Annotated in this window: 55 protein-coding genes, 1 tRNA gene, 1 pseudogene and 1 riboswitch (1 of these 58 only partly in view); of the genes and pseudogenes, 31 read left to right on the top strand and 26 right to left on the bottom strand. The window is 72.4% G+C overall.

The genetic code is table 11. The features are described from left to right. The first annotated feature begins 37 nt into the window (after positions 1-37). The 12 genes from ACIPPS_RS09690 to ACIPPS_RS09635 all read left to right on the top strand — a co-directional run bounded on the left by ACIPPS_RS09690 (position 38) and on the right by ACIPPS_RS09635 (position 13,539). Complete coding sequence (locus ACIPPS_RS09690; RefSeq protein ID WP_401428934.1) at positions 38-709, top strand: TetR/AcrR family transcriptional regulator; 672 nt, start codon at positions 38-40, stop codon at positions 707-709. 300 nt (positions 710-1,009) lie between these two features. Then, positions 1,010-1,921, top strand: coding sequence for a squalene synthase HpnC (gene hpnC, locus ACIPPS_RS09685; protein ID WP_401428931.1), 912 nt, complete (start codon positions 1,010-1,012; stop codon positions 1,919-1,921). Further along, positions 1,918-2,868, top strand: a complete 951-nt coding sequence (hpnD, locus tag ACIPPS_RS09680) for a presqualene diphosphate synthase HpnD (protein WP_401428929.1) — start codon at positions 1,918-1,920, stop codon at positions 2,866-2,868. Before hpnC ends, hpnD begins: the two co-directional genes overlap by 4 nt. Before the next feature lie 82 nt (positions 2,869-2,950). Continuing rightward, complete coding sequence (hpnE, locus tag ACIPPS_RS09675; protein ID WP_401428927.1) at positions 2,951-4,351, top strand: hydroxysqualene dehydroxylase HpnE; 1,401 nt, start codon at positions 2,951-2,953, stop codon at positions 4,349-4,351. Further along, entirely contained in the window at positions 4,348-5,448 is a 1,101-nt protein-coding gene (locus tag ACIPPS_RS09670) for a polyprenyl synthetase family protein (protein WP_401428924.1), read from the top strand. Before hpnE ends, ACIPPS_RS09670 begins: the two co-directional genes overlap by 4 nt. 107 nt (positions 5,449-5,555) lie before the next feature. Next, positions 5,556-7,541, top strand: coding sequence for a squalene--hopene cyclase (gene shc / locus ACIPPS_RS09665; protein WP_401428921.1), 1,986 nt, complete (start codon positions 5,556-5,558; stop codon positions 7,539-7,541). Further along, positions 7,541-8,212, top strand: coding sequence for a 1-hydroxy-2-methyl-2-butenyl 4-diphosphate reductase (locus ACIPPS_RS09660; RefSeq protein WP_401428918.1), 672 nt, complete (start codon positions 7,541-7,543; stop codon positions 8,210-8,212). The genes shc and ACIPPS_RS09660 overlap by 1 nt, the downstream gene beginning before the upstream one ends. Before the next feature lie 7 nt (positions 8,213-8,219). Beyond that, on the top strand, positions 8,220-9,242 hold the full coding sequence (gene hpnH, locus ACIPPS_RS09655) for an adenosyl-hopene transferase HpnH (RefSeq protein ID WP_401428915.1): 1,023 nt from the start codon (positions 8,220-8,222) through the stop codon (positions 9,240-9,242). A gap of 84 nt (positions 9,243-9,326) precedes the next feature. Further along, complete coding sequence (gene dxs / locus ACIPPS_RS09650) at positions 9,327-11,210, top strand: 1-deoxy-D-xylulose-5-phosphate synthase (protein WP_401428913.1); 1,884 nt, start codon at positions 9,327-9,329, stop codon at positions 11,208-11,210. Beyond that, positions 11,207-12,592, top strand: a complete 1,386-nt coding sequence (locus tag ACIPPS_RS09645) for an aspartate aminotransferase family protein (protein ID WP_401428911.1) — start codon at positions 11,207-11,209, stop codon at positions 12,590-12,592. The genes dxs and ACIPPS_RS09645 overlap by 4 nt, the downstream gene beginning before the upstream one ends. 75 nt (positions 12,593-12,667) lie before the next feature. After that, positions 12,668-13,354: a helix-turn-helix domain-containing protein gene (locus tag ACIPPS_RS09640; RefSeq protein ID WP_401428909.1), complete on the top strand. Its 687-nt coding sequence runs from the start codon at positions 12,668-12,670 to the stop codon at positions 13,352-13,354. Positions 13,355-13,374: 20 nt separating this feature from the next. After that, entirely contained in the window at positions 13,375-13,539 is a 165-nt protein-coding gene (locus tag ACIPPS_RS09635; RefSeq protein ID WP_401428906.1) for a DUF6126 family protein, read from the top strand. Between the two features lie 15 nt (positions 13,540-13,554). Here ACIPPS_RS09635 and ACIPPS_RS09630 read toward each other — a convergent pair whose 3' ends face one another. Beyond that, positions 13,555-14,367: a tyrosine-protein phosphatase gene (locus tag ACIPPS_RS09630; RefSeq protein WP_401428903.1), complete on the bottom strand. Its 813-nt coding sequence runs from the start codon at positions 14,365-14,367 to the stop codon at positions 13,555-13,557. A gap of 389 nt (positions 14,368-14,756) precedes the next feature. Further along, positions 14,757-14,922, top strand: a riboswitch (cyclic di-AMP (ydaO/yuaA leader). A 4-nt stretch (positions 14,923-14,926) separates the two neighbouring features. On the opposite strand from ACIPPS_RS09630, the gene ACIPPS_RS09625 reads away from it, so the two are divergent. Beyond that, positions 14,927-15,889 carry a peptidoglycan DD-metalloendopeptidase family protein gene (locus ACIPPS_RS09625; protein WP_401428900.1) on the top strand — a complete coding sequence of 321 codons (963 nt, stop codon included), beginning with the start codon at positions 14,927-14,929 and terminating at the stop codon, positions 15,887-15,889. A gap of 169 nt (positions 15,890-16,058) precedes the next feature. Next, entirely contained in the window at positions 16,059-16,871 is an 813-nt protein-coding gene (locus ACIPPS_RS09620; protein ID WP_401428898.1) for an SGNH/GDSL hydrolase family protein, read from the top strand. Here the strand turns inward: ACIPPS_RS09620 and ACIPPS_RS09615 are convergent. From ACIPPS_RS09615 to ACIPPS_RS09595, 5 genes are read right to left on the bottom strand one after another with little or no spacing between them, the layout of a single operon-like run. Continuing rightward, positions 16,858-17,736 carry an STM4011 family radical SAM protein gene (locus tag ACIPPS_RS09615; protein WP_401428896.1) on the bottom strand — a complete coding sequence of 293 codons (879 nt, stop codon included), beginning with the start codon at positions 17,734-17,736 and terminating at the stop codon, positions 16,858-16,860. The two genes, ACIPPS_RS09620 and ACIPPS_RS09615, sit on opposite strands and share 14 nt — an antisense overlap. A 9-nt stretch (positions 17,737-17,745) precedes the next feature. Next, positions 17,746-19,077, bottom strand: a complete 1,332-nt coding sequence (locus tag ACIPPS_RS09610) for an STM4012 family radical SAM protein (protein WP_401428893.1) — start codon at positions 19,075-19,077, stop codon at positions 17,746-17,748. Further along, positions 19,074-19,895 carry an STM4013/SEN3800 family hydrolase gene (locus ACIPPS_RS09605; protein WP_401428891.1) on the bottom strand — a complete coding sequence of 274 codons (822 nt, stop codon included), beginning with the start codon at positions 19,893-19,895 and terminating at the stop codon, positions 19,074-19,076. Before ACIPPS_RS09605 ends, ACIPPS_RS09610 begins: the two co-directional genes overlap by 4 nt. A 20-nt stretch (positions 19,896-19,915) precedes the next feature. Next, entirely contained in the window at positions 19,916-21,202 is a 1,287-nt protein-coding gene (locus ACIPPS_RS09600; protein WP_401428889.1) for an STM4014 family protein, read from the bottom strand. Continuing rightward, on the bottom strand, positions 21,199-22,161 hold the full coding sequence (locus ACIPPS_RS09595) for an STM4015 family protein (protein WP_401428887.1): 963 nt from the start codon (positions 22,159-22,161) through the stop codon (positions 21,199-21,201). The genes ACIPPS_RS09600 and ACIPPS_RS09595 overlap by 4 nt, the downstream gene beginning before the upstream one ends. A gap of 165 nt (positions 22,162-22,326) precedes the next feature. Here ACIPPS_RS09595 and ACIPPS_RS09590 point away from each other — a divergent pair, with 165 nt between their 5' ends. The 3 genes from ACIPPS_RS09590 to ACIPPS_RS09580 all read left to right on the top strand — a co-directional run bounded on the left by ACIPPS_RS09590 (position 22,327) and on the right by ACIPPS_RS09580 (position 24,727). Then, positions 22,327-22,653: a hypothetical protein gene (locus ACIPPS_RS09590; protein ID WP_401428885.1), complete on the top strand. Its 327-nt coding sequence runs from the start codon at positions 22,327-22,329 to the stop codon at positions 22,651-22,653. A gap of 22 nt (positions 22,654-22,675) precedes the next feature. Further along, positions 22,676-23,827: a DUF6745 domain-containing protein gene (locus ACIPPS_RS09585; RefSeq protein ID WP_401428883.1), complete on the top strand. Its 1,152-nt coding sequence runs from the start codon at positions 22,676-22,678 to the stop codon at positions 23,825-23,827. Positions 23,828-23,929: 102 nt separating this feature from the next. Beyond that, positions 23,930-24,727 carry an SIMPL domain-containing protein gene (locus ACIPPS_RS09580; RefSeq protein ID WP_401428881.1) on the top strand — a complete coding sequence of 266 codons (798 nt, stop codon included), beginning with the start codon at positions 23,930-23,932 and terminating at the stop codon, positions 24,725-24,727. A gap of 47 nt (positions 24,728-24,774) precedes the next feature. Here ACIPPS_RS09580 and ACIPPS_RS09575 read toward each other — a convergent pair whose 3' ends face one another. Both ACIPPS_RS09575 and ACIPPS_RS09570 read right to left on the bottom strand, forming a co-directional pair. Next, the gene (locus tag ACIPPS_RS09575; protein ID WP_401429558.1) at positions 24,775-25,401 is read right to left on the bottom strand and encodes a TetR/AcrR family transcriptional regulator; all 627 of its coding nucleotides are present in this window, start codon (positions 25,399-25,401) and stop codon (positions 24,775-24,777) included. A 45-nt stretch (positions 25,402-25,446) separates the two neighbouring features. Next, a pseudogene (locus tag ACIPPS_RS09570) lies at positions 25,447-26,622 on the bottom strand (Glu/Leu/Phe/Val dehydrogenase dimerization domain-containing protein); the annotation flags it as partial. Positions 26,623-26,744: 122 nt separating this feature from the next. Between ACIPPS_RS09570 and ACIPPS_RS09565 the strand changes: the two are divergent. The 6 genes from ACIPPS_RS09565 to ACIPPS_RS09540 all read left to right on the top strand — a co-directional run bounded on the left by ACIPPS_RS09565 (position 26,745) and on the right by ACIPPS_RS09540 (position 32,256). Continuing rightward, a complete protein-coding gene (locus ACIPPS_RS09565; protein WP_401428879.1) occupies positions 26,745-27,956 on the top strand; it encodes an MBL fold metallo-hydrolase in 1,212 nt (403 codons plus the stop codon). Between the two features lie 433 nt (positions 27,957-28,389). Continuing rightward, positions 28,390-30,273, top strand: a complete 1,884-nt coding sequence (locus ACIPPS_RS09560; protein ID WP_401428876.1) for an ATP-binding protein — start codon at positions 28,390-28,392, stop codon at positions 30,271-30,273. Positions 30,274-30,280: 7 nt separating this feature from the next. Next, positions 30,281-30,715 carry a roadblock/LC7 domain-containing protein gene (locus tag ACIPPS_RS09555; RefSeq protein WP_401428873.1) on the top strand — a complete coding sequence of 145 codons (435 nt, stop codon included), beginning with the start codon at positions 30,281-30,283 and terminating at the stop codon, positions 30,713-30,715. Between the two features lie 2 nt (positions 30,716-30,717). Continuing rightward, a complete protein-coding gene (locus ACIPPS_RS09550; RefSeq protein ID WP_401428871.1) occupies positions 30,718-31,089 on the top strand; it encodes a DUF742 domain-containing protein in 372 nt (123 codons plus the stop codon). Next, positions 31,067-31,690 carry a GTP-binding protein gene (locus ACIPPS_RS09545; RefSeq protein ID WP_401428868.1) on the top strand — a complete coding sequence of 208 codons (624 nt, stop codon included), beginning with the start codon at positions 31,067-31,069 and terminating at the stop codon, positions 31,688-31,690. Before ACIPPS_RS09550 ends, ACIPPS_RS09545 begins: the two co-directional genes overlap by 23 nt. Further along, positions 31,687-32,256, top strand: a complete 570-nt coding sequence (locus ACIPPS_RS09540) for a GAF domain-containing protein (protein ID WP_401428865.1) — start codon at positions 31,687-31,689, stop codon at positions 32,254-32,256. The genes ACIPPS_RS09545 and ACIPPS_RS09540 overlap by 4 nt, the downstream gene beginning before the upstream one ends. Positions 32,257-32,339: 83 nt before the next feature. Here the strand turns inward: ACIPPS_RS09540 and ACIPPS_RS09535 are convergent, their stop codons facing one another. From ACIPPS_RS09535 to ACIPPS_RS09525, 3 genes are all read right to left on the bottom strand, one after another. Further along, complete coding sequence (locus tag ACIPPS_RS09535; protein WP_401428863.1) at positions 32,340-33,539, bottom strand: acyl-CoA dehydrogenase family protein; 1,200 nt, start codon at positions 33,537-33,539, stop codon at positions 32,340-32,342. 539 nt (positions 33,540-34,078) lie between these two features. Continuing rightward, entirely contained in the window at positions 34,079-34,981 is a 903-nt protein-coding gene (locus tag ACIPPS_RS09530; protein ID WP_401428861.1) for a transketolase family protein, read from the bottom strand. A 47-nt stretch (positions 34,982-35,028) separates the two neighbouring features. Next, the gene (locus ACIPPS_RS09525) at positions 35,029-35,715 is read right to left on the bottom strand and encodes a transketolase (RefSeq protein WP_401428858.1); all 687 of its coding nucleotides are present in this window, start codon (positions 35,713-35,715) and stop codon (positions 35,029-35,031) included. A gap of 126 nt (positions 35,716-35,841) precedes the next feature. Here ACIPPS_RS09525 and ACIPPS_RS09520 point away from each other — a divergent pair. Continuing rightward, positions 35,842-35,915 (top strand) — tRNA-Pro (locus tag ACIPPS_RS09520). Between the two features lie 128 nt (positions 35,916-36,043). Here the strand turns inward: ACIPPS_RS09520 and ACIPPS_RS09515 are convergent. The 6 genes from ACIPPS_RS09515 to ACIPPS_RS09490 form a co-directional block, all read right to left on the bottom strand. Beyond that, positions 36,044-37,015: an ABC transporter substrate-binding protein gene (locus ACIPPS_RS09515; RefSeq protein ID WP_401428856.1), complete on the bottom strand. Its 972-nt coding sequence runs from the start codon at positions 37,013-37,015 to the stop codon at positions 36,044-36,046. 1 nt (position 37,016) lies between these two features. Beyond that, entirely contained in the window at positions 37,017-38,990 is a 1,974-nt protein-coding gene (locus tag ACIPPS_RS09510; protein WP_401428853.1) for an ABC transporter permease subunit, read from the bottom strand. Between the two features lie 70 nt (positions 38,991-39,060). Next, the gene (locus ACIPPS_RS09505; protein ID WP_401428851.1) at positions 39,061-40,143 is read right to left on the bottom strand and encodes a glycine betaine/L-proline ABC transporter ATP-binding protein; all 1,083 of its coding nucleotides are present in this window, start codon (positions 40,141-40,143) and stop codon (positions 39,061-39,063) included. Further along, positions 40,140-41,666, bottom strand: coding sequence for a GMC family oxidoreductase (locus ACIPPS_RS09500; RefSeq protein ID WP_401428848.1), 1,527 nt, complete (start codon positions 41,664-41,666; stop codon positions 40,140-40,142). Before ACIPPS_RS09500 ends, ACIPPS_RS09505 begins: the two co-directional genes overlap by 4 nt. Beyond that, complete coding sequence (locus tag ACIPPS_RS09495; RefSeq protein WP_401428846.1) at positions 41,663-43,171, bottom strand: aldehyde dehydrogenase family protein; 1,509 nt, start codon at positions 43,169-43,171, stop codon at positions 41,663-41,665. The genes ACIPPS_RS09500 and ACIPPS_RS09495 overlap by 4 nt, the downstream gene beginning before the upstream one ends. Before the next feature lie 373 nt (positions 43,172-43,544). Continuing rightward, entirely contained in the window at positions 43,545-43,913 is a 369-nt protein-coding gene (locus tag ACIPPS_RS09490) for a PRC-barrel domain-containing protein (protein WP_401428844.1), read from the bottom strand. Between the two features lie 139 nt (positions 43,914-44,052). On the opposite strand from ACIPPS_RS09490, the gene ACIPPS_RS09485 reads away from it, so the two are divergent. From ACIPPS_RS09485 to ACIPPS_RS09475, 3 genes are all read left to right on the top strand, one after another. Beyond that, positions 44,053-44,892 carry a class II glutamine amidotransferase gene (locus ACIPPS_RS09485; RefSeq protein WP_401428842.1) on the top strand — a complete coding sequence of 280 codons (840 nt, stop codon included), beginning with the start codon at positions 44,053-44,055 and terminating at the stop codon, positions 44,890-44,892. 106 nt (positions 44,893-44,998) lie between these two features. Continuing rightward, on the top strand, positions 44,999-45,436 hold the full coding sequence (locus tag ACIPPS_RS09480; RefSeq protein WP_401428840.1) for a nitroreductase family deazaflavin-dependent oxidoreductase: 438 nt from the start codon (positions 44,999-45,001) through the stop codon (positions 45,434-45,436). A 28-nt stretch (positions 45,437-45,464) separates the two neighbouring features. Further along, entirely contained in the window at positions 45,465-45,854 is a 390-nt protein-coding gene (locus tag ACIPPS_RS09475; RefSeq protein ID WP_401428838.1) for a VOC family protein, read from the top strand. 110 nt (positions 45,855-45,964) lie between these two features. On the opposite strand, the gene ACIPPS_RS09470 is transcribed toward ACIPPS_RS09475, so the two are convergent. Together ACIPPS_RS09470 and ACIPPS_RS09465 are read right to left on the bottom strand one after the other, a co-directional pair. Then, positions 45,965-47,485, bottom strand: coding sequence for a catalase (locus ACIPPS_RS09470; RefSeq protein ID WP_401428836.1), 1,521 nt, complete (start codon positions 47,483-47,485; stop codon positions 45,965-45,967). Between the two features lie 206 nt (positions 47,486-47,691). Continuing rightward, positions 47,692-48,324 carry a VanZ family protein gene (locus ACIPPS_RS09465; RefSeq protein ID WP_401428833.1) on the bottom strand — a complete coding sequence of 211 codons (633 nt, stop codon included), beginning with the start codon at positions 48,322-48,324 and terminating at the stop codon, positions 47,692-47,694. A gap of 170 nt (positions 48,325-48,494) precedes the next feature. Here ACIPPS_RS09465 and ACIPPS_RS09460 point away from each other — a divergent pair, with 170 nt between their 5' ends. Then, positions 48,495-49,190, top strand: coding sequence for a DUF4230 domain-containing protein (locus ACIPPS_RS09460; protein WP_401428830.1), 696 nt, complete (start codon positions 48,495-48,497; stop codon positions 49,188-49,190). Positions 49,191-49,311: 121 nt separating this feature from the next. Here ACIPPS_RS09460 and ACIPPS_RS09455 read toward each other — a convergent pair whose 3' ends face one another. The 5 genes from ACIPPS_RS09455 to ACIPPS_RS09435 all read right to left on the bottom strand — a co-directional run bounded on the left by ACIPPS_RS09455 (position 49,312) and on the right by ACIPPS_RS09435 (position 52,248). Further along, complete coding sequence (locus ACIPPS_RS09455; protein WP_401428828.1) at positions 49,312-49,584, bottom strand: GlsB/YeaQ/YmgE family stress response membrane protein; 273 nt, start codon at positions 49,582-49,584, stop codon at positions 49,312-49,314. A gap of 135 nt (positions 49,585-49,719) precedes the next feature. Next, positions 49,720-50,226 (bottom strand): flavin reductase family protein, encoded by a 507-nt coding sequence (locus ACIPPS_RS09450; RefSeq protein WP_401428826.1) that lies wholly within the window; start codon positions 50,224-50,226, stop codon positions 49,720-49,722. A gap of 6 nt (positions 50,227-50,232) precedes the next feature. Then, positions 50,233-51,315 (bottom strand): iron-containing redox enzyme family protein, encoded by a 1,083-nt coding sequence (locus ACIPPS_RS09445; protein ID WP_401428824.1) that lies wholly within the window; start codon positions 51,313-51,315, stop codon positions 50,233-50,235. Next, positions 51,315-51,578 carry a CDGSH iron-sulfur domain-containing protein gene (locus ACIPPS_RS09440; protein ID WP_401428821.1) on the bottom strand — a complete coding sequence of 88 codons (264 nt, stop codon included), beginning with the start codon at positions 51,576-51,578 and terminating at the stop codon, positions 51,315-51,317. Before ACIPPS_RS09440 ends, ACIPPS_RS09445 begins: the two co-directional genes overlap by 1 nt. Beyond that, positions 51,562-52,248: a HemK2/MTQ2 family protein methyltransferase gene (locus ACIPPS_RS09435; RefSeq protein ID WP_401428819.1), complete on the bottom strand. Its 687-nt coding sequence runs from the start codon at positions 52,246-52,248 to the stop codon at positions 51,562-51,564. The genes ACIPPS_RS09440 and ACIPPS_RS09435 overlap by 17 nt, the downstream gene beginning before the upstream one ends. Before the next feature lie 253 nt (positions 52,249-52,501). Here ACIPPS_RS09435 and ACIPPS_RS09430 point away from each other — a divergent pair, with 253 nt between their 5' ends. The 3 genes from ACIPPS_RS09430 to ACIPPS_RS09420 all read left to right on the top strand — a co-directional run bounded on the left by ACIPPS_RS09430 (position 52,502) and on the right by ACIPPS_RS09420 (position 53,662). Beyond that, the gene (locus ACIPPS_RS09430) at positions 52,502-53,062 is read left to right on the top strand and encodes an SRPBCC family protein (protein WP_401428817.1); all 561 of its coding nucleotides are present in this window, start codon (positions 52,502-52,504) and stop codon (positions 53,060-53,062) included. Between the two features lie 200 nt (positions 53,063-53,262). Then, positions 53,263-53,469: a cold shock domain-containing protein gene (locus ACIPPS_RS09425; protein WP_401428815.1), complete on the top strand. Its 207-nt coding sequence runs from the start codon at positions 53,263-53,265 to the stop codon at positions 53,467-53,469. Positions 53,470-53,485: 16 nt separating this feature from the next. Next, positions 53,486-53,662, top strand: a complete 177-nt coding sequence (locus tag ACIPPS_RS09420; protein ID WP_401428813.1) for a hypothetical protein — start codon at positions 53,486-53,488, stop codon at positions 53,660-53,662. A 101-nt stretch (positions 53,663-53,763) separates the two neighbouring features. Here the strand turns inward: ACIPPS_RS09420 and meaB are convergent, their stop codons facing one another. Together meaB and scpA are read right to left on the bottom strand one after the other, a co-directional pair. Further along, entirely contained in the window at positions 53,764-54,753 is a 990-nt protein-coding gene (gene meaB, locus ACIPPS_RS09415) for a methylmalonyl Co-A mutase-associated GTPase MeaB (protein WP_401428811.1), read from the bottom strand. After that, a protein-coding gene (gene scpA / locus ACIPPS_RS09410) for a methylmalonyl-CoA mutase (protein ID WP_401428809.1) crosses the window boundary here: on the bottom strand, positions 54,750-55,095 show its end. The gene runs 1,829 nt beyond the window's last position; 346 of the gene's 2,175 nt are visible here — the last part of the coding sequence; its start codon lies beyond the right edge, outside the window; it ends in the stop codon at positions 54,750-54,752. Before scpA ends, meaB begins: the two co-directional genes overlap by 4 nt.

Raw genomic sequence — 55,095 nt, 5'->3', positions numbered from 1 at the left:
GAATGTTCATGCGGTCAACATCGGGCAGGATGAGCCCATGGCAGCGTTCTCGGGGGGAAAGACCTACCACCACGGCGACCTGCGCAACGCGCTGATCTGCGCCGCCGTCGACCTCGCCACCGAGGGCGGCCCCGAACGCGTGGTGCTGCGCGAGGCGGCCCGCCGGGTCGGCGTCTCGCCCACCGCCGCCTACCGGCACTTCGACGGCCGTGGCGAGCTGCTCAGGGCCGTCAAGACCCACGCCCAGCGCGCGCTCGCCGACTCCATGGAGCGGGCCGCCGAGCGCGTCCCGGGCGCCGACGACCCCACCGTCGCCGCCGAGCTGCGCCTCGCCGCCCTCGGCCGGGGCTACGTCGGCTTCGCCCTGGAGCAGCCGGGTCTCTACCGGGCGGCCTTCTGCACTCCGCGCGCGGCCTGCGGCGACCCCTGGGCGCCGCCCGGCCGGCCCGCCGCACCCGAACCCGAGTTCCGTGCGTTCGCCCTGCTCACGGAGGCCCTGCACGCCCTGGCAGGGGCCGGCCGGGTGGAGCGGCGCGCCCGGCCGGACGCCGGGGCCGCCACGTGGTCGGCCGTGCACGGACTGTCCCTCCTGCTCCTCGACGGCCCCCTGGGCGGCCTTCCGGAGCAGCGCCGCACCGATGTCGTGGAGTCCACCCTCGCCCTGGTGCTCTCGGGCGCCCGCGCCGACCGGGCGCCGGCCGGAAGCTGAACTTCCGTCGCCCCGTGGAGGGTTGACACTCCGACTGATGTTCTCGCGGAGCGCCCGGCACCCCGACGAGGCACTCGGCGTTGTACAACGTAAGCTGTACCGGTGCTGATTCGTGGCAAGTGGGGCGATACCCCCTAGGCATCCCCGGGCGTCAGGCGGTGAGCCCTCCGGGGGCGGACCGGTGGCGTGTCCGAAATAGGATGGATTGGATCGGCAGTGTAGAACAGGAGATGTGACGGCCATGACGCGAAATCTCCAGCTCCACGAGGGTGTCGCCGTCCCCGCGTCGGGCAGCGGCCAGTGACGGGAACCCGGCAGGTGCGCCCCGACGCCTCCTCGCGCACCACCCTCGACAAGGCCGCGGACGAGAACTTCCCCGTGGCCCCCTTCTTCCTGCCGCGCGCCTGGCGCGACGACCTCATGGCCGTCTACGGCTACGCCCGGCTCGTCGACGACATCGGCGACGGCGACCTCGCCCCCGGCGGGGCCGACGCCCGCCACCTCGGCGTCACCCCCGAGTGGGCGGACGACCGGCTCGCGATGCTCGACGCCTTCGAGAGCGACCTCCTGCGGGTCTTCGACGGCGCGCCCCGCCACCCCCTGCTGCGCGCCCTCCAGCCGACCGTGCACCGCCGCGACCTGGGCCCCGAGCCCTTCCTCGGCCTGATCGCGGCCAACCGCCAGGACCAGCTGGTGCGCCGCTACGAGACCTACGACGACCTCCTCGCGTACTGCGAACTCTCCGCGAACCCCGTCGGCCGGCTCGTCCTCGGGATCACCGGAACCGCCACCCCCGAGCGCGTCCGCCGCTCCGACGCCGTCTGCACCGCCCTGCAGATCGTCGAGCACCTCCAGGACGTCGCCGAGGACCTCGGCCGGGACCGGATCTACCTGCCCGCCGAGGACATGAAGCGCTTCCACGTCACCGAGGACGACCTGGCCCGGCCGACCGCCAACGCCTCCGTGCGCGCCCTGATCGCCTTCGAGGCCGATCGCGCCCGCGCGCTGCTGCGGGACGGCACCCCGCTGGTGGGCAGCGTGCGCGGCCGGCTGCGCCTGTTGCTCACCGGCTTCACCGCCGGTGGTCTCGCCGCGCTCGACGCGATCGCCGCCGCCGGGTTCGACGTCCTGCCCGGGCCGCCCAAGCCCACCAAACCGAGTCTGATGCGCCAAGCGGGAACGGTCCTGCTGAGAGCGCGGAGAGAGGGGTGAGCCGGACCGTGGAGGCACAGACGGAGGCGTCCGCGCCGGTGCAGGCCGCGTACAGCTACTGCGAGGCCGTCACCGGACAGCAGGCGCGCAACTTCGCCTACGGGATCCGGCTCCTGCCGACCGACAAGCGACAGGCCATGTCCGCGCTGTACGCGTTCTCGCGACGCGTCGACGACATCGGCGACGGCGGACTCGCGCCCGAGGCCAAGCGGGAACGGCTGGAGGGGACCCGGCTGCTCCTGGACCGGGTCCGGCACGACAAGGTCGACGAGGACGACACCGACCCCGTCGCCGTGGCCCTCGCCGACGCCTCCCGGCGCTTCCCGATCCCACTGAGTGGCCTCGACGAACTCATCGACGGCGTCCTGATGGACGTCCGCGGCGAGACGTACGAGACCTGGGACGACCTCAAGGTCTACTGCCGGTGCGTCGCGGGCGCCATCGGCAGGCTCTCGCTCGGCGTCTTCGGCGCCCAGCCGGGCGCGCAGGGCGTGGAACGCGCCCCGGAGTACGCCGACACCCTCGGCCTCGCCCTCCAGCTCACCAACATCCTCCGCGACGTCCGCGAGGACGCCGGCAACGGCCGCACCTACCTGCCCGCCGACGACCTCGCCAAGTTCGGCTGCGGCGACGGCTTCGGGCGCGAGACCCCGCCCCAAGGCGCCGACTTCACCGGGCTCGTCCACTTCGAAGTGCGGCGTGCCCGCGCCCTTTTCGCCGAGGGCTACCGGCTGCTGCCGATGCTCGACCGGCGCAGCGGCGCCTGCGTCGCCGCGATGGCCGGGATCTACCGCCGCCTCCTCGACCGGATCGAACGCGACCCGGAGGCGGTGCTGCGCGGCCGCGTCTCGCTGCCCGGCCGGGAGAAGGCGTACGTCGCCGTGCGCGGCCTCTCCGGCCTCGACACCCGCCACATCTCCCGACGGTCCGTCAGGAGGCGTGCCTGATGGGAGGGTACGCGGCCCGGCACCGGGCAACCCCACGCCGCAGGACGGCGTCCCTGACTGCGGCGACCCCAGGGGAGGCGGCATGAACGAGCGGGAGACGGACCGGGGCGGCGCCGCCGCGCACGCCGTCGTCGTCGGCGGCGGGCTCGCCGGAACCACCGCCGCGCTCCAACTCGCCGACGCCGGGCTGCGCGTGACGCTCCTCGAAGGGCGGCCGCGACTCGGCGGGCTCGCGTTCTCCTTCCGCCGCGGCGACCTCACCGTCGACAACGGACAGCACGTCTATCTGCGCTGCTGCACCGCCTACCGCTGGTTCCTCGACCGGATCGACGGCGCCCACCTCGCACCCCTCCAGGACCGGCTCGACGTGCCCGTCCTGGACGTCGCCCACCCCCGCGGCCCCCGCCTCGGCCGGCTGCGGCGCGCCAACCTGCCCGTACCGCTGCACCTCGCCAGGAGCCTGGCGACCTACCCGCACCTCTCCCTCGCCGAGCGGGCGAGCGTCGGCCGTGCCGCGCTCGCGCTCAAGGCACTCGACCCCGCCGACCCGGCGCTCGACGGCATCGACTTCGCGACCTGGCTCGGCCGGCACGGCCAGTCCCCGCGCGCCATCGAGGCCCTCTGGGACCTGGTCGGCGTCGCCACCCTCAACGCCACCGCGGCCGACGCCTCCATGGGCCTGGCCGCCATGGTCTTCAGGACCGGGCTGCTCTCCGAGCCGGGCGCCGCCGACATCGGCTGGGCCCACGTCCCCCTCGGCGAACTCCACGACACCCTCGTCCGCAAAGCCCTCGACTCCCTCGGCGTCCGCACCGAACTGCGGACCAAGGCGGAGCGGATCAGCCGTACCGAGGACGGCCGCTGGGCCGTCGACGTGGCGGGGGAGACCATCGAGGCGGACACCGTCGTCCTCGCCGTACCGCAGCGCGAGACCCACGAACTGCTCCCCGACGGCGCCCTGGACGACCCGGACCGGCTCCTCGACATCGGCACCGCGCCCATCCTCAACGTGCACGTCGTCTACGACCGCAAGGTGCTCAGGCAGCCCTTCTTCACCGCGCTCGGCTCGCCGGTGCAGTGGGTCTTCGACCGCACCGACTCCTCCGGTCTCCAGGGCGGCGGACAGTACCTGGCCGTCTCCCAGTCCGCCGCGCAGGACGAGATCGACGCGCCCGTCGCCGCCCTGCGCGAGCGGTACCTGCCCGAGCTGGAGCGCCTGCTGCCCGCCGCGCGCGGCGCCGGAGTCCGGGACTTCTTCGTCACACGGGAGCGGACAGCGACGTTCGCCCCCACTCCGGGCGTCGGCCGGCTCCGCCCCGCCGCCCGTACCCACGCCCCCGGCCTCCACCTGGCCGGCGCGTGGACCGCCACCGGCTGGCCCGCGACCATGGAGGGTGCCGTCCGCAGTGGTTTCAGCGCCGCGGGCGCCGCACTCTCCGCCCTCGGCCGCCGCCATGAACATCCGCTGCAGGAGGCGGTATGAGTGTGAGTACTGGAACAAGAGGAGAGACCGTGCCGACTGTGCCCCCGGTGAACCCGGCCGTCGACACCGCGGACGTCACCGCTCTGCTGGAGCGCGGGCGGGCCCTGTCCACCCCCGTCCTGCGAGCGGCCGTCGACCGGCTCGCCCCGCCCATGGACACCGTCGCCGCCTACCACTTCGGCTGGATCGACGCCCAGGGCAACCCGGCCGAGGGGGACAGCGGCAAGGCCGTACGCCCCGCTCTCGCGCTGCTCTCCGCCGAGGCCGCGGGCGTCGCCCCCGAGGTCGGTGTCCCCGGCGCCGTCGCCGTGGAGCTGGTCCACAACTTCTCGCTGCTCCACGACGACCTGATGGACGGCGACGAGCAGCGGCGCCACCGCGACACCGTCTGGAAGGTGCACGGCCCCGCGCAGGCGATCCTCGTCGGCGACGCGCTCTTCGCCCTCGCCAACGAACTGCTGCTCGAACTCGGCACGGTCGAGGCCGGCCGCGCCACCCGTCGACTCACCACCGCCACGCGGAAGCTGATCGACGGTCAGGCCCAGGACATCTCCTACGAGCACCGCGAGCGGGTCACCGTCGAGGAGTGCCTGGAGATGGAGGGCAACAAGACCGGCGCCCTGCTCGCCTGCGCCGTCTCCATCGGCGCGGTCCTCGGCGGCGCCGACGACCGCACGGCCGACAAGCTGGAGGAGTACGGCTACCACCTCGGCCTCGCCTTCCAGGCCGTCGACGACCTCCTCGGCATCTGGGGCGACCCGGAGTCCACCGGCAAGCAGACCTGGAGCGACCTGCGCCAGCGCAAGAAGTCCCTGCCCGTGGTCGCCGCCCTCGCGGCCGGCGGCCCGGCCTCCGAGCGGCTCGGCGAGCTGCTCGCCGCCGACGCCAAGAGCAGCGACTTCGACACCTTCTCCGAGGAGGAGTTCGCCACCCGCGCGGCCCTCATCGAGGAGGCCGGCGGACGCGAGTGGACCTCCGAGGAGGCGCGCCGCCAGCACACCATCGCCATCCGGGCGCTGCACGAGGTGGACATGCCCGAGCGGGTCAGGGCGCAGCTCACCGCGCTCGCCGACTTCGTCGTCGTACGGAAGAGATGATCACCATCACCCTGATATGAGTGCGCAGTCGCCGGCCGGTGCCTCCCGGCGCCGGCCGACGGCAGACCCGATGAAGCAGAAGTATTCGACTGCACGAAGGGGAAGCCATGACAGCGACGACCGACGGAAGCGCCGGGGCCGTGGGCCCCCGGACGACCGCGGCCAGCGACACCACCATCACCGCGCCCGCCGACGGCGGCCTCGAAGAGGCGGCCGGGCGGGCGGCGGAACGCTCCATCGCACACCTGCTCGGCCGCCAGGACGCGGAAGGCTGGTGGAAGGGCGACCTGGAGACCAACGTCACCATGGACGCCGAAGACCTTCTCCTGCGCCAGTTCCTCGGCATCCTGGACGAGGCCACCACTCGCGCCGCCGCCCAGCACATCCGCGGCGAGCAGCGCGAGGACGGCACCTGGGCCACCTTCTACGGTGGACCCGGCGAGCTCTCCGCCACCATCGAGGCGTACGTCGCGCTGCGCCTGGCCGGGGACCTGCCCGAGGACCCGCACATGGCCCGTGCCGCCACCTGGATCCGGGCCCGGGGCGGGATCGCCGCCTCCCGCGTCTTCACCCGGATCTGGCTCGCCCTCTTCGGCTGGTGGAAGTGGGACGACCTGCCCGAGCTGCCGCCCGAACTGATCTTCCTGCCGACGTGGTTCCCGCTCAACATCTACGACTTCGGCTGCTGGGCCCGGCAGACCATCGTGCCGCTCACCGTGGTCTCCGCCAAGCGGCCGGTGCGGCCCGCGCCCTTTCAGCTGGACGAGCTGCACATCGATCCGGCCCGGCCGAATCCGGCGAAACCCCTCGCGTCCGCCGCGAGTTGGGACGGCTTCTTCCAGCGGCTCGACAGGGCGCTGCACGTCTACCACAAGCTCGCCCCGCGCCGGCTGCGTACGGCCGCGATGAACGTCGCCGCCCGCTGGATCGTCGAACGCCAGGAGAACGACGGCTGCTGGGGCGGCATCCAGCCCCCCGCCGTCTACTCGGTGATCGCCCTGCACCTGCTCGGCTACGACCTGGAACACCCGGTCATGCGGGCCGGTCTGGAGTCGCTCGACCGCTTCGCCGTCTGGCGCGAGGACGGCTCGCGCATGATCGAGGCCTGCCAGTCGCCCGTCTGGGACACCTGCCTGGCCACGATCGCCCTCGCCGACGCGGGCCTCCCGGCCGACCATCCGGCGCTCGTGCGGGCGGCGGACTGGATGCTCGGCGAGGAGATCGTCCGGCCCGGCGACTGGGCCGTCCGTCGGCCCGGACTGCCCCCGGGCGGCTGGGCGTTCGAGTTCCACAACGACAACTACCCGGACATCGACGACACCGCCGAGGTACTCCTCGCGCTGCGCCGGGTCAGGCATCCCGACCCCTCCCGGGTCGAGGCGGCCATCGCCCGGGGCGCCCGCTGGACCCTCGGGATGCAGTCGAAGAACGGCGCCTGGGCCGCCTTCGACGCCGACAACACCAGCCCCTTCCCCAACCGGCTGCCGTTCTGCGACTTCGGCGAGGTCATCGACCCGCCCTCCGCCGACGTCACCGCCCATGTGGTGGAGATGCTCGCCTACGAGGGCAAGGCCCACCATCCCCGTACCCGCAGGGGAATCGAGTGGCTGCTCGCCGCGCAGGAGCCGAACGGGGCCTGGTTCGGCCGCTGGGGCGTCAACTACGTGTACGGGACGGGTTCGGTGGTCCCGGCGCTCACCGCCGCCGGACTGCCCCACTCCCACCCGGCGATCCGCCGGGCCGTCGCCTGGCTGGAGTCCGTGCAGAACGAGGACGGCGGCTGGGGCGAGGACCTCCGCTCGTACAAGGAGCGGGCCTGGGTCGGCCACGGTGTCTCGACCGCCTCGCAGACCGCCTGGGCGCTGCTCGCGCTGCTCGCCGCCGGCGAACGCGACACCAAGGCCGTGGAACGGGGCGTCGCCTGGCTGGCCGGGACGCAGAAGGCCGACGGCTCCTGGGACGAACCGTACTTCACCGGAACCGGCTTCCCCTGGGACTTCTCCATCAACTACCACCTCTACCGGCAGGTGTTCCCGCTCACGGCCCTCGGCCGCTACGTGAACGGTGAACCGACCGTCTCCAGGGAGGAGTGATGGGCGAAGAGCCGGGGCCGCCGTCCGGCTCCGCGGCGCCGCCGCTGCTGATCGTCTGCGCGCTCGGCATCGAGCAGCTCGCCCTGCGCAGCGGCGGCCGGACCGGGGCGCCCGGCGCCTTCACCGTGGTCCGCACCGGCATGGGCCCCGCCCACGCCCGCCGGGGCGTCGCCGCGGCCCTCGACCGGGAGCCCTGGCGGGACGCCGCCGTCATCGCCTCGGGCTTCTGCGCCGGGCTCGCCCCCGGGATGCACCCCGGCGACCTCGTCGTCGCGGAGGAGACCCTGGGCGGACCGGACGGCCCCGGCGCCGTCACCACCTGCACCGGGACCGAGCTCCTGGTGAAGGCCCTGTCGCGGGCCGTGCCCGGCCGCACCGTCCACACCGGGCCGCTGACCGGCTCCGCCCACGTCGTCCGGGGCCAGGAGCGGGCCGACCTGCGCGCCACCGGCGCCATCGCCGTCGACATGGAGTCCGCCGCCACGCTCCGCACCGCGCTGGCGGCCGGACCGCGTCCGGTTGCGGCCGTACGGGTGGTCGTGGACGCTCCAGAACATGAACTGGTCCGGATCGGCACGGTACGCGGTGGAATATCGGCGTTCCGTGTTCTTCGTGCCGTCCTTCCCGCATTCTTCGAATGGCACCGTTCTTTGCTGCTCCCCAGGAGGTGAGCGAGTTATGGCCATGCCGCTCCGTCAGTCCATCCGGGTCGGGACCTATCTCATCGAACAGAAGCTCCGCAAGCGGGACAAGTTCCCCCTCATCGTCGAACTGGAGCCCCTGTTCGCCTGTAACCTCGCGTGCGAGGGCTGCGGAAAGATCCAGCACCCGGCCGGTGTGCTCAAGCAGCGGATGCCGGTCGCCCAGGCCGTCGGCGCCGTCCTGGAGTCCGGGGCGCCGATGGTCTCCATCGCCGGCGGCGAGCCTCTGATGCACCCTCAGATCGACGAGATCGTGCGCCAGTTGGTCGCGAAGAAGAAGTACGTCTTCCTCTGCACCAACGCGATGCTGATGCGCAAGAAGCTGGAGAAGTTCACCCCCTCGCCGTACTTCGCCTTCGCGGTGCACATCGACGGGCTGCGCGAGCGGCACGACGAGTCCGTCGCGAAGGAGGGCGTGTTCGACGAGGCGGTGGCGGCGATCAAGGAGGCCAAGCGACGCGGCTTCCGGGTCACCACCAACTCGACCTTCTTCAACACCGACACCCCGCAGACCATCATCGAGGTGCTCAACTACCTCAACGACGACCTCCAGGTCGACGAGATGATGATCTCGCCCGCGTACGCGTACGAGAAGGCCCCGGACCAGGAGCACTTCCTCGGCGTCGAGCAGACCCGCGAGCTCTTCAAGAAGGCCTTCGCCGGCGGCAACCGCAGACGGTGGCGGCTCAACCACTCGCCGCTCTTCCTGGACTTCCTGGAGGGCAAGGCGGACTTCCCCTGCACCGCGTGGGCGATCCCGAACTACTCGCTCTTCGGCTGGCAGCGCCCCTGCTACCTGATGAGCGACGGGTACGTCCCCACCTACCGGGAGCTGATCGAGGAGACCGACTGGGACAAGTACGGCCGGGGCAAGGACCCGCGCTGCGCCAACTGCATGGCGCACTGCGGCTACGAACCGACCGCGGTCCTCGCCACCATGGGCTCGCTGAAGGAGTCCCTGCGGGCGGCCCGCGAGACCGTCTCCGGCAACCGCGGATGACATGACGCGTACGGGAGGCCCGCGCGCCCCAGGGCCGCGGGCCTCCCGCACACCTCAGCACCGTACGACGAAAGGGGGCCGAGCATGACGATTCTGGAGACCATCCGGGGGCCGCGCGACCTCCGGCCGCTGAGCGGCGCGGAGCTCGACGAACTGGCGGCGGAGATCCGGCAGTTCCTCATCCAGGCGGTCGCCAGGACGGGCGGCCATCTGGGACCCAACCTCGGCGTGGTGGAGCTGACCCTCGCGCTGCACCGGGTCTTCCACTCGCCCGACGACCGCATCCTGTGGGACACCGGACACCAGAGCTACGTCCACAAACTCCTCACCGGGCGGCAGGACTTCTCCAAGCTGCGCTGCAAGGGCGGGCTCTCCGGCTACCCCTCCCGCGAGGAGTCGGAGCACGACGTCATCGAGAACTCGCACGCCTCGACCGTCCTCGGCTGGGCCGACGGCCTCGCCAAGGCCAACGAGGCCGCCGGGCGGCCCGACCACGTGGTCGCCGTCATCGGCGACGGAGCCCTGACCGGGGGCATGGCCTGGGAGGCGCTGAACAACATCGCCGCCGCCCGGGACCGGCCCCTGATCGTCGTCGTCAACGACAACGAGCGTTCCTACGCCCCGACGATCGGGGGCCTCGCCGACCACCTGGCCGCCCTGCGCACCAGCGAGGGATACGAGCGGGTCCTCGCCTGGGGCAAGGACGTCCTCCAGCACACGCCCGTGATCGGACCGCCGCTCTACGGATCGCTGCACGGCGCGAAGAAGGGGTTCAAGGAGACGTTCGCCCCGCAAGGGCTCTTCGAGGATCTGGGGCTGAAGTACATCGGTCCCGTCGACGGCCACGACCTCGCGGCCGTCGAGTCCGCCCTGCGCCACGCCCAGCGCTTCCCCGGGCCGGTCCTGGTCCACTGCCTCACCGAGAAGGGCCGCGGCTACCGCCCCGCCCTGGAGGACGAGGCGGACCGCTTCCACGCCGTCGGCGCCATGGACCCGGTCACCTGCGAACCCCTCGCCCCCTCGACCGGCCCCTCCTGGACCTCCGTCTTCGGGGACGCCATCGCCGAGATCGGGGCCGAGCGGCCGGACGTCGTCGCGATCACCGCCGCGATGCTCCACCCGGTCGGCCTGACGACGTTCGCCGAGCGCTTCCCCGACCGGGTCTGGGACGTCGGCATCGCCGAGCAGCACGCCGTGGTCTCGGCCGCGGGCCTCGCCGCCGGCGGGCTCCACCCGGTCGTCGCGGTCTACGCGACCTTCCTCAACCGCGCCTTCGACCAGCTGCTGATGGACGTCGCCCTGCACCGGTGCGGCGTCACCTTCGTCCTTGACCGGGCCGGGGTCACCGGCACCGACGGGCCCTCCCACAACGGCATGTGGGACATGTCGATCCTCCAGGTCGTGCCCGGGCTGCGGCTCGCCGCGCCCCGCGACGCCGACCAGCTGCGCGCCCAGCTGCGCGAGGCCGTCGCCGTCGACGACGCCCCGACCGTGCTGCGCTTCCCCAAGGAGACGGTGGGCCCGGCGGTCGCGGCCGTCGGGCGGATCGGCTCCATGGACGTCCTGCTGGAGCCCGCGGGGCAGGACGCGGACGTGCTCCTCGTCGCCGTCGGGGTCATGGCCGAGGTCTGCCTCCAGGCCGCCGACCTGCTCGCCGGACGCGGCGTCCGCTGCACCGTCGTCGACCCCCGCTGGGTCAAGCCCGTCGACGAGGCCCTCGCCCCGCTCGCCGAGCGGCATCGTCTGGTCGCCGTCGTCGAGGACGGCGTCCGTACCGGCGGTGTCGGCGCGGCGGTGGGTCAGGCCCTGCGCGACGCGGGGGTCGACGTCCCGCTGAGGACCTTCGGCATCCCCGAACAGTTCCTGGCCCACGCCAAGCGCGGCGAGGTGCTCGCCGACCTCGGCCTCACCCCGGTGGAGATCGCCGGGAACATCAGCGCCGCACTGACCCGGAAGAAGGGGCGATGAGCAAGGAGTTCGACCTCTCGGCACTGCTCGCCGAGCGCGGGGCGGAGCGCTACGAGCTGCACAGCCGCTACCTCAACCACCAGCTCCCGCGCATGCTGCACACGATCGGCTTCGACCGGGTCTACGAGCGGGCCGAGGGAGCCCACTTCTGGGACGCCGACGGAGTCGACCACCTCGACATGCTGGCCGGCTTCGGCGTCATGGGCCTCGGCCGGCACCACCCCGTCGTCCGCAAGGCGCTCCACGACGTGCTCGACGCCCAGCTCGCCGACCTCACCCGCTTCGACTGCCAGCCGCTGCCGGGCCTGCTCGCCGAGCGGCTGCTCTCCCACAGCCCCCACCTCGACCGGGTCTTCTTCGGCAACAGCGGTACGGAAGCGGTGGAGACCGCCCTGAAGTTCGCCCGGTACGCCACCGGGAGCCCCAGGATCCTCTACTGCTCCCACGCCTTCCACGGCCTGACCACCGGCTCCCTGTCGGTCAACGGCGAGAAGGGCTTCCGGGACGGCTTCGCCCCGCTGCTGCCCGACACGGCGATCGCGCTGGGCGACCTCGACGCCCTGGAGCGGGAGCTGGGGAAGGGCGATGTGGCCGCGTTCGTCGTGGAGCCGATCCAGGGCAAGGGGGTGCACGAGGCCCCGCCGGGCTTCCTGCGCGCCGCCCAGGAGCTGCTGCACCGGCACGGCGCCCTGCTGATCGCCGACGAGGTGCAGACCGGGCTCGGCAGGACCGGTGACTTCTACGCGTACCAACACGAGGAGGGCGTCGAACCGGACCTGCTCTGTGTCGCCAAGGCGCTCTCCGGCGGATACGTCCCGGTCGGCGCGACGCTCGGCAAGGACTGGATCTTCAAGAAGGTCTACTCGTCCATGGACCGCGTCCTCGTCCACTCCGCCAGCTTCGGTTCGAACGCGCAGGCCATGGCGGCGGGACTCGCCGTGCTCTCGGTGATGGAGAACGAGGGGACGGTGGCGCACGCGCGCCGGATCGGCGAGCTGCTCTCCTCGCGCCTGAAGGAACTCGTACCGCGGTACGAGCTGCTGCACGAGGTCCGCGGCCGCGGGCTGATGATCGGGATCGAGTTCGGCCGCCCCTCGTCGCTGGGGCTGCGCAGCCGGTGGACGATGCTCCAGGCGGCCCGGAAGGGGCTCTTCGCGCAGATGGTCGTCGTGCCGCTGCTCCAACGGCACCGGATCCTGACCCAGGTGTCGGGCGACCATCTGGAGGTGATCAAGCTGATTCCGCCGCTGATCATCGACGAGGCCGACGTGGACCGCTTCGTGACCGCGTTCACGGCGGTGATGGACGACGCCCACGGCGGTGGCGGGCTGATGTGGGACTTCGGGAAGACGCTGGTCAAGCAGGCGGTCGCCCAGCGCTGACAGGGTGGCCCGAGCGTGACTTGCCTCTGGGGCAAGAAATTTGCCTGAGAGGAAAGTTCCTGGCGGAATGGAGCCATGGAGCACCTCCCCGGGGAACCTTCCCCGGACCCTGCCGCACAGGATCCTGCCGTACCGGGTCCCGTCGCACCGGATCCCGCCGGACCTGACCCGGCCGCCGTCCTGCCGGACGTCGCCCCGCAGCTGCGTGGGCTGCGCCGACGGCGCGGGCTGACCCTGGAGGTCGCCGCGCAGCGGGCCGGGCTCTCACCGGCCCATCTCTCCCGGCTCGAGACGGGCCATCGGCAGCCCTCGCTGCCGATGCTGCTCGCCCTGGCCCGCATCTACGGTACGACGGTCTCCGCGCTCCTGGGCGAGGTTCCGGCCGAGCGTGATCCGATCGTCCGGGCCGGCCGGTCCGAGCCCGTCGAGGCCGACGGCTGGACCTACCGCCAGGCAGGGGGGCCCGGCCGGGCCCTGCAGGCGCTCCGTGTGCACGTTCCGTACGCCACCCGCGCCGACATCGTGCGCGTCCATCCCGGCGAGGAGTGGCTGCACGTCCTCGACGGGCAGGTGCGTCTCGCCCTCGGCGACGCCGTCCACGTCCTGGATCCCGGGGACAGCGCGCACTTCGACTCGCTCACCCCGCACCGCATCGGCGCCGCCGGTCGCGGCGGGGCCGAGCTGCTCTTCGTCCACACGCTGATGCAGAGCCCCGTCGCCGAGCTGTGTCTCGGCGACGGCGCCGCTCCGCATCCGCGCTGAGCCCTTCGGAAAGGACCGTCATGTCGGAGAAGTCCGGAAAGCGCGCCCCCGTCACCGGCGAGGAGCGCGAGGCCGGCCAGTTCCCCAAGGGGCTGGTGCTCCGCCTCTTCGCGTACCTCGTGGCGGGGCACCTCTTCGCCGCCTTCCTCTATCTGCTGTTCGCCCTCGGCGGGCAGAACCAGTGACCGCGAGGGGCGCCGTCACGCGTCCTTGACGAGCCGCTCGCGCAGGCGCGCGCGGGTCTCCGCGCTGAGCTTCAGACCGTCCGTGAGGTAGTTCTCGGCCGTCCCCCAGGTCTGCTCCATCGTCTCGAACGCGGCCCGCAGATACTCCACACGCGCGTCGAACAGCGGGCTGATCAGCTCCATCACCTCGGGCGCCATCGCGTCCGCGGAGGTGGAGCTGCGGCGCACCTTGTAACGGCGGTGCGGGTCGTTCGACTTCACGTAGTCGGCCTCGATCGCCTCGCGCTCGACGCCCACCGCGAGCAGCGCGATGGCGATGGAGAGGCCGGCCCGGTCCTTGCCGGCCGCGCAGTGCATGAGGGCGGGGACGCTGTCCTCGGCGAGCGCGTGGAGGATGCGGCTGTGCTCCGCCGTCCGCTCGACGATCATCTTGCGGTACGAATCAGACATTCGGGTCGCGGCCTTGCCGTCGCCGAGGATGGCGCGGAGCTGCTCCAGCTCGCCCGAGCTGACGAGCTTCCAGAACTCCTTGCCGTCGGCCGGGTCGTTGAGCGGAATGTTCACGTTCCGTACGCCGGGCAGTTCGACGTCCGGGCCCTCGATCTTGACGTCGGCCTGATTGCGGAAGTCGAAGATCGTGTGCAGCCCGAGGGTGGTGAGGAACGCGGCGTCGTCCTCCGTGGCGTGCGCGAGGTGGCCGCTGCGGAAGAGGCGGCCGAAGCGCACCGTCCCGCCGTCCACGGTCGGCAGTCCGCCCACGTCCCGGAAGTTGCGTACCCCGGTGAGCTCGGGTTCGGTCGGCGAGATCTGGGGCAGCTGCTGCGTCACGGGTGCTCCTGAAGGTTGGCGGATCGCGATCGGGTCCTGATCGATTCCTGGCGCAATCATCCCGGGTGCCGGGGGGCCTCCGCACCTCTGGGTAGGGGAATGGGCGTTCTGTCCGAATTAGGGCCTTCGATATAACGCGCCCTGGTTGCAGGGGAGATGGGTTTCGCGGCGTGAGCAGCGTCATAGAAGTGACGGACCGTGCCTGATCGCCGGGCGTAATTCCCCTGCCGGAAAAGGAAATCGATCCGCCGTCATCCACGGAGGGTGACCGGAATGCGGAGCGGATATCACGCTCTGGAATGCGAACGGAAAACGGCGGCTTGTTCGGCTCGACCCTGCTCGTCTAGCGTCACCGTCAATCCGGTCGGACCGCCGAATCCTGCCACCGTCCGGAATCCGCACCCATCCCCATCCACGTACGGCAGGAGCGGGGGACCCAGGTAAGTACGCCGCACCGGTCGATCCGGACGGCTCGGGGTGAAGCCGCGTGAGAACGCGGCCGGACATCTCCAGTCCGAACCCGACAGCTCACCTCGTAGGCGACGGAGAGGAATTCGCCATGCCCGCGAAGGGTAAGCACCGCCGTCCCAAGGTCAACCCGATCACGCGTGGATTCGTCGCCGCCGGCACGGGCGGCGCCGTCGTCGCCCTGCCGCTGCTCGGCGCGACCGGAGCCCACGCCGCCGAGAAGGCCGCTCCGACCGTGACGTCCGAGAAGGCCGTCGCCGCCGTCGCCGCCACTCCCGCGAAGGCCCCCGCCGCCGCGAAGCCGAAGACGTACTCCGTCGCCCCCGGCGACTACCTGTCGAAGATCGCCGCCGAGCACCACCTCGCGGGCGGCTGGCAGAAGCTCTACTCCGACAACCGTCAGGTCGTCGGCGAGGACCCGTCGCTGATCCTGCCGGGCATGAAGCTCACCCTCGGCGCCAAGTCGACGGCCAAGGCCGCCCCGAAGGCCGAGGCCCCCAAGGCCGCGCCGAAGACCCCGAAGGCCGCGCCCAAGGCGGAGAAGTCCTCCTCCGACGCGAGCGAGACGCGCAGCTCCCGCTCCTCGGACCGCTCCACGGCCCCCACCGAGAACTCCGGCTCGGCGCAGTCCGCCCCGGCCAAGGCCTCCTCCGGCTGGGTCGCCCCGGTCAGCGGCGGCATCTCGACCCCGTACCGGGCCTCCGGCTCGATGTGGTCCTCCGGCTACCACACCGGTGCGGACTTCATCGCCGCCTCCGGCACCTCGGTCAAGGCCGTCGGCGCGGGCACCGTCCACTCGGCCGGCTGGAGCGGTTCGTACGGCAACGAGGTCGTCATCCAGCACGCCGACGGCACGTACTCCCAGTACGCCCACCTCTCCTCCCTCTCCGTCTCGGCGGGCCAGACCGTGACCGGCGGTCAGCAGATCGGCCTCTCCGGCTCGACCGGCAACTCCAGCGGTCCGCACCTGCACTTCGAGATCCGCACCGGCCCGAGCTACGGCTCGGACATCGACCCGCTGGCCTACCTGCGCCAGCACGGCGTCGGCGTCTGACGCCTTCGCGTTCACCCGCAGCACCCCACAGGGGCCCGGCACTTCCGAGTGCCGGGCCCCTGTGGCGTATTCCGGCTTGGCGGAATCTTGACCGGTGGCGTATCTCACCCGGCGTCAACCCCTCCTTACGGTCGCGTAGGTCACATGCATAAGGGAAAGATGAGCTCCCGTGGCAGACGATTCGAGATCAAGAGACATACGCGCATTCGGGTCGTACGCGGCGATCGGTGACAGCTTCACCGAGGGTGTGGGAGATCCCGGGCCCGACGGGACGTTCGCCGGCTGGGCCGACCGTTTCGCGGTCCTGCTCGCCGACCAATTGCCGGAGCACGACGTATTCCGTTACGCCAACCTGGCCGTCCGGGGCCGGCTCCTCGACCAGATCGTGGCGGAACAGGTCCCCAGGGCCAAGGAGCTCGCTCCCGACCTGGTGACCTTCTGCGCGGGCGGCAACGACATCATTCGCCCCGGCACCGACCCCGACGACGTCGCCGAGCGCTTCGAGCGCGCCGTCGCCGACCTCACCTCGGCCGTCGGCACGGTGATGGTGACCACCGGCTTCGACACCCGCGACGTCCCCGTGCTGCGGCATCTGCGCGGCAAGATCGCCACCTACACCGCCCATGTCCGGGCCATCGCCGACCGCTACGACTGCCCGGTCCTCGACCTCTGGTCGCTCAAGTCCGTGCAGGACAGGCGGGCCTGGGACAACGACCGGCTGCACCTCTCGCCCGAGGGGCACACCCGGGTCGCGCTGCGCGCCGCCCAGGTCCTCGGCATGGACGTGCCGGCCGACCCGGACCAGGTCTGGCCGCCGCTGCCGCCGAGGGGGACCCTGGAGGTCCGCCGCGACGACATCCAGTGGGCCAGGGAGTACCTCGTCCCGTGGATCGGACGGCGGCTGCGCGGCGAGAGCTCGGGCGACCATGTGGCCGCCAAGCGGCCGGACCTGATGCCGCTCGGCGACCTCATGCCCCTCTGACCGCCCGGCCCGGCGCTCCCGCGCGCCCGGCCGGAATCCGCTCCAGGACCCCGCCCGCGAACACGTCGTACAACGGCAGCGTCTCCAGGTGGACGTAGCCGATGTGGCAGTCGCAGGCCGCGAGCGGGCAGGCGCGCGGGCGCAGCGCGGCCCGGTAGGACCCGTCGTACAGGTTGCCCAGCTCGGCCTTGACGAAGTGACAGCGGCGCACGGTCCCGTCACCGTCCACCGAGACCACCGACTCACCGGTCCGGCACGGCAGCCCGGCGGAGCGGTGCGGACGGCGGCTGTACGGGAAGAGGGGGTCGAGGGCCGTCCAGCTCTCGGCCTCCTCGTCGGTGTACGTGTGCCCGTCGGCCGCGTTCACCCAGAGGTAGACCTCGGGCGGGAGGTCCTCGCGCAGGCGCAGCGCGTGCTCCCGGTGCGCGGGCAGACCGACCACCCCGACGCTGAAGCGGACCGACCGGGCCGCCAGCTCGCGGCACTTCGCGAGGAAGCGGTCGTACGGCGTCTGGCCGGGGTGGTACGTGCACCAGAGCGCGAGGGTCTCGGGGTCGGCCTCGGCCAGCCAGTCGGTGCGGCAGCTCAGGTTGGTCTGGATCGCCACCCGCTCGACCTGCGGCAGGTGCGACAGCTCGGTGAGGGTGCGCCGGTACCACGATCGGACCAGCCCCTCGCCCCAGGGGGTGAAGAGGATCCTCAGCCGGTCGCCGGTCTGCGCGGTCACCCAGGCGGCGAAACGCTCCAGCGCGGCGCGGTCGGCCCGCAGCTGTTCGCGGCTGTCACGGCGCTTGGCGAACGGGCAGTAGGGACAGTCGTAGTCGCAGGAGGCGAGCGGCCCGCGGTACAGGATCGTCAGGTCCACGACAGCTCCCTACCTCGGGTCGTAGGCGGCCATCGCCGCCCGGACGGCCGGCGAGAAGAGCGCGGGGCCGAGCGCGTCCGAGTGCGCGAGGCCCTCGGGGGAGAGCCGCAGCAGCCCGTCGGGCGCGGTCGCGTCCAGCCAGCCCAGCGCCTCGAACCGGCCCAACTCCGCCGGGAAGTCCGCGAACGGCGACGCGCCGAACCGCTCCTCGTACGTGTCCGTCTCCATGCCCCGGACCTGGAGGAGGGACTGGAGCAGATGGCGGCGGCGCGCCTCGTCCGCGTCGACCGGGCGGCCCACCCGCGCCCGGGTGAAGTCCTCCGTCGTGGTGTAGTCGTCGATGATCGCGCGGATCTCCCGCATCTCGACGGCGTAGTCGAAGGAGTAGTGCAGCGACGAGGTGTAGGAGCGGGCCCCGCAGCCCAGGCCGATCATGCCGTCGGTCTGGCAGGCGTAGTCGTCGGCGCCCTGCGGCGGGGCGTCGGTGCGCCGGAACATGCGCATCGAGACCTGCTCGTAGCCCCGGGCGAGCAGATGGTCTCGGCCGTGCCGGTAGAGCCGCAGCCGCTGCTCGTCCCACTCCCGGTCGGCGGTGGCGGCGAGCCGGCCGAGGCCGGTGAGGGGACGGACGTACAGGGGGTAGAGGTACAGCTCCTCGGGCCGCCAGGCGAGGGCCGCGTCGAGCGACCGGGTCCAGCTCCGGTCGGTCTGGCCGTCGATGCCGTAGATCAGGTCGATGTTGAGGACGGGGACGCCCGTCTCCCGGATGCGGCCGAGCGCCCCCTCGACGTCGGCGCGGCGCTGGGGGCGCACGGCGGCGCGGGCCTCCGCCTCCACGAAGCTCTGCACGCCGATGCTCAGCCGGGTGGCACCGCGCTCGGCGAGGACCGCGAGCCGGTCGGCGGTCGCGGTCGAAGGGGAGGTCTCGACGGAGAGCGGGACGGCACGCAGGTCGACGCCCGTCCGCTTCTCCGCGATGTCGCAGAGCCGCTCCAGCTCCCCGGCGGTGAGGAAGGTGGGCGTACCCCCGCCGAAGGCGGCCGTGGCGAAATGGACCGGCCCCCGGTCGCCGAGCGCCTCGCGGACGGCGGACGCCTGGCGGTCGAGGGCGTCGAGGTAGCGGGTCGTCAGCTCGTCCGGGGCGCCGATCCGCGTGAAGAGGTTGCAGAAGCCGCAGCGGACCTCGCAGAAGGGTATGTGGGCGTAGAGGGAGAGGGCGTCCTTCGGCTCGTCGCGCCAGAGCGCGGCGAGGGAGGGAGCGGGGTCCGGGAGCGGGCGGTACGCCGTCTTGTGCGGGTAGGCGTAGACGTAGCTCTCGTACGGGCGCGGCGACGGGTTCACGCGATCTCCGCCCGGTCCGGGCCGTCCAGGAGGAACTGGGCGTACGGAACGGTCCAGACGCTCTCGTGGCCGAGCCGGTGGCCGGTGAAGCCGTCCTCTCCGTACGCGGTGCCGTGGTCCGAGCAGACGATCGCGAAGCAGGGGCGGCGGCTGCTCATGGCGGCGAAGAGGCGGCCGATGTGCCGGTCGACGTGGACCAGGGCCGCCGCGTGCGAGGCGCGGGTGTCGCCGGACTCCCGGGTCGCGCCCGGGAGATGGAACCAGTTGGGCTGGTGCAGGGCGGCGACGTTGACGAACAGGAAGAGCCGCTGCTCGGCGGGGAGCCCGGCGACGATCTCCTCGGCCCTCGTCACCTGGGACTCGAACGAGGTCGGGGAGGCGACGCCGAAGGCGGGCTCCCAGTGGCTCTCCTCGAACAGTCCCGGCAGCACCGAGCCGAGCGGGCCCTGCCCGTTGAAGAAGCCGACGCCGCCGACGCACGCGGTGCGGTAGCCCTCCTCGGCCAGGCCGGAGACGAGGTCGGGGGTGTCGTACACGAAGGTGCCGTCGGTGGTCGTCTCGCTGCCCGCGAACCGGGCCGCGAAGAGCCGGGGGTGCGGGCCGGGGGTGGCCGGGGTCGGCAGGAACCCGGCGAAGATCGCCTGGTGGGAGGCGTACGTGAAGCTGCCGGGGGCGTGCCGGCGCTCCCACCGTCCGTCGGGGAGGTGCCGGGCGAGGTTCGGGATGCGGCCGGCGGCGGCGAGTTCGGCGGCCACGTCGTACCGGAGGGTGTCGAGCGTGACCAGGAGGAGGTCGTGGCTGCCCACGATCTCGTTCATGTCGGGTGCGTGCTGCCGGTTCACGTGGTGCTCGTTCCTGTGGTGCGAGTGGTGCGAGTGGTGTGAGTGGTGCGGGTGGTGCGTGCAGTGCTAGTGGTGCGGGGGGTGCGTGCGGTGCGAGGAGTGCTAGTGGTGCGGGGGGTGCCTGTGTGTGTTCTGGTGCGTGTGGGGGTGCCGCGCAGGAGCGCGGCGACCTGCGCGGCGTAGGTGTCCCGGCCTTCGGCGCCGCTGCCCGGCAGGCCGGTGAGTCCGGGGAGGAGGTCGCCGAAGGCGTTGACCTCGCCGACGGCGAAACGCCGCCAGCCCACCGCCGGCAGCAGATCGATCCCGACGCACCGCGTGCCCGGGAAGGCGTCGGCCGCCCGCTCGCACACCTCCAGCGCGTCCGCCCACCGTCCGCCCGCCGCCGAGATCGCCGCGCGCACGGCGCCCAGGTCGCCCCGCGCGCCGCCGAGGTGGAGGTTGGTCATCGGGGAGCGGCTGGTCCGGACGACGGCGTGGGTGGCGCGCCCGTCGATCACGACCACCCGCAGGTCGGCCGCCCGGCCCTGCTGGACCGCCTTCGGCAGCCAGCGCTCGATGTGCAGCCCGTCGGGGGCGAGCGCGTCCACGATCGTGGCGACCTCGCGCTCGGTCGTGTAGCGGCGCACCCGCAGGGAGTTGAAGAGGCGCCCGTCCGGGGTCCGCTCCACCGAGGTGGTGGCCTGCACGCGCCCGGAGCCGTTCGTCTCCACGGCCAGGACCCCGGAGGCGGACGAACCGTGCGCCAGCTTCACGAAGGCCCGGGGCAGCCCCCCGGCCGCCATCAGGGCGCGGACGTCCGCCCAGCCCCGCACGGGCGGGCCGGCCGGGCCGGACGTCGGCGAGTCCGGCACCGGGACCCCGGCCTCGCGCAGCCGGGCGTGGGCGAGCCGCTTGTCGAAGAGGACCGCCGGCTCGGCGGGGTCGTCGACCAGGACGGCCCCCGCCTCGCGGACGGTCCGGGCGAGGCGCGCAGTGGCGGCCGTGAACGCCTCGTACCAGCGGCCGGTGCCCTCGACCCGGGTCGGGTCGTCGGTGCCGCGCAGCAGTCGCTCGACCTCCGGTTCCTCGCCGGGCGACTCCAGCCGGACCGTCTCACCGGGGTGGAACCGTCCCCCGCCCCGCAGCACGTCGAGCCAGGGCTCGACCCGCGCCTCGGGCAGCCCGGCCGCCCGCACCGCGTCGCGGAAGTACGTGACCCGGCGGTTGGCCGGATTGCCGACCACGACGAACCGTGGGCGCGCGGGCTCCTCCGGCGGATGCCCGAGGGGCGGGGACGGGATCATTCCGCGACCGCGACGTACCGGAAGACCTCGCCGTCGCCGTCGTCCTCCGGCTCCTGCGCGTCGTCGACGTCCACCGTCACGCCGTACGGCGTGAGGGCGTCGACGATCCGCTCGCTCATCTTCTCGCTGAGGTAGTGGTGGGAGAGGTCGAGGTGCGTGAGGTGCGTGAGCGGCTGGCCGACGAGCAGCGCCTCGGCGCCCTCGTCGGTGAGCGTGCCCATCGACAGGTCGAGCCGGTCGAGCCGGGCGACCACCGGGGCACCGGCCACGGCGGCGGCGATCTCGTCCTGGATGACGCTGTTGCGCAGCGCGAGATCGCGCAGCGCGGGGAAGCCGGTACCGGCGAGGACCGGCGCCAGGTCGTCGACCGAGGAGTCGCCGCCGTACTCGTCCGTGCCGAGCCACAGGTCCAGCTTCTCCAGCGCGGGCAGGTCACTGCCCGCGATACCCCGCACGACCTCGGCGCCGAGACCGCCGGACTCCACCACCAGCGTGCGCAGCGCGGAGTGCCGGACGGCCGGGAAGGCGAGCCCCGTCCCGCCCCGCACGCCCAGCTCCCGCAGCCGGGGATAGGCGGCGAGGAGCGGGGTCACGTCGGACTGCTGGATCCACGAGATCTCGCAGTCCTCGAAGGTCATCTCGCCGAGAAACAGCGCCTCCAGGGAGGTCAGCCGGTCCGTGGCCGCCTCGACGAGAGCGGTGACGATCGGGGCGGAAGAGGTGTCGTACGCCTCGTCCCAGCCGCCGACGACCAGCGCGCGGACCCGGTGGGTGTCGACGTCGGCGAGGAAACGGGCGAAGACCTGCTCCCACTGCTCGTCGTCCGGTCCGCAGTACGTCGGAGCGGAGACCCGCCAGGCCACGGAGGCCGGGTCCGGCAGTTCGACGACGGCGTCACGGTCCGGGAACGCGAACACGGGCAGGCCGTGGAACTCCTGCATATCTCCCGAAATGGTCATGAGTGCTCCAGACACCGGACGGTGATGATCGGCTGACGCGAGAAGTTGTACCAAGCCCCACCGACAACGCCGCGCGCCGGGGCGGCCGGAGGGCGTTGTCAGTGGCTGCCTCTAGCGTCGAATACGTGGTCGACACACGCCGTGCCCACCACGGAGGGGAGAGCCATGTACCGGCAGGGAGACGTGCTCATCGTGCCCGTCGCTGAGGCGGCGGTGCCCGCGCACGCCAAGGACGCGGCGGGGGAGCCGCGGGACGGGCGGGGCCGCCTCGTCCTCGCGCTCGGTGAGGTGACCGGGCACGCCCACGCGATCCCGGGGCCCGGACGACTGGTGCGCGAGCCCGGTCCGTTCGGGCCGTTCCTGCTCGAACTGCCCGCGGGCGGGCGGGTGGTGCACGAGGAGCACGCCCCGATCCCGCTGCCGAAGGGCTGGTACCGCGTGGTGCGGCAGCGGGAGTACACACCGGGCGCGTACCGGATCGTCGCGGACTGACAGCGGACTGACAGGGGGAGAGATGAACGGGACACCGATGACGGTGGACAGGTGGCGCGCCGTGGCGGCGGCCACAGGGGCGGCCGACCGGACGGCGGCGGAGCAGGGCGTCCGGCTCGCCTACGCCACGGCGGGGCTCGCGGCGCCGGAGCGGATCGTCTGGGCGGACTCACCCCGGGCGGCCGTCGCGCTCGTACGGGAACTGACCGACGCGGGGCGTTCGGTACGGGACGAGGTCCGCACCCGGCCCTGGGCCGAGGAGCGCCGCAGGGTCCACGACGAGCTCGGCCCCCGGGGCTGGACGGCGCTGTGGTCGAGCACCGGGGCGCCGCTCTGGGACACGACACGGGCCCTCGCGGACCGGATAAGGACGGCGGTGACCGCCGACCTCGCCGGGGCGCCCGGGGGCACACGGGACGGGACGCCCGACGGGGCGTCCGACGGGGCGCCCGGGGGCGGGAGTGGCGGGGCGTCCGACGGAGCGCATGGGGGCGCACGGGACGGGACGTCCGACGGCGCGTCCGGTGGGTCCGGACCGGTCGGAGAGGCCTCCGCCGTGCGTCTGGTGCTGCTCGACGCGGTTCTGGGACAGCACGACGCGGCCTGGCTCGCCGCCTTCGACGGGCGCGGCGAGCGGCTCGCCGGGCTCGCGGCGGTCGCCGAGAACGCGGGGTGGTGGTGGCCGTACGAGAAGGTCGCCGTGGTGTGCGAGCGGCCCGTCGAGCTGCACCGGGACGAGGCCGGACGCCTGGACCGGGGCGACGGCCCGGCGCTCGCCTTCGCCGACGGGTTCGCGCTGTACGCCTGGCGGGGGATGGCCGTGCCGGCGAAGTTCCTCGCGGAGCTCGGCGGGCTCACCCCGGAGCGCATACGCGCCGAGGAGAACGCCGAACTGCGCCGCGTGATGCTGGAGTTCTACGGCTACGAGCGCTATCTCGCCGAATCGGGCGCGCAGCCGGTGGCCCGGGACGAGGCGGGCGTGCTCTGGCGGATCGAGCTCGTGGACGACGAGGACGTGGTCATGGTCGAGGTGGTGAACTCGACGCCGGAGCCGGACGGGACCTTCCGTACGTACTGGCTGCGTGTGCCGCCCCGGACCACGACCGCGCGCGAGGGCGTCGCGTGGACCTTCGGCCTGACGGAGGTGGCCTACGAGCCGCTCGTGCAGACCTGAGCGGGTGACCGGGCGGCCGTGGCGCCCGGGCGGGAGCGCGGGGCGGTGCTGGGATGGGCGCTGCCGGGACCCCGGCACCGACCCCCGTCGAAGGGACCGCTCGTGACGACCCGTCGTCATCCCCACCACCTCCCTGCCCGTGCCCGTGTCCTCCGCCGTGCGACGGTCGTGGGGGCGGTGCTCGGCGCCGTCACGCTCGCGGGTGCCGCGACGCCCGTGCTCGCCGCCTCGCCCGGGACCGTCCCGGTCGCCGTGGCCTCGGCCGGCCGGGCCGCGGCCTCGGCGACCGTCTCCGTCACGGGGACCGGTCGGGCCTCCGCGGCGCCGGACCTCGCGGTGCTCTCGGTCGCCGTCGAGGAGCAGGGCAAGACCGCCAAGGAGGCGATGGAGGCCCAGAACCGGTCCGCGAAGAAGCTTCTCGACGCGCTGCGGAAGCAGTCGGTCGAGGACCGGGACATCCGCACGGACGGTCTCTCCGTCTCCCGCGTCTACGCCCAGAGCGCCGACGGGGAGAGCAAGGTGTCCGGCTACGTCGCCTCGCAGAGCTTCACCGCGAAGGTCCGCGACGTCGACAGGGCCGGCTCGGTGATCGGCGCCGTCACCGAGGCGGCCGGAAACGCGGGCCGGGTCAACGGGGTGAGCTTCGACGTCGCCGACCGGAAGGGGCTGCGGAGCAGGGCCCGCGAGGTGGCGTACCAGGACGCGTACGACAAGGCCGTGCAGCACGCGCGACTCAGCGGGCACCGGCTCGGCCGGCTCGTGTCGCTGTCCGAGACCGAGGGCAGCGGCGGCGGCCCCGGAGCCGTACCGGAGATGCCCTCCGACGCCCCGGGCGTGCCGCTGGCGCCCGGCGAGATCGAGGAACAGGTGACGCTCACGGCCGTGTACGAGCTGATCTGAGGCCGTCGGCGGGGGCGCCGACCTCTGTCCGTCGGCGGGACGTCGCCCTATGTCGTCGGCGGGGGTGCCTGCGGGTCCAGGGACGGCAGGCCCAGTTCGCGGGCCAGGGCGGCGTCGGCCCACTCCAGCATGGCGGCGCGGGAGAGCGACCCGGCGTACGAGGTCATCTGCACGGCGAGCCCGTCCAGGAAGGCGGTCAGCCGCCAGGCCGCGCCCGCCGGGTCGGCGCACGGGAACTCGCCCGCCGCGGCACCCTCGGCGATGACCCGGGTGAGGGCCGCCTTCCACTGCTGGTCGAGCGAACCGGCGACCTCGCGCAGGGCCGGCTCCCGCAGGCAGGCCGCCCAGCCCTCGATCCAGAGCCGCCAGCCCTTGGCCTGGCCGGTCGGCGCGTACCAGCGGACGGCCGCACGCAGCCGGCGCAGGGCGGTGGTCCGCCGCCCCAGGAGCCGGCGCAGATGGGCGAGGTCGCCCTCGGCGGCGTATGCGAACGCCTCCGCGACGAGCTTCTCCTTGGTCGAGAAGTGGTAGAGCACCAGCGCGTTGCTGACCCCCAGGGCCGAGGCGACGTCGGCGATCCGGACGGCCGCCACGCCCCGTGCCTCGATCTGCTCGACGGCGGCCCGGAGCAGCTCTTCCCGCCGTTCCGCCACGCTCAACCGCACTCTCGCCACGCCGGCCACCCTACACAGAACATGACACGGGCATGATCGACTTCCGTACGTGCCGTACCGCGCCGCGATCTCCGTCAGCCGCTCCCCGACCAGCCCGTGGGCCGCGGCGCGTGGGGTCGAGCCGTCCGCCTCCGCCCGGTCGAGGACCCGGTCGACCAGGGCGCGCATGGCCGTGCGGATGTGGGCGAAGGCCGCGTCCGGGCCGCCGGTGATGTCACCGAAGAGCGTCCACCACCACCAGGCGTTGGTGGCGGAGTTGACCACCACGTCGGGCAGGACCGTGATCCCGCGCGCGGCGAGGAGTTCCTCCGCCGCGGGGAGGACGGGCATGTTCGCCGCCTCCACGATCCACCGGGCGGTGATTCCCGCCTGGTTCCGGGTGTCGATCGCGTAGGAGACGGCGGCCGGGACGAGCACCTCCGCGTCGGCCGCCAGCCAGGCGTCGCCGGGCTCCTCCCGGTCCCCTGGCCGCAGCGCGGCACGGTCCACGGTGCCGTGGCCGTCGCGCGCCGCGAGAAGCGCCTCGACGTCGAGCCCGTCCGGGTGGGTGATCGTGCCCCGCACGTCGGCCACCGCCACGACGGAGAGCCCGGCCCGGGCCAGGAAGCGCGCGGTGGCCCCGCCCATGGTCCCGAAGCCCTGCACGGAGACCCGGGTGCCGGCGTACGGGTGACCGGCCCGCTCCAGCGCCACCAAAACCGATTCGGCGACCCCGCAGCCGCCCGCCAGCTCGTCCAGGCCGATCCCGTCCACCTGGGCCTCGAACGCCTCCGCGAGCCTGCGCCGGGCCCTCGCCTCGTCGTCCAGGAGCGGGTAGACGGCCTGGATCGAGGAGACGAGACCCGCCTCCGCCGCCGCCCTGTCCACCAGCTCCTGAGTCAGGCCGAGGTCCTCGCCCGTGGTCCAGAAGCGCTCGATGTACGGGCGCATCGCCTTCAGGTAGCGGACCAGCACGCCGTACGCCTCGGGGGAGCGGGGGTCGCAGTCGATACCGCCCTTGGCGCCGCCCAGCGGGACGTACCGGCTGTCCGGGTCGTAGTGCAGGGCCTCCTTCATGGTCATCCCGCGCGCGAGGCCGGCCACCTCCGCCGCCGTGCAGCCCTCGCGCATCCGCAGCCCCCCGCTGCACACCCCGCGCACCAGTCGGTCGATCACCAGGTGACCCTGTCGGCCGGTGACGTCGTCCGACCAGGTCAGCGCGATCAGAGGGGCGGTGCGCATGGGGGTCTCCGGAGGAATGCGGCGAGCGTGCTACTGAATGACTGTTCAGTATCGCGCACACTCCCGGCCGGGAGCGGCGCGGGCCGACCATAATGGAACGACCCCGACCATCAGGAGGTCCCGTGACCGGCACCGGCTCCGACCATTCGCTGCGGGCCAGGCTGCGCACCCTGCGGCCCGAGGCCTTCGGCGCCGATCCCGCGGGGGAGCGCCTCGCGCGGATCCGTCGTTCGCCGAACTTCGCGGACGGTGTCTTCCGGAACCCCGTGGCCGCCCGGACGAGGCCCTCCGGGTCCACCGTCGACTTCGCGAAGATCTACTTCCAGAAGGAGGCCCGGGCGCGCCGGGCCCCCGCCGGCGCGATCCCCGTGCACGCGACCACGCTGGCCGACCTCGCCAAGCCGCCGGTCTCGGGTCTCCGGATCACCTGGATGGGGCACTCCAGCGTCCTCGCGGAGATCGACGGCCGCCGGGTCCTCTTCGACCCGGTCTGGGGCGACCGCTGCTCGCCCTTCGCCTTCGCCGGTCCCAAGCGTCTGCACCCGGTCCCGGTGCCGCTCGCCGCGCTCGGCCCGGTCGACGTCGTCGTGATCTCGCACGATCACTACGACCACCTCGACCTGCCCACGATCAAGGCGCTCGCCACCACGGACACCCTCTTCGCGGTGCCGCTGGGCGTCGGCGCCCACCTGGAGCGCTGGGGCGTACCGGCCTCGCGGCTGCGCGAGCTGGACTGGAACGAGTCCACCGAAGTCGGCGAGCTTCGGCTGACCGCGACCCCCGCCCGCCACTTCTGCGGCCGCGGTCTGCGCAACACCCAGCACACCCTCTGGGCGTCCTGGGTCGTCGAGGGCCCCGCCCACCGGATCTACCACAGCGGCGACACCGGGTACTTCCCCGGCTTCGCGGAGATCGGTGCCGCGCACGGCCCCTTCGACGTGACCATGATCCAGATCGGCGCGTACAGCGAGTACTGGCCCGACATCCACATGACCCCCGCCGAGGGCGTCCAGGCGCACCTCGACCTCCAGGGCGGCCGCCCGCACGGCGTGCTCCTGCCGATCCACTGGGGCACCTTCAACCTGGCCCCGCACGCGTGGGCGGAGCCGGGGGAGTGGACGGGTGACGCCGGAGAGGAGCTCGGCCAGCAGGTCGCCGCGCCCCGCCCGGGCGAGCCCTTCGAGCCCAGCGGCACCCTTCCCGCGGACCCCTGGTGGCGTGCGGTGTCCCGGCCGCTCGACCGCGCCTGGCGCACGCCCGACCGGGTGGCCGCGGCCCCGGCCGCCTCCGCCGAGCAGCGAGGCACCGACCTCGACCTCGCCGGCGACCGCTGAGGCGCTGAACGCCCGCGCGTCCCGTCGATGCGAACGCGAATGCGAAGGTGAACGGCGGAGCGGAGCCGCGAGGCCGGAACGGGTCTCCCGAGCCACGCGAAAGAGGGGTTGTTCGCTCCCCCGTGCGAGTGCGCGCGAACCGATTCCGGTCACGACGGAATTCCACCGAGGGTGGAGGCGTGAGGACGCCTCCACCCTCTTCCGTTCCACGCCTCCGACGCGCCCCGTCGACTTCCGGCCATTCCTTCTCGGCCTGTCGTGCGAAGGCTGATACCAGAGCGGGTCGCCACTACGGGTAAGTTTGCCAACTGCGCACCGCACATGAACGGTTGACGTCTACAGTGGGTGGTTGGTGATCATCGGTAGGCTCGACAGACCCACGTAGGACACCCCCCGTAGTACGCCGCATCCTGGGCACGTACCAAGGACACTCATGTCTCAACTTCGCGCACCCGCACCGCGGTCCGAACGCCGTGAAGGCGGGCGGCACGGCCGGTCAGGCGCCCGTTCCGCTTCCGGCGCGGGGGCTCCCAACCCCGCGCAGCACACCGCGCCGCTCCCGACCGAAGCCCGCATACGCCCCCAACTCCTGCGCACCTCCGTGCTTCCCGCCATCGCGGTCGCACTCGGTGGCGCCGCCGCCGTGCTCTTCACCCTCCGCTCCACCGGAGCGAGCCCCACCCCCGGCCTCTGGGCCGCCTTGACGGGTGCCGCGGCCCTCACGGTGGCCTCCGTGACCGCGGCCGCGCTCGGCGCCGACCGGGCGGCCAAGTCCGTCCTCGACCGCTGCAACGCCCTGCGCCGCTCCAGCGCGCGCGGCCAGAGCGAACTGCGTACGGTCGTCGAACAGTTGCGCAGGGGCGAGGGTGCCCCGGACCGACCGGTCGTCCCGCCGAGGGCCGCGTCGGGCGACGAGTTCGACCTGCTCGCGCAGGAGTTGAACCGCTCGCACGAGGCCGCCGTGGCCGCCGTGGTGCAGGCCTCCCGGCTCTCCAGCAGCGTCGGCAACGAGCAGAAGGTCGAGGTCTTCGTCAACCTCGCCCGCCGTCTCCAGTCCCTCGTGCATCGCGAGATCCAGCTCCTGGACGAGCTGGAGAACGAGGTCGAGGACCCCGAGCTGCTCAAGGGCCTCTTCCACGTCGACCACCTGGCCACCCGCATCCGCCGCCACGCGGAGAACCTCGCCGTGCTCGGCGGCGCCATCTCCCGCCGTCAGTGGTCGAATCCGGTCACCATGACCGAGGTGCTGCGCTCCTCCATCGCCGAGGTCGAGCAGTACCCGCGCGTGAAACTGGTGCCGCCGATCGACGGTACGCTCCGGGGCCATGCCGTGGCCGACGTCATCCACCTCCTCGCCGAACTCGTCGAGAACGCGACGCTCTTCTCCGCACCGCACACCACGGTGCTGCTGCGTGCCCAGTACGTCACCGCCGGACTCGCCATCGAGGTCGAGGACCGCGGACTGGGCATGCCGGTCACCGAGCAGAACAAGATGAACGCGCTGCTCGCCGACCCCGACCAGGTGAACGTGGCCCACCTGCTGCAGGACGGCCGCATCGGACTCTTCGTCGTCTCCGCGCTCGCCCGCCGCCACGGCATCGCGGTACGCCTCCAGTCCAACATCTACGGTGGCGTGCAGGCCGTTCTCGTCCTGCCCCAGGGCCTCCTCGGCGCCGACCCCGAGGGTCTCGCGCGCAGCGAGAACCAGACGGCCCAGATCCAGCAGGTCCAGCAGGCGCCCCCGGCACCTCGGCTCCCGCACACGCCCCAGGGCCACCCGCTGCCGCAGCCGATGCCCCAGGCCACTCACGCACCCCCCGCCGCACCGGCAGCCCCGGTCACCGCACCCGTACCGGCGCCCGCGCACCGCCCCGTACAGCCGCCCGCGCACCGCCCCGTACAGCCGCCGGCGCACCACCCCGCACAGCCGCCGGCGCAGCCGCTCGCGCAGCCGTCCGCGCCGGCCCCCGTGCCCGCATCCGCGCAGGCCTCGGCCGGTCACGGACCGGAGCACGCGGCGCCCGACGAACTGACGCACCGCCCCCTGGCGTACACGCCCTCCGCCTCCGCGCTCCCCCTCCAGCAGACGGAGAGCGCCGGGCACGGCCAGGCCCCGGGGCGCCCCCTGCTTCCCAAGCGGCGCGCCCAGGAACACCTCGTCCCGCAGCTGCGCGACGAGCCGGTGGCCCGCAGGACCGAGGAGCACGCACTGCACGACCCGGGACTGATGGCCGCGTTCCAGCGCGGCATCGGTCTCGCCGAATCCCAGCCGTCCCGACAAGAACCGCTGCGTCCCGGTGACGCGCACAAGGAGTAGATGCACCATGGCGAGCAATGTGCCGAACGGCCATTCCTCGGATCTCGACTGGCTGCTGAGCGGGCTGGTCCAGCGGGTCCCGTACACGCGGAACGCGGTACTGCTCTCCTCCGACGGCCTCGTCAAGTCCGTCCACGGCCTCGACACGGACGCCGCCGACCACATGGCCGCGCTGGCCTCGGGGCTGTACTCGCTCGGCCGCAGCGCCGGCGCGCGGTTCGGCGACGGCGGGGAGGTGCGGCAGGTGGTGGTCGAGCTGGACTCCACGCTGCTGTTCGTCTCGACCGCCGGTTCCGGCACGTGCCTGGCGGTCCTCGCCGGGCGTGAGGCGGACGCCGCCGTCCTCGGCTACGAGATGGCGATGCTGGTCAAGAGCGTGCGGCCGTATCTCGTCACTCCCGCCAGACAGGCGGCGGGCGCGTCGGGCACCACGGGACAGTGAGCGTGGCGTCCGCCCAGGAGGGCCCCTGGCTCGACGACGCGGCGGGCCGGCTGATCCGTCCGTACACCGTCAGCGGTGGCCGGACCGAGCCGACCACCGCCCTCGACCTCCTCTCCATGGTGATGGCGACCGGCTCCTCCCCGCAGCCCCATATGGGTCCGGAACACAGCCTGGCCCTCGGGCTGTGCGACGGACCCACCTCGGTGGCGGAGATCGCGGCGCACTTACGGTTGCCGGCCGTCGTCACCAAGGTCCTGCTCTCCGATCTCGTGGACTGCGGGGCGCTGACCGCCCGCGCGCCCCGCTTCCACGCCAATCCAACCGACCGTTCCTTGCTGGAGGCAGTGCTCGATGGCCTACGACAACGGCTCTGAGCGCCACGAGAGTTTCGCGACCGACCCGTTCCCCATCGCCCAGAAGATCCTGGTCGCGGGCGGCTTCGGCGTGGGCAAGACCACCTTCGTGGGCGCGGTCAGCGAGATCGAACCGCTGAGTACGGAAGAGCTGCTGACCCAGGTCAGCGCGGCCACCGACAGCCTGGAGGGGGTCGAGTCCAAGACCACGACCACGGTCGCGATGGACTTCGGGCGCATCACCCTCGACGACAGAAACGTGCTGTACCTGTTCGGCACCCCGGGCCAGGAACGTTTCTGGTTCATGTGGGACGAGCTCTCCGAGGGTGCCCTCGGCGCGGTCGTCCTCGCCGACACCCGCCGCCTCCAGGACTGCTTCTCGGCCGTCGACTTCTTCGAGCGGCGGGGCATCGGCTTCGTGATCGCGGTCAACGAGTTCGACGGCGCCTACCGCTACGAACCCGACGAGGTCAGGGCCGCGCTCGACCTCAAGCCCGAGGTGCCGGTCGTGCTCTGCGACGCGCGGATCTCCAGCGCCGGCATCCGGACCCTCCTCACCCTCGTCCAGCATCTGCTCACCACCATCCCGGCCCCCGTGCCGAGCTACGGAGCACCGTCATGACCTACGACCCGACCGGTCATCTGCTGCTGACCCCCGTCGACCAGGAGGCGCCCGCCCGTGTGCGGCGGCTGCGGGAGCTGGGTCTCGGGGAACGGACGGAGCCCGCGTTCGACGAGTTCGCCCACCGGCTGGCAGAGGTGACCGGCGCCCCGTACTCGATGGTCAACTTCATCGACGAGAACCGGCAGTTCTTCGCCGGGCTGCACACTCCCCAGGGCACGCACACCGGCAGCGACCTCGGCGCGGCGGCGGCCGGCGGGAACGTCGGCCGGTACATGGCCCGTGACCACGGCTACTGCCCGCACGTGGTGGTGCGCCGCAAGGCGCTCGTCCTGGAGGACGTCTGCGACTACCCGCGGTTCGCGGGGAACCCGGTCGTGGACGAGATCGGCATCCGCTCGTACATGGGCGCGCCGCTGATCGACCGTACGGGCATAGCGCTGGGGACGATCTGCGTCGTCGACACGGACGTGCGGCCGTGGGGCCGGGCCGGTCTGGAGACGATCAAGACGCTGGCCGCGGAGCTGGTGGAGCAGATCCACCGCCGCGAGGAAGGCCTGATCTGACCCACTGCGCCGCGCTTCGTGAACGGGTGACGCCCCGGGACGGCTTCATGGCCGTGCCGGGGCGCGTCTGTGTCTGTGACCGGTCATGCGTGCGCGGGCTCCAGCCTGAGCAGGTCCGCGAGCTTCTCGGACCAACTGCCCTTGTCCTGGCCGAGGGCCACCTCGGCGAGCCGCAGCAGCTGGATGTCGGAGGTGCCGGCCGGGGCGAAGATGTGGTGCGCGTCGCGGAGGTAGCGCTCGATCGGGCGGTTGGTGAAGAGCCCGGCGGCGGCGTGGATCTCCATGGCGTTGCGACCGGCGTCGATCGCGGCTTCCACGTTGACCAGCTTCGCGTTCATCAACTCCGCGTCGCAGGAGAGCCCTTGGTCGAGCAGGTGGACGGCGTGGTACGCGGCGAGCCGGGCCGTCATCAGCCGCGACTGCATCTGGCCGAGCTTCAGCTTGACCGTGGGCAGGTGGTGCAGCGGCTTGCCGTAGCGGTGGCGCTCCGCGCTGAAGCGGGTGGTCTCCTCCAGGATCGCCTGGTGGATGCCGAGGGAGACGGCGGTGAGGTTGGCCCGGCCGTACAGCACGCTGGAGGAGTACGCGACGGACAGGCCGTCGCCCTCGTCACCGAGCCGGTTGGACGCCGGAACGCGGCAGTTCTCGAAGACGAGTTCGCCGAAGCTGAAGCCGTGCAGTCCCATGGCCGGCTGCTGGGGGCCGGTCCTGAACCCCGGGCGATCGGATTCGACCAGGAAGGCCGTCAGCCCCTTCGACCCGGGGCCGGTCCTGACCACCACACCGTGCAGATCGCCGACGTGGCTGTTGCCCACGTACACCTTGCTGCCGTTGAGGATGTAGTCGTCTCCGTCGCGGACCGCGCTCGCGGTCATGCCGAGGACATGCCCGCCCGAGTCCGGCTCGGTGACCGCGATGGTCGGCAGGCACTCGCCGGCGGCGATGGCCGGAAGCCAGGTCTTGCGCTGCTCGTCGCTGCCGAAGTGGACGATCTTCGCGGTGCCCAGCTGGGAGGCCTGCACCATGGCGCCCATCGCGCCGCTGACGCGGGAGAGCTCCTCGATGATGATGGTCTTGGCCAGGTGGCCGGCGCCCATGCCGCCGTACTCCTGGCCGATGGTGGCGCCCAGCCACCCCTGCTCGCAGATCAGCCGGGACAGTTCGTGGTGCACGGTCCGTGAGGCTTCCATCTCGGCTATTCGTGGCCGAACCTCGCGCTCCGCGAAGTCCCTCACGGTCGCTCGGAGTTGATGATGAAGTCGACTGCTGAAGTAGCTGTCCACGCGAGTCCCTCCCCTGCGAATCGCCCGCTCGATCGATTGTTCGAGCAGGTGGTGCATCGGCAGTGGCCCCGTCCCGAACAGGCCGACACTTCATGGTGTTGATCTTTCTGGGGCGGAGCAATATCGCCACCGAGTTTGTCTGAAACCGGAGTGGTTGACGCCAGCAACTGACTGTGATTCGAGCGGAGTTGGCCTGTTCGTGCCGGTCCTCAGGGCATTCCCCGTGGGCATCTTTCTGCCACATGCCAAGGGCAAACCATTCGAGGGCATATGGCGGTGTGGGGGGTCGCGTCGCCCCATAGGCCACCTGTTCACCACAGGGGCGGTATCCCCCAAGAGTCCCGAAGTGTCGACAGGGCCGGAACGGCGGGCCCGGACGCGCGTGAACCCTCGCGAAGGAGGGCGCGGGGCGGCGTACAGGTGTGCGCGGCGGCGCCGGGGCGCGTCACGGGGAGTGAGGGGCGCGCGCTCCGGCGCTTACGCACGCCGCCTGTTGGCGCGGTTTCCGGCGGTGGGCGTCCCTCCGGGCGGGGACTGACTCAGCGGGGCCGGTCGCCGAGGAAGGCCGAAACGCGCTCGCGCAGCCCGGCCGGGTCGAGGCCCTGCCCCACGAGGTGCTCCTCCATCGTGCCGTACCTGCGCAGCTCCCGGCGGGCGACACCCAGCCCGAGGACCCGGTGGGGGAGCGCGGCGAGGGCGTCGTTGGCGGCGGCGGTCGAGGTGCCGGCGAGGTAGGGCTCGACGAGGACGACGTCCGGGCGCGCCGAGTCCACCGCGCGGCGCAGGGCGGCGGCGTCGAAGGGGCGGACGGTGGTGGCGTGGAGGACGGTCACGTCCAGGCCCTCGGTCGCCGCGAGCACGTGGTCCAGCAGCGGCCCCACGGCGACGACCACGCCGGCGCGCCCCTCGCGGACCGTGCTGAAGCCGGGGGAGACGGGGCGGGCGGCGGCGTTGGACTGCACGGAGAGCCGGACGTAGACGAGGTCGTCGCCCTTGACGGCCTGTCGCAGCAGGGCCTCCGCCTCGTCCGGGTGGCCGGGGACGTGGATCGTCCAGCCGTCGAGGGTGTCGAGCAGGGCCACGTCGCCGGGCGCCATATGGGTCAGCCCGCCGGCCGGCCAGTCGTACGACGCGCCCGCGCTCACCAGCACGCCGCCCACACCCTGGTGGCCGAAGTCCAGCTTGACCTGCTCGAAGGGCCGCTCGACCAGGAAGCTCGCGAAGGTGTGCAGCACCGGACGCATCCCGGCCAGCGCCAGCCCGCCGCCCACACCGACCAGCAACTGCTCCCGGATGCCGACGTTGATCACCCGGTCCGGGTGCCGTCGCTCGGCCTCGCCGAATCCGTCCCTGCTGATCTCGGCGAGCACGACCGCGAGGCGCGGGTCCTCGTCGAGCAGTCGGCCGGTGGTGGCGATGAAACGGTCACGCATGGTGTCCATGAGGGAAGCTCCTTACGGCGGGGGAGGGGCGGTTCTCAGGGGGCCGGTCAGGCGTTCTTGGGCTCGACGCGGGCGACGACGACGCGCGGCCGCCCGGGGTGGGGTGCGGTGAAGGCGGCGTACAGCGCCTCGTGATCCCGCCCGTCGACGGTCTCGGCGGACCATCCGGCGGCCTCGAACCGCGAGGCGATCCCGCCGGGCCAGCCGTAGGTCGCGGAGCCGTTGTCGATCACCACCGTGTGGAGCCGCTCCAGACCGGCGGGGCCGGCGTAGGCGAGGGCCTCGTGGTTGCTGCCCTCGTCCAGCTCGGCGTCCCCGATGAGCACCCACACCCGCGCCTCGGTGATCCCCCGCGCCCCCAGTCCGAGCGCGCTCCCCACGGCCAGCGGCAGCCCGTGCCCCAGCGACCCGCTGCCGATCTCGGCACCCGGCACCCGGGTCCGGTCGGGGTGGTGCCCGAGGGGCGAGTCGTACGACCCGAAGCCCGCGAGCAGTTCCTCGGGGAAGAACCCCTTGGCGGCCAGGACGGCGTAGTACGCCATAGGTCCGTGCCCCTTGGAGAGCAGGAACCGGTCCCGGTCCGCCCGCTCGACGGTCTCGGGCGTCACCCGCAGCACCCGGTCGTAGAGCACCCAGAGCGCGTCGAGGGTGGAGGTGGCGGCGGGCGAGTGCTTCTCGTCCCCGGTCATCAGGCCCATGAGCCCGTGGAGCCGGTCGATGTCCGTGTTCGTCATGGCACCCACCGTGCAACCTCAAGCGGACTTGAGGTCAAGCCGCACAGCGGTTCGTGACCACCCGGGTAAGTGCGGTATTGTTCTCATGCGCGTTCGGCCGGGGGAAACCCCAGGTCAGACGGGCACCGGGACGTGGCGCAGCTTGGTAGCGCACTTGACTGGGGGTCAAGGGGTCGCAGGTTCAAATCCTGTCGTCCCGACTGTGCGGAAACGCAGGTCGGAGGCCGTGTCGAAGGGATTCGACACGGCCTTTTCGGTGTTTCGGGGCGAGTGCGACGCCAGAGGCCGTACCGGACGTGTCCGGTACGGCCTCTGGCGCGTTTCCAGGTCAGGACGGGAGCCAGGCCTGCCAGGTGGACTTGTTCTCCTTCACCCAGCGGGCCGCCGCTTCCTCGGGGGCCAGCTTCTGTTCCGCGATCATCAGGGCGACGTCGTTCTGCATGTCGGTCGTCCAGCGGAACTTCTTCAGGAACGCGGCCGCGTCGCCCCCGCCCTCCGCGAAGCGGGAGTTGAGGAACTTCTGGAGCGGGGTGTGGGGGTAGGCGCAGGCGACCTTCTCCGGGTCGGTGTCGCAGCCCTCCGTGTAGGCCGGCAGCTTCACCTCCGTCATCGGGACCTTCTCGAAGAGCCACTGGGGCTTGTACCAGTAACTCAGGAACGGCTTCTTCTCCTTGGCGAACTGCTTGATCTGGGTGATCTGCGCCGCCTCGGAGCCCGCGAACACGACCTGGTAGTCGAGGTCGAGGTTCTTCACCAGCGCCTTGTCGTTCGTCACGTAGGAGGGGGAGCCGTCGAGCAGCTGGCCCTTGCCGCCGCTCTCCGCGGTGCGGAACTCGTCGGCGTACTTGTCGAGGTTCTTCCAGTCGGTGACGTCCGGGTGCTTCTCGGCGAAGTACGTCGGGACGAACCAGCCGATGTGACCGGTCACCCCGAGGTCGCCGCCGCGCGCGATCGTCCCCTTGTCGTCGATGTACCGCTTCTCCTGCTCGGGGTGGCCCCAGTCCTCCAGGATGGCGTCCACCCGCCCCTGGCTGAGCGCGTCCCAGGCCGGCACCTCGTCGATCTGGACGGTGTCCACCCGGTAGCCGAGCTCGTGCTCCAGGAGGTACTGCGCTACGGCCACGTTGGCCTGCGCGCCCACCCAGGACTGCACCGACAGGGTCACCGTGCGGGAGCCCTTCGCGTCGGCGTACGGGGAGGCCTGGCGGGTCATGTCGGCGGCGCCGCAGCCGGTGAGGGCCGTCAGGGCGACGGCGGTCGCGAGGGCGGCGCCGCCGAGTGCGAAGCGTGTGCGAGCCATCTCAGGCCCCCTTTCCGGTGAGGTCGCGGCGGGCCGTCGGCTGGGTGACGCGGTCGAGCATCAGGCCGAGGCAGACGATCGCCGCGCCCGCGACCAGACCGGTCGCCAGGTCGCCCTGGGCGAGGCCGAAGACGGCGTCGTACCCGAGCGCGCCACCGCCCACCAGGCCGCCGATGACGACCACGGCGAGGACGAGGACCACACCCTGGTTGACGGCCAGCAGCAGCGCGGGGCGGGCCAGCGGCAGTTGGACCTGGAAGAGCTGCTGGCGGCCGGTCGCGCCCAGCGAGCGCGAGGACTCCAGCGCGGAGGGGTCCACCCCGCGGACGCCCTGGGCCGTGATCCGTACGACCGCGGGCAGCGCGTAGACCACGGCGGCGGCGACCGCCGGAGCGCGGCCGACACCGAACAGGGCGACCACGGGGATCAGGTACACGAACTGCGGCATCGTCTGGAAGACGTCGAGCACCGGACGCAGCGCGCGCCCCAGACGGTCGCCGCGGGCCGCGGCGACCCCGAGCGCGACGCCGAGCAGCAGCGTGACGGCGACGGCGGCCACGACCTGGGACAGCGTGTCGAGCGCCGGGTCCCAGACGCCGAGCACGCCGATCGCGGCCATCGCGAGGACAGCGGTCGCGGCGGTCCGCCAGGTGCCGATGAGCAGGGCGAGCGCGCCCAGGGTCAGCAGGACCGCCCACCACGGCAGCCAGTGCAGGCCGTCACGCAGCGGGTTGAGGACCCAGGTGGTGAACCGGCCGGCCCAGTCGGCGGTTCCGCCGACGAGGGGGACACCGGAGTAGAGGTGGGCGGTCATCCAGTCGACCGCCCCGTTGACGGGCCCGGCGATCTCCACCGTCCACGCGTCCGGCCAGGAGAGCCGGTCGGACAGCCGTCCCGCGACGGCGACGACGGCGGTCGCCCCGAGGGCGACGGCCCAGCCGAGCCGGGCACGGCGGGCCGGAGCCGCGCCGATCCGCTCGCCGGCCGCGGCGGTGACCCGGTCCAGGACGATGGCGAGCAGCACGATCGGCACCCCGGCGGCGAGTGCGGCGCCGACGTCGACGGAGGCCAGCGCCTGGTAGACCTGGTCGCCGAGGCCGCCCGCGCCGATGACGGAGGCGATCACGGCCATGCCGAGCGCCATCATGATCGACTGGTTGACGCCGAGCAGCAGCTCCTTGCGGGCCAGCGGCAGCCGGGCCGTCAGCAGCCGCTGCCGCCCGGTCGCGCCGAGCGAGGCGGCGGCCTCCATGACGCCGGCGTCCGCGCCGCGCAGTCCGAGCGCGGTGAGCCGGGCCATGGGCGGGGCGGCGTAGACGACGGTGGCGAGGACGGCCGCGGGCACGCCGATGCCGAAGACCAGGACGACGGGCAGCAGGTACGCGAAGGCCGGCAGCACCTGCATGGTGTCGAGGACCGGGCGCAGGACCCGGTGCATCCGGTCGGACAGGCCCGCGGCCAGGCCGAGGAGACCGCCGAGCAAAACGGACGCGGTGACGGCGACCACCATCAGGGCCAGCGTCTGCATGGTGGGCACCCACATGCCGAGCAGCCCGCACACGGCGAACGCGGCGACGGAGGTCAGCGCCAGCCGGACGCCCGCCACCCGCCAGGCCACCAGCCCGGCGGCGGCGGTGACGCCGGCCCAGCCGAGGGCGAGCAGCACGAGGTACACCGCGCGGACGGAGACGACCACGACATTGCTGACGTGCCCGAGGAAGTAGAGGAACAGCGGGTGGCTGTCACGGTTGTCGATGATCCAGTCGCTGGTGCGCCCGAGCGGACCGGACAGGTCGACGGCGAGCGACGCCGGCCAGCCGCCGCCGCCGAGGAGGAAGGCGCCGAGCAGCAGTGCGGCGGCGGTTCCGGCGCCGATCAGCCGGCCGCGGTGGCGCGCGAGCGTGCGCAGCGCACCGGAACCGGCGTCGCCGACGGAGGTACGGGTGGGGGAGGCGGGGGTGACGGTGGTGGTCATCGGCCCCACCGCCCCGGGTTCGCGGGCGTGGCCGTGGCACACGGCGGCGGCCAGGTCGTAGGGGAGTACATCAGGCCACCGCCTTCGCCGCCGAGGCCGGGACCCCGGCGACGACACCGAGGAGCCCGGCATGGTCGACCACGCCGAGACACCGCCCGTCCTCGACGACCCGCGCGTTCTCACCCGTACGGGCGACGGCCTCGATGGCCTCGTGGACGGTGGCGCTCGGCGCGAGCGAAGGGCCGGTCTCGCGCTCGCCGGCGAGCGCCGGACGCATCGCCGAGCGGACGGTCAGCACCTGTTCGCGCGGCACGTCCCGGACGAAGTCCCTGACGTACTCGTCGGCGGGGGAGCCCACGATCTCCTCGGGCGTGCCCAGCTGGACGACGCGGCCGTCGCGCATCAGCGCGATGCGGTCGCCGAGCTTGAGAGCCTCGCTCAGGTCGTGCGTGATGAAGACCATCGTGCGGCCCTCCTCCCGGTGCAGGCGGACGACCTCCTCCTGCATGTCCCGCCGGATGAGCGGGTCCAGCGCGCTGAACGGCTCGTCGAACAGCAGGACTTCGGGGTCCACGGCGAGCGCGCGGGCCAGGCCGACCCGCTGCTGCTGACCACCGGAGAGCTGGCTCGGCCTGCGGTGCTCCATGCCGTCCAGACCGACCTTGGTGATGAACTCCGCCGCCCGCTCGCGCCGTTCGCCGCGTCCGACGCCCTGGATCTCCAGGCCGTAGGCGACGTTGTCGAGCACTGTCCGGTGCGGCAGGAGCCCGAAGTGCTGGAAGACCATCGCCGCCCGGTGCCGGCGCAGTTCGCGCAGCCGGCCGGCGTCCATGGACAGCACGTCCTCGCCGTCGATGGAGATCGTGCCCGAGGTCGGCTCGATGAGCCGGGTCAGGCAGCGGACGAGCGTCGACTTGCCCGAGCCCGACAGGCCCATGACGACGAAGACCTCGCCCTTGCGGACGTCGAAGGAGACATCGCGGACGGCGGCGGTGCAGCCGGTCCGCTCGCGCAGCTCGGTCGTGCCGAGGGCGCCGAGCTCCGGGTCGGCGGGCACGCGGCCGGCCTTCGGACCGAAGACCTTCCACAGGTCGCGGACGGAGAAGACGGACGGCGCGGACGGGTTCGTGGGGTGCGGCGGGGTGCTGTTCATCGTGTGGTGCCTCCCAGCAGGTCGGCGCATTTCTCGCCGACCATGAGGACGCCGATCATCGGGTTGACGGCGGTCATGGTCGGGAAGACGGACGCGTCGGCGATCCGGATGCCGTGCAGGCCCCGGATCTTGAGATCGGGGTCGACGACGGCGAGTTCGTCGTCGGCCGCACCCATCCGGCAGGTGCCGGCCGGGTGGTAGACGGTGTGCGCGACGTGACGGGCGTAGGCGCTGAGTTCCTCGTCGGAGGTGATTTCGGGCCCCGGACAGACCTCGCGCTTCAGCCAGCCGGCCAGCGGCTCGCTCGCCGCGATCTGCCGGGCGATGCGGATCCCGTCCACGAGGGTCCGGCCGTCGTAGTCGTCCTCGTCGGTGAAGTACCGGAAGTCCAGGGCCGGTTTGACCTCGGGGTCCGCGCTCGTCAGGTAGAGCCGGCCGCGACTGCGCGGCTTGGGGATGTTCGGCGTCATCGAGACGCCGTGCGCGGGCCGTTGGTAGCCCAGGCGCTCGGGATTGTCCGTGAACGGGATCTGGTAGAAGTGGAACATCAGGTCCGGCCCCTCGGCCTCCGGGTCCCGGCGCACGAAGAGACCCGCGTCGGAGTCCATCGCCGAGTTCTCCGGGATCGGACCGTGGGTCTCCCACACGATGACCGACTCGGGGTGGTCGAGCAGGTTCTCCCCGACACCCGGCAGGTCGTGCACGACGGGGATGCCGAGCTTCTCCAGGTCGGCGCGCGGACCGATGCCGGAGTGCAGCAGCAGCCGCGGGGTGTCCACGGCTCCCGCGCACACCAGGACCTCACGCCGGGCGCGGACGACGTGCTCCGTGCCCTCCTTCGTGCGGATGTGTACGCCGGTGGCGCGAGTTCCTTCGAGCTCCAGCCGGAACGCCCAGGTCTCCAGGGCGATGTGCAGGTTCGGCCGGTCCAGGAACGGGTGCAGATAGGCCACCGAGGCGGACGACCGCTTGTTGTTCTCCGGGTGGTACGCGAGGTCGAAGAAGCCGACGCCCTCGTGGAACGCGCTCTTGTTGAAACCCTCCACGCGCGGGACGCCGAGCGCGCTCTGCGCCGCGTCGACGAAGTCCCGGGCGATCGCGTTCCGGTCGGCCTCGCCGACGGGGACGATGTTGTTGCGCAGCCGGGCGAAGTACGGGTCCATGGCCGCCGCGTCCCAGCCCTCCGCGCCCGCGTCGGCCCACTCGTCCCAGTCGGAGGGCAGCGGCTTGAAGGCGATGAGGGTGTTGTGCGAGGAACAGCCGCCCAGCACCCGGGCCCGGCTGTGACGGATGTGCGAGTTGCCCCGCGGCTGCGCGGTGGTGGGGTAGTCGTAGTCCAGCTCCCCACCGAGCAGGCCCATCCAGCGGCGCAGGGTGAGGACCTCGTCGCGGCCGACGTCACTGGGGCCGCCCTCGATGACGGCGACCGTGACGTCGGGGTCCTCCGTCAGCCGGGAGGCGATCACCGAACCGGCGGTGCCACCGCCGACGACGACGTAGTCGTACACGTGCTGCTCGCTCATGCCTGGCCCTCCGGCTTCTCGCCCGCGAACCAGCGCACCGGGCGCGGGGCGAGGTTCTGGTAGACGTGCTTGGCCTCGCGGTACTCGGCGAGGCCGCTCGGGCCGAGCTCGCGCCCGATGCCGGACTTGCCGAAGCCGCCCCATTCGGCCTGGGGCAGGTACGGGTGGAAGTCGTTGATCCAGACCGTGCCGTGGCGCAACAGGGCCGCGACCCGCTGCGCGCGGCTCTCGTCGGAGGTCCACACCGCTCCGGCGAGGCCGTACTCGGTGTCGTTGGCGAGGGCGATCGCCTCCTCCTCGGTGCGGAAGGTCTCCACGGTGAGGACGGGGCCGAAGATCTCTTCGCGGACGACCCGCATACGGCGGTGACAGTGGTCCAGGACCGTGGGCCGGAAGAAGTAGCCGGGGCCGGCCGGCCGTTCGCCGCCCGCGCGCAGGACCGCGCCCTCGCCGAGGGCGGAGGCCACGTACTCCTCGGTCCGCGCCACCTGCGCGGCGGAGACCAGCGGACCGCATTCGACGCCGGCGTCGGTGCCGCGCCCGAGGCGGATCAGTTCGGCGCGCCGGGCCAGCTCGGTGACGAAACGGGACCGCAGCGACTCCTCGATGATGAGGCGGGAGCCGGCGGAGCAGACCTGGCCGCTGTGGATGAAGGCGGCGTTGAGCGCCTGGTCGACGGCGGTGTCGAAGCCCTCGGGCGTCGAACAGGCGTCGGCGAAGACGACGTTGGGGTTCTTGCCGCCGAGTTCGAGGGCGACCTTCTTCACACTGTCGGCCGCGGCCCTGGCGACCTTCGTCCCGCTGACGAGACCACCCGTGAAGGAGACGAGGTCCACGTCGGGGTGGTCGGCGAGCCGGGCGCCCACCGTGTCGCCGGGGCCGGTGACGATGTTCGCGGCGCCGAGCGGCAGGCCGGCCTCCAGGAGCAGTTCGACCAGGACGACGGTGGACAGCGGGGTGATCTCGCTGGGCTTGATCACGAAGGTGTTGCCCGCGGCGAGGGCCGGCGCGATCTTCCAACTGGCCTGGAGGAGCGGGTAGTTCCACGGCGTGATCAAGGCGCAGACGCCGACCGGCTCGTGCACGACGACACTGCGGATCTCGTCCGAACCGGCGTCGACGACCCGTCGGCCGTCCTCGTTCGCCACGAGGTCGGCGAAGTAGAGGAAGGCGTCGCGGACGCAGTCGACGTCGACGCGCCCCTCCTCCAGCGTCTTCCCGGCGTCCTGGCTCTCCAGGGCGCCGATCCGCTCGCGGTCGCGCTCGAGGAGGGCGGCGACCCGCCGCAGCAGGGTGGCGCGCTCGGCGACCGGCGTACGCGGCCAGGCGCCGTCGTCGAACGCGGCGCGGGCCGCGGCGACGGCGTCGTCGGTGTCCTGGACACCGCCCTCCGCGACGACCGCGAAGGCGGTCGCGTCGACGGGGTCGATGATCTCGCGCGTGGCGCCGGAGAGGGCTGCGCGCCACTCTCCGCCCACATGGATGGTCTGTTGTGCTGCGGTCACGTCGGGTAGGGCCTTTCGTTCCTTTGAATCCCCCTGCCGGTAATACCGGCGGTCCGGCTGCCTGCCCTCGCTCCTGAGATCCATGCGCAACGCCTTGCGGAGAGTGGGCTGCTTCACTAGCCAAGATGTGCTAAAGGGGACATGTGGGGTGAAAGGAAGGGGGGTGGGGGAGGCCCTCGGGAGGAGGGCCGAGACGCGCGCGGAGGAGAGCCGAGAGGCGTGCGGACGAGCCGGGATACGCGCGGAAGAAGACCGAGAGACGTGCGGACGAGCCGAGATACGCGCGGAAGAAAGCCGAGAGACGCGCGGCAGGCCGAGACACGCGCGGAAGGGCCCGGACTCGTGCGAGTCCGGGCCCTTCCGCGTCGGCGGATCAGACGATGCGGCCGCCGAAGGGGCCGCCGAGGCCGTAGTACGTCCCCAGCTCGTGCCGGTAGGCGGGGTCCTCGAGGTGCTTGTCGCGATGGAACTCGGGAGCGTTCTCGATCTGCTCCTTCGTCCGGTCGACGAAGATCTTCCTGTCGTCCGCGTCGATGCGGACGACGGTGCTCGCCGGCAGGAGGACCTCCTTGCCGAAGATCCAGATTCCGGTGTCCACGACCAGGTAGGCGTCCTCGACCTCATCGGAGTGCTTGTCCACCTTCCCGATGCTGCCGTCGATCGCCTCGACCTTGTATCCGGTCAGCTGGGCACCGGCCAGGTGGCCCGCGGTCGACTTGTAGCTCCACACGTTCTCGGTCACGCGAAAACAACTCCTCCGGTGGATTGCGTTCTGCCGTTTCCCGCTCGAACTCCGCCTGCCCCGTACCCGGCCGCGCATTCCCCCCGATCCCACGGCACGGGCGTAGGCTCGAACTCGGCTCCGAAAGGAGGCGGTCCCCTTGTGCCGCTGGCTCGCCTATTCCGGTACGCCCGTCCTTCTCGACACCGTGCTGTACCGCCCCGAGCACTCACTGATCAACCAGAGCCTCCACGCCCGGATGGGTGTCGAGTCGACCAACGGCGACGGCTTCGGGATCGGCTGGTACAGCACGGACGGCGACGGGACCCCGGCGGTCTTCCGCGATGTCGGACCGGCCTGGAGCAACCGCAATCTGCAGGAGCTCTCCGCGCACGTCCGCTCCCACCTCTTCTTCGCCCACGTCCGGGCCTCCACCGGCTCCGCCGTCCAGCAGACCAACTGCCACCCGTTCCGCCACGGCCGGTGGCTGTGGATGCACAACGGGGCCATCGCGGACTTCCCGCGGGTGCAGCGCGACCTCTGCATGGCCGTCGACCCCGCCCTCTTCCCCTGCATCGAGGGTTCGACGGACTCCGAGGTGATGTTCTACCTGGCGGTCACCTTCGGCCTCGACCAGGACGTCCCCGGAGCGGTGGCCCGCATGGCGGGCCTGGTGGAGCGGGTCGGCAAGGAGCACGGCGTCCCCGACCCGCTCCAGATGACGGTGGCGGTGAGTGACGGGGAGCGCGTCTGGGCCTTCCGGCACGCCAGCCAGGGTCGGCCCCGCTCGCTCTTCTACAGCTCCAGGGCCGAGACCGTACGGCGGCTCCACCCGGAGCTGGACTTCCTCAAGGCGGTCTCCGACGAGACCCGCATCGTGGTCTCCGAGCCCCTGGGGGACCTGCCCGGCGTGTGGAACGAACTGCCGGAGTCCAGCTACACCACGATCCCGTCCGGCCCGGAGACCGACTACCGGCCGTTCCTCCCGCAGGCGCCGTGACGGCGCGCCGTCGGACCGCGGGAGCGGCCTCCTGGCCGCGCACCGGGGTCCGTGATGGACTTGGCCGGCAGGGCGGTGCGCCGCCGAACGACGAGAAGGGAGCGCCATGCCACTCCAGGGAACGTACGAGCCGAGCCCGACGCAGTGGGTGCGGGACCAGGTCGAGTTGTACGAGGGATCGGGCGGCACCGACGGGACGACGATGCGCGGCATGCCCGTCGTCCTGGTGACCACCGTCGGCGCGAAGAGCGGCAAGCTCCGCAAGACGCCGCTGATGCGGGTGGAGCACGACGGCGCCTACGCGCTCGTCGCCTCCAACGGCGGCGCCGTGAAGCACCCCGTCTGGTACCACAACGTGGTCGCCCACCCGGAGCTGGAGCTGCGGGACGGGACGAGCGCGTGGGACATGAAGGCGCGGATCGTGACCGGTGAGGAGCGTCGGGCCTGGTGGGACCGGGCCGTCGCGGCCTTCCCCGACTACGCCGACTACCAGCGCAAGACGGCCCGGGAGATCCCTGTCTTCGTGGTGGAGCGGATCGACTGATCGGCCCCCGCCGGGGTATCCGGTGGCCATGGCCGTCAACAAGACAAGCATGCTCGTACTGGACTGCACGGACGCGCAGGCCCTCGCGCACTTCTACGCCGAACTGCTGGCGGGCGAGATCCACATCGGGGAGGACCCCGACCTGATCGAGGTGGTCGGAGGCTCCGGGGTCCGCCTCGCCGTGCGCAGGGACCACGGCTACGCGCCCCCGAGCTGGCCGCGGCCCGAGGACGCCCTCCAGGCGCACCTGCGCATCCTGGTCGGCCCCGAGGACCTCGACGAGGCGGAGCGCGAGGCCGTCTCGCTCGGGGCCCGTCCCGTGGACGTGGACACCGAGGAGGGGCCACGCGAGGCCCGGCTCTTCAGCGACCCGGCCGGCCACTCGTTCACCATCGCGGCGACGGGCTGGACCGTCTGACCGTCCGACGCCGGAGGGCGTCGCGGCACGCTACGGGCGGTGGCCGACCGGAGAATTCCGGTCGGCCACCGCCCGTTCACGCAGCGCTTCCTACGGGGCTCTTCCGCCGCTCACGCCTTGTGCTGCATGGAACTGCGCGCAGGGTTGCCCTGCTCGGCCGCCTTCGGGTCCATCTCGTCGGCCTTGGCGCGGACGCCCTGGGCGATGCGCGCGCCGATCTTCTCGTCGATGTTGCGCCAGTAGGTGAAGGCCCGCTCGAGGACCGGCTCCGACACGCCGTTCAGCAGGTGCCCGACCACGTTGTCCACCAAGCGGTCCCTGGCCTCGTCGTCCAGGACCTCACGGACCATCGTGCCCGGCTGGCCCCAGTCGTCGTCCTCCGGGTGGGAGACGTAGGCCGCCCGGGTGATCTCGCCGTCCGCGGCCCAGCTCGGCGGGCTGCCGTAGCGCTCGACGTCGGCGGCCGGCCCGCCCTTGGAGTTCGGGGCGTACACCGGGTCCGTCGTGTTCCGGTACGCCATCGCCCCGTCCTTGGAGTACGTGTGGACGTCGACGACGGGCGCGTTCACCGGGAGCTGCTGGTAGTTCGTTCCGATACGGGCGCGGTGGGCGTCCGCGTACGAGAAGAGCCTGGCCAGCAGCATCCGGTCCGGGCTCGGCCCGATGCCGGGCACCAGGTTGTTGGGCTGGAAGGCCGCCTGCTCGATCTGGGCGTGGTTGTCGGTCGGGTTCCGGTCGAGGGTCATGCGGCCGACCTGGATGAGCGGATAGTCACCGTGCGGCCACACCTTGGTGAGGTCGAACGGGTTGAAGCGGTAGCTCGCGGCCTCTTCGTACGGCATGACCTGCACGTACAGCGTCCAGCTCGGGTACTCTCCGTCACGGATGTGCTCGAACAGGTCACGCGTGTGGTAGTCCGTGTCCACGGCTGCCATCTGGTCGGCCTCGTGCTGCGTGAAGAACTCCACGCCCTGGTCCGTCTTGAAGTGGTACTTCACCCAGAACCGCTCGCCGGCCGCGTTGATCCACATGTACGTGTGGGACGTGTAGCCGTTCATGTGGCGCCAGGTGCGCGGGATGCCCCGGTCGCCCATCAGCCAGGTGACCTGGTGGGCGGACTCCGGCGAGAGGGTCCAGAAGTCCCACTGCATGTCGTGGTCGCGCAGGTTGTTGTCCGCGCGGCGCTTCTGGGAGCGGATGAAGTGCTGGAACTTCATCGGGTCCTTGATGAAGAACACGGGCGTGTTGTTGCCGACCATGTCGTAGTTGCCTTCGCTGGTGTAGAACTTCACCGCGAAGCCGCGCGGGTCGCGCCAGGTGTCCGGGCTGCCGCGCTCCCCTGCGACGGTCGAGAAGCGGATGACCAGATCCGTGCGGGTGCCGGGCTGGAACAGGGCCGCCTTCGTGTAGCCGCTGACGTCGTTCGTGACCTCGAAATGGCCGAACGCGCCGCTGCCCTTGGCGTGCGGCTGGCGCTCGGGGATCCGTTCCCGGTTGAACTGGGCCATCTGCTCGATCAGGTAGGCGTCCTGCAGCAGGATCGGTCCGCCGGGGCCCACGGTGAGCGAGTGTTCGTCGCTCTCCACCGGGGCGCCGGAGTCGGTCGTGGTGTGCGGTCGGTCCTCGGTCATCGTCGGTCTGCCTTCCTCGTACTCAGCTGCGGCGGACGTCTCGGCATCTCGACTCACCCGCCGTCGCCGCGGTAAACGTGTCTGCCGCGATCGGCTCGGCCCCGGGCGGGTGCGTCGAGAAGCGAGCGGCGGCCTTCCGCCCCGCCCACACCTTCCAGGCTGGGCCCGCGCGGCCGATGCCACCACCGGAGCGGTGGCCCGCGCCCCTACCCGCGCCCTTGCGTCGTGGCCGTCGCGCGGCTGTCCCGCCGGTGCCACCAGCGGCGGCGGCGGGGGTGGACCGCCCGGCCGAGGCGCCTGCCGATGAGGAGATACGCGAACAGGGCGCCGGTGGTGTTGAGCAGGACGTCGTCGATGTCGAAGGCGCGCCCGGTGATCAGGGCGCCCTGGATCAGTTCGACGAGCAGCATCGTGCCGATCGTCAGCAGCGCCACCTGGACCAGCCCACGGGTGCGGCGGGAGAGCAGGGGCAGCAGCAGGCCGAACGGCATCCCGAGCACCAGGTTGCCGCCCAGCTGCTTGACGGTGTCCACGAACGCCGGCTGCTCCAGGTAGGCCCGGATGGAGCTGCCGGGCGTCAGATTGCTGTGCGTGAGCGGCACGGAGGCGGGGGAGGCGTTGAGCGTCAGCCGCGCCAGGACGATCGCGAACGCCACCATGCCTGCCAGGGCGATCAGGCCCACCAGGACGCGGATCAGCCGTGCGGGTCTACGCCGACCGGGTTCCTCGACCGGCGGCGCGGGCCTGGCGGCGCGGGCCGCCGGGGCCGCGGGAGCCTTCCGTTCCGCCTTCGTCGTCGCCCCCGCCACCCGTCGGTACAGAAATGCCTTCGCGTTCATGTTCCGTCCCCCCTCCAGGGCCGATCCCGTGTGGGACCCGGTTACCCGGGAAGCGGCCGGGCACGCCGCTGCGGTCGTCGAAATCGCGCTCAGGGACCCCGTGCGTATCAACGAGGCTCTGTCCAGGGCGCGTTGAGAGTGGACGACGCTGTGGCGGGCATCAGCCGCACATGCGAGAAGAAGAAGCACAGAGCAGACCTTCACGCACCACGACGCGACTCCGTCGCCCCTTCCCGTCCCGCGGGTGGCCCGGCTGCGCGGCGGTCCTCCTGGTCCTGGCCGTGGCGCTGTTGCTGCTGGGCCGGTTCCTGCCGATGCCCGGTCTCCTCGGCGACGTGTTCGGCACGGAGACGAAGGACCGCTCCGGACCGGCCCTGCTGAAGTCCATCCAGGACATGCACCGGTACGAGGGTGCGGTCGGGAACTTCCAGGTGGTGGTCGATCTGGAGAAGGACGCCAGGTTCCTGCCCGACTCGATCCGGGGCACCCGCACCCTGTACGTGGCGAACGGCAGCGTGAGCGCGTACGTCGACCTCGGCGGCATCGGTCAGGACGCCGTGAGCGTGAACGAGGACCGCACCGCCGCCACCCTCCGCCTGCCGCACGCGCGGCTGGCCGAACCCTCGCTGGACCCCAAGCGCTCGTACGCGGTCTCCAAGCAGCGCGGCCTGCTCGACCGGCTGGGCGACCTGTTCTCCGACAACCCGGCCGACGAGCGCGCCGTCCACATGCTCGCGGCCGAGCACATCGGCGACGCCGCCGAGGAGAGCGATCTGAAACTCCGTACCGAGCGCAACACCACCTCGATGCTCCAGGGGCTGCTGCGGGCGCTCGGCTTCCAGGACGTGACGGTCACGTACGCCTGACCTGCCCGCCCGCGTGAGCCCGCCCCGCACACGGCCTCGCCCCGCACACGGTGTCCGTGTGCGGGGCGAAGGGTGCCCGGGGCCGGTCGTGACTGTCGGGCCCCGTCCGTGGGCCGCGGCGTCAGGCGTGGCGCGAACGACGGCCGGTGAAGAGCCGGAGGATCAGGAGCAGGACGACCGATCCGACGACGGCGGCGATCCAGGTGGACAGCTCGAAGAATCCGTCGACGGCGTCGACCTTGAAGATCACCTTGCCGAGCCAGCCGCCGAGCAGACCGCCTCCGATGCCGATGAGTGTGGTGAGCAGCAGCCCGCCGGGGTCCCGGCCGGGGGTCAGTGCCTTGGCGATGAGTCCCGCCAGCAGCCCGATGACGATCCAGGCGATGATTCCCATGGGTGCCTCGTCTCCTCGTCTCCGCGACGTTCAGCCGTCTTCTTGTCCGGCTTGGGCGATCTGCCTCTCTCTTTCGCATGTGCGCCACAGGCGCTCGCAAACCTGTTCAGGCGAGACGAGGGTCCGTGCGGCCGGTCATGCCGGGTGCCCGGGGGAGAAGTCGGCGGCGTCGCTGAGGAGGAAGAGACGCGGGCGCCCGCCGTCGGCGGAGCGCGGCTCCTCGGACGGGCCCTCGGCTACCGGGGCGAGCAGGAAGCCGACGTGGTCCCCGCCGTCGAGCCGGGCCTCCACCGTGCCGGTGAACCAGCCGAGGCAGTGGGCGAGGACGGGGCTGCCGGCCTCGCCCGGCCACCAGTCCACACGGGCGAACTTGTCGACGGCGTCGCCCGTCTCCTCGCCGAACAGGCGCGCCGCCGCGCGGTGTTCGGGGCCGATGAGATGGACCGTCAGATGAGTGGCCCGGCAGGCGACCTCGTAGGTGTGGTTGGCGCGGGACAGCCACACGACGAAGCGTGGCGGGTCGATCGAGCTCTGCGAGGCGAAGCCGACGAGGCAACCGGCCCGCTCGCCGTCCGGCGCCGCTGTGGTGACGACGTACATCGGCAGGTCGAGCGGGGAGGTGAAGCCGTCGAGTCCGGCCATGCTCGCTCACCCGCGTCCCGGGCCCCGGCCGGCCGCGTCCCGCCGCTCCGGTGACAGAGGGCGGGAGTCGTCCGGCAGCGGGATCCGGCAGGCGGAGCGTCCGGCCGACCAGGCGGCGCGGATGTGGTCGCCCAGCAGGTCCTCCAGGACGACGGTCGCCGCGCAGCCGAAGGCGATGTCTCCCTCCAGCCACGGTTCGTCGGCCAGCAGTCCGCCGACGACCTCGCGTCGTACGACCTGCTCGTGGACGGCGTCGGCCTCCACGTGCTCGTCGTAGAAGCGTTCGGCGGCGGGGCCGGCGCCGCAGCGGCGCATCGCGTGCGCCAGCCGCCGCGAGCCGGGCGAGGAGGTGACCTCGACATAGCCGAAGTGGCCGACCAGCGCACCGCGCAGGGCGCGGTGCAGGCCGAAGAGGGACATGAGGTTGACGGTGGCGAGCAGGGGCGCAGGAGCGTGATCGACGTACCTGCCGTACGCGGAGTCCAGGCCCAGGTCCTCCATGAGGTCGGCGAACAGCCGGGCATGGATGTCGGCCGGCCGCCCGGCGCCGAACTCGTCGTACTCGATCGCCACCATCCCGGCCTTGGCCCGCCCGGTCAGGCGGGGGATGACCCAGGCGTGCGGATCGGCCTCCTTGAGGTGGTAGACGGAGCGCAGGGCGGCGTACTCGCGCAGCTGCCACAGCTCGCCCTCGGTCTCCAGGAAGCGGCTGACGCTGTCGCTCGGGGCGACCGGCTCGATCAGCAGCGGGCCGAAGACCTCGTCCACCGGCCGCTCGCCGTCCGGCACCGGGGTCCGGGAGCGCAGCTCGTGCAGGAAGCGGGCTTCCAGCCCCTGTCGCAGGCGCAGCAGGTCCGGGTCCCACTCGCGGTCGTCGTCGACGCCCTCGAACCCCCGGTAGTGCAGCTCGTACAGCAGGTGGAGCGCGAGCTGGACGTCGTCGCCGAGGGGGTCGGCGGTCAGCAGCGCCTGGGAGTCGTAGCGGGGCGGGGAGCCCGTCCGCAGGGCGGTCAGCACGGCGTCGGACAGTTCGCCGCGCGCCTGGGCGAGGCGGGGGCCGGTACGCGTCGCCGTCACGGCCGAGGTCATCAGGGCTCCTCTCGTGCGGTCCGGGGCTTCTCGTGGGTGTGGCGGTCGCGGGGGCGGTGGCTGGTGTCGCACCACGGGTACGTACGGCTGCGGCGGCACGTGCACAGCGCCACCATGAAGCGGTCCGAGCGGACGACCGTCCCGTCGTCGAGGGTCACCTCGACGGGACCTTCGACGAGGACCGGACCCTGCGGATCCAGGACGACCCGGCGCGCGGGGCCGCGCGCACCGTCTCGCGTACCGTTCTCAGGGGCGCTGGGCACGGATGATCACCAACTCTTCCCACGCGTCGGAACTCCCGGGGACACCCTCGTTCCGCAGCCAGTCGCGCCGGGACCGCAGCACGGGCCCCCAGGGGATGACGGCCCGCCGCGTCACGGCCGCGTCAAGACCGGCGCGCTCCAGGTGCCGCAGCGTGGCGTCCGTACCGCACATGCCCGAGTGCACGAGCAGCAGGACCCCGCCCTCGTTCAGGAGCCCGGGGGCGCCCGCGCAGATCCGGTCCACGACCACGCGGCCGTCCCGGCCCGCGTCCCACGCGCGGGCGGCGCCGTGCGCGGGCGGCAGCGGCGCCGGGGAGGGCACGTAGGGAGGGTTGGCCAGGACGAGGTCGTAGCGCCGGTCGCGGGCGCGGGCGGCGAAGTCTCCGTGCAGGACGCGCAGGGTGCGTCGCTGCCGCAGGGCGTTCACCCGGGTCGAGAGCACCGCTCTCCATGACACGTCGGTCGCGGTGACCTGCGCGCCGCTCGCCGCCGCGCGGAGGGCGAGGGCGCCGGTCCCGGCACCGATCTCCAGCACCTGGTCCTGCGGTCCGAGGCGCTCGTGCCCGAGGGCTTCGGCCAGCAGCCATGTGTCGTGCTGGGGGCGGTACACGCCTGGGAGGGCGATCAGCCGATCCGATTCCGCTGGGGCCGTGAGAGTGGTACTGGGCACCGGGCACCTCCGTGGTGTCTTCCCGCGACGGTGCGACCGGCGGCGGGGCGAACATCATCCGTGGCGGCGTGTGCCCCGCCGCGAGCCCACCATGCCGACGGACCGTCGTTGTGATTGAACCCCGTTTCGCCGGGCACGCGCGACGTGGCCGGGTTTGTACCGGCCGGGACCGCGAGGAGCGGACCGCCCAGGGCGGACCGCGAGGAAGCGGAACGAACGGAACCGACGGAACCAACGGATCAGGAGAAATCCCGTGAGCATGGTGACGGAATCCATCGACGTCGACGTCCCGGTGCGCAACGTCTACAACCAGTGGACCCAGTTCGAGGAGTTCCCGAACTTCATGGAGGGGGTGGAGGAGATCCGGCAGGTCGACGACCAGCACTGTCACTGGCGGACCAAGGTCGCCGGGGTCCAGCGGGAGTTCGACACCGAGATCGTCGACCAGCTCCCCGACGAGCGCGTCTCGTGGCGCACGGTGGGCGGTGACGTCCGCCAGAAGGGTGTCGTGACCTTCCAGCAGCTGGACGCGTCGCACACCCGCGTGAGCCTCGCCATGGACTTCGAGCCGGAGGGCATGGCGGAGAAGGCCGGCGACGCGCTCGGCATCCTCGACCGCCGCGTCAAGGGCGACCTGAAGCGCTTCAAGGGCTTCATCGAGGAGCGTGGCCAGGAGACCGGCGCGTGGCGCGGCCGGATCAGCCCCGGCGAGACCGACCACGGCACGGCCGGCGCCCAGGGCTTGGCGCAGGACCGCCCCGTCCCCGGCCCGGGCCTGTATCCGACGGACCCGGAGGGCCGGCACCTCAGCTGACGGTCCCTGGTGCGGCGCCCCGGCGCCCCCGATCCCGGGGCGCCGCACCACGCTCCGTGGCCACGGAGTCGCTCGACGGGACGGCCCCGAGAAGCCGACGCGCCCGTTCGGAGGTGTGATGGAACGGAAAGCCGCGCGAGTCCGCGGGCAGCGCCCCACGCACCCGGGACCGGCCTCGCGCCTGGCCGAGGGAGTTCCACGTGAACGGCCGACGCAAGGGGCTCGTGCAGTACTTCAACCAGGAGGGCGGGTACGGCTTCATCACCCCCTACGGGGACGAGGACGCCGTCTACGTCCGAGCCGAGGACATCGAGACGGAGGAGCAGGTGCTGTCGGAGGGCCAGCAGGTCAGTTTCGCCCTGGACCTGGCCAGGGGCCGCTTCGAGGCCCGGCACGTACGCCCGTAGCGCAAGGAGACGACCGATGGGGATCGTGAGAGGCGCGCTGAAGCGCGTCCGCGGCATGATGAAGGACTCCGACGGCAAGGTCCTTCGCAATCCGGACCTACGGGACGAGGGCCGCCGCCTCCAGGAGGAGGGGCGGGCGGAAGCCCCGCACGTCCACGGCCACGGCAAGCACCGGCGGCCACCGGAGCGCTGAGGCCGCTGAGACTGCCGGGGCGCTGAGGCCGCCGGAGCGCTGAGGTCCGGGGCGGCCGCGGAGGAGCTTGGGGATGCCTCCCCTCCCGGCGGCCCCCCGGCTCAGTCCCTGCCCGCGGGCTCCTCGAACGCGCGCAGGAGGCGTTCCGCGGCTGTGGTCGCCGTCAGGGTGCCGGCCCTGAGCTGCTGTTCGACCTCCCGCGTCGCCGCGCGGACGGCAGGATGGGCGTGCAGGCGGTCCAGGAGTTCGTCGCGGACCATCGTCCAGGTCCAGTCGACCTGCTGATCGCGGCGCCGGGCGGCCAGGCGGCCGGTCGAGTCGAGCAGGGCGCGGTGCTGTTCGAGGCGTTCCCAGACGGTGTCCAGGCCCGTCGACTCGCGTGCGCTGCAGTGCAGGACGGGCGGTGTCCAGGCGGCGTCCGCGCCGTGCATCAGGCGGAGCGCCCCCGACAGTTCGCGGGCGGCGGCGCGGGCGTCCCGTTCGTGCGGACCGTCGGCCTTGTTGACCGCGATCACGTCCGCGAGTTCCAGGACGCCCTTCTTGATCCCCTGCAGCTGGTCGCCCGTCCGCGCCAGGGTGAGCAGCAGGAAGGAGTCGACCATCTCGGCCACCGTCGTCTCGGACTGGCCGACGCCCACGGTCTCGACGAGGATCACGTCGTAGCCGGCCGCCTCCATCACGATGATCGACTCGCGCGTCGCCTTGGCGACCCCGCCCAGCGTCCCGGCCGTCGGCGAGGGCCGGACGAAGGCCGCCGGATCCACGGCCAGCCGTTCCATCCGGGTCTTGTCGCCCAGGATCGAGCCGCCGGTCCGGGTCGACGACGGGTCCACGGCGAGCACCGCGACCCGGTGGCCCTGGCCGGTGAGCATCGTGCCGAAGGCGTCGATGAACGTCGACTTGCCCACGCCCGGCACGCCGCTGATCCCGATCCGCCGGGCCCTGCCACTGTGCGGCAGCAGTTCGGTCAGCAACTGCTGGGCCAGCGCCCGGTGTTGGGGGCGGGTCGACTCGACGAGCGTGATCGCGCGGGCCACGACGGCCCGCTTCCCGTCGAGCACCCCCTTCACATACGCGTCGAGGTCGATCACAGTTCGTGCCCGAGGCCGTCCGACAGTCGCCGTACCAGATCGTGGGCCGCGTCCGGGATCACCGTGCCGGGCGGGAAGACGGCGGCCGCGCCCATCTCCAGCAGGGTCGGCACGTCCTGCGGGGGAATGACGCCGCCGACGACGATCATGATGTCCTCGCGGCCCTCCGCCGCCAGCTCCTCCCGCAGCGCCGGCACGAGCGTCAGGTGGCCGGCGGCCAGCGACGACACCCCGACGATGTGCACGTCCGCCTCGACGGCCTGGCGCGCGACCTCGGCCGGGGTCTGGAACAGCGGGCCGACGTCCACGTCGAAGCCCAGGTCGGCGAAGGCGGTGGCGATC

Origin of the sequence: Streptomyces sp. NPDC090127 (genome assembly GCF_044746945.1) — a bacterium.
GTDB lineage: Bacteria > Actinomycetota > Actinomycetes > Streptomycetales > Streptomycetaceae > Streptomyces.
This window is presented reverse-complemented; position numbering and strand designations above follow the sequence as displayed.

Bases quoted from the DNA above. Each gene is read 5' to 3' on its own strand.
- ACIPPS_RS09605 (WP_401428891.1), bottom strand. From the start codon at position 19,895: ATGAACGAGATCGTGGGCAGCCACGACCTCCTCCTGGTCACGCTCGAC.
- ACIPPS_RS09445 (WP_401428824.1), bottom strand. From the start codon at position 51,315: ATGACCTCGGCCGTGACGGCGACGCGTACCGGCCCCCGCCTCGCCCAG.
- ACIPPS_RS09555 (WP_401428873.1), top strand. From the start codon at position 30,281: ATGGCGAGCAATGTGCCGAACGGCCATTCCTCGGATCTCGACTGGCTG.
- ACIPPS_RS09670 (WP_401428924.1), top strand. From the start codon at position 4,348: ATGAGTGTGAGTACTGGAACAAGAGGAGAGACCGTGCCGACTGTGCCC.
- ACIPPS_RS09540 (WP_401428865.1), top strand. From the start codon at position 31,687: ATGACCTACGACCCGACCGGTCATCTGCTGCTGACCCCCGTCGACCAG.
- shc (WP_401428921.1), top strand. From the start codon at position 5,556: ATGACAGCGACGACCGACGGAAGCGCCGGGGCCGTGGGCCCCCGGACG.
- ACIPPS_RS09600 (WP_401428889.1), bottom strand. From the start codon at position 21,202: ATGATCCCGTCCCCGCCCCTCGGGCATCCGCCGGAGGAGCCCGCGCGC.
- hpnH (WP_401428915.1), top strand. From the start codon at position 8,220: ATGGCCATGCCGCTCCGTCAGTCCATCCGGGTCGGGACCTATCTCATC.
- dxs (WP_401428913.1), top strand. From the start codon at position 9,327: ATGACGATTCTGGAGACCATCCGGGGGCCGCGCGACCTCCGGCCGCTG.
- ACIPPS_RS09480 (WP_401428840.1), top strand. From the start codon at position 44,999: ATGCCACTCCAGGGAACGTACGAGCCGAGCCCGACGCAGTGGGTGCGG.
- ACIPPS_RS09640 (WP_401428909.1), top strand. From the start codon at position 12,668: ATGGAGCACCTCCCCGGGGAACCTTCCCCGGACCCTGCCGCACAGGAT.
- ACIPPS_RS09545 (WP_401428868.1), top strand. From the start codon at position 31,067: ATGGCCTACGACAACGGCTCTGAGCGCCACGAGAGTTTCGCGACCGAC.
- ACIPPS_RS09515 (WP_401428856.1), bottom strand. From the start codon at position 37,015: ATGGCTCGCACACGCTTCGCACTCGGCGGCGCCGCCCTCGCGACCGCC.
- ACIPPS_RS09660 (WP_401428918.1), top strand. From the start codon at position 7,541: ATGGGCGAAGAGCCGGGGCCGCCGTCCGGCTCCGCGGCGCCGCCGCTG.
- ACIPPS_RS09530 (WP_401428861.1), bottom strand. From the start codon at position 34,981: ATGGACACCATGCGTGACCGTTTCATCGCCACCACCGGCCGACTGCTC.
- ACIPPS_RS09470 (WP_401428836.1), bottom strand. From the start codon at position 47,485: ATGACCGAGGACCGACCGCACACCACGACCGACTCCGGCGCCCCGGTG.
- ACIPPS_RS09560 (WP_401428876.1), top strand. From the start codon at position 28,390: ATGTCTCAACTTCGCGCACCCGCACCGCGGTCCGAACGCCGTGAAGGC.
- ACIPPS_RS09460 (WP_401428830.1), top strand. From the start codon at position 48,495: ATGCGAGAAGAAGAAGCACAGAGCAGACCTTCACGCACCACGACGCGA.
- ACIPPS_RS09510 (WP_401428853.1), bottom strand. From the start codon at position 38,990: ATGACCACCACCGTCACCCCCGCCTCCCCCACCCGTACCTCCGTCGGC.
- ACIPPS_RS09505 (WP_401428851.1), bottom strand. From the start codon at position 40,143: ATGAACAGCACCCCGCCGCACCCCACGAACCCGTCCGCGCCGTCCGTC.
- ACIPPS_RS09595 (WP_401428887.1), bottom strand. From the start codon at position 22,161: ATGACCATTTCGGGAGATATGCAGGAGTTCCACGGCCTGCCCGTGTTC.
- ACIPPS_RS09585 (WP_401428883.1), top strand. From the start codon at position 22,676: ATGAACGGGACACCGATGACGGTGGACAGGTGGCGCGCCGTGGCGGCG.
- ACIPPS_RS09455 (WP_401428828.1), bottom strand. From the start codon at position 49,584: ATGGGAATCATCGCCTGGATCGTCATCGGGCTGCTGGCGGGACTCATC.
- ACIPPS_RS09635 (WP_401428906.1), top strand. From the start codon at position 13,375: ATGTCGGAGAAGTCCGGAAAGCGCGCCCCCGTCACCGGCGAGGAGCGC.
- ACIPPS_RS09475 (WP_401428838.1), top strand. From the start codon at position 45,465: ATGGCCGTCAACAAGACAAGCATGCTCGTACTGGACTGCACGGACGCG.
- ACIPPS_RS09465 (WP_401428833.1), bottom strand. From the start codon at position 48,324: ATGAACGCGAAGGCATTTCTGTACCGACGGGTGGCGGGGGCGACGACG.
- hpnE (WP_401428927.1), top strand. From the start codon at position 2,951: ATGAACGAGCGGGAGACGGACCGGGGCGGCGCCGCCGCGCACGCCGTC.
- ACIPPS_RS09645 (WP_401428911.1), top strand. From the start codon at position 11,207: ATGAGCAAGGAGTTCGACCTCTCGGCACTGCTCGCCGAGCGCGGGGCG.
- ACIPPS_RS09525 (WP_401428858.1), bottom strand. From the start codon at position 35,715: ATGACGAACACGGACATCGACCGGCTCCACGGGCTCATGGGCCTGATG.
- ACIPPS_RS09500 (WP_401428848.1), bottom strand. From the start codon at position 41,666: ATGAGCGAGCAGCACGTGTACGACTACGTCGTCGTCGGCGGTGGCACC.
- ACIPPS_RS09625 (WP_401428900.1), top strand. From the start codon at position 14,927: ATGCCCGCGAAGGGTAAGCACCGCCGTCCCAAGGTCAACCCGATCACG.
- ACIPPS_RS09690 (WP_401428934.1), top strand. From the start codon at position 38: ATGGCAGCGTTCTCGGGGGGAAAGACCTACCACCACGGCGACCTGCGC.
- ACIPPS_RS09420 (WP_401428813.1), top strand. From the start codon at position 53,486: ATGGGGATCGTGAGAGGCGCGCTGAAGCGCGTCCGCGGCATGATGAAG.
- ACIPPS_RS09590 (WP_401428885.1), top strand. From the start codon at position 22,327: ATGTACCGGCAGGGAGACGTGCTCATCGTGCCCGTCGCTGAGGCGGCG.
- ACIPPS_RS09450 (WP_401428826.1), bottom strand. From the start codon at position 50,226: ATGGCCGGACTCGACGGCTTCACCTCCCCGCTCGACCTGCCGATGTAC.